Below are 55749 nucleotides of genomic sequence, written 5' to 3'. Positions count from 1 at the left end.
GTTTCGTGCTGAGGCCGGGCTTCAAGGGGAGCTGGGAAGTGCTTGAAACGACTCGCAAGGAGTATGTGATCAAGCTTTGATCGCCTGTCGGCTGAGCCTATCGGATCGAATCCTCAAAAGCCCACGGCGAGCGTTTCCAGCCCATGGAAATGATAGCTGTCGCGAAAGCGTGGTTGTTCGGCAAGATGCAGCTGCGGCAGGCGTTCGAACAAGGTTTTCAGCGACACCTGCAATTCGAGCCGGGCGAGCGGCGCGCCGATGCAGAAATGAATGCCGGCGCCGAACGACAGGTTTTTCTGGTCGGCGCGGTCCGGCCTGAAGGCGAGGGGCTCGGTAAAGGCGACGGGATCGCGATTGGCCATGCCGAGCAGCAGACCGATCGTCTCGCCAGGGCCTACGATGATCCCAGGCCCAGCCTCGACCTCCTGATAGGCATAACGCGTGAACATGTGCAGCGGCGCGTCGAAGCGCAGGCACTCTTCGACCGTCGCGGCTGTTGCTTCCGGTGAGGCGAAGAAGCGGCGCGGGTCGCCGCCTTGCGCAAGGATCGAGCGCACCGCATTGCCGGTCTGGTGGACGGTTGCTTCATGGCCGGCATTGAGCAACAGGATCGCCGACGATACCAGCTCGTCCTCCGACAGTTTCTGGCCATCCTCCTGTGCCGCAATCAGCAGCGACAGAAGATCCTCGCCCGGCCTCTTTCGCCGCTCGGCGACGTAGCCGCGCAAAAAATTCGAAAAGTCGCGCGCGGCGCGATTGGCCGTGTCCTCCGTCTCGCGGGTGCGGCCATGCATGTACATGGCGACCATCCGATGCGACCAGTCGAGCAGCTGCGGACCCATGTCGACCCGTACGCCGAGCATCTCGGCAATGATGGTGATCGGCAAGGGAGCTGCGAACGCCGGCAGCAGGTCGACTTCCCCTGGTTCGAAACGGTCGATCAGTTCGTTGGCCAGCGCCTCGACGCGCGGCCTGAGCCGCTCGACCTGGCGCGAGACGAAGGCCCGGTTGACCAGCGTTCTGAGCCGTGTGTGGACGGGCGGTTCCAGCTCCAGCATCGAATTGGCCTCGATGCCGTCGAAGGCGCTGAGATGCGTGCGATCCTGGCCGATGCCCCGGCTGTCCGGAATGCCGGCCGGGTTCTGCCGGCCGAAGCGGCGATCGCGCAGCAGACGGTTGACGTCGTCGAAGCCGCCAAAGCACCAGAAACCAAATTCTTCCCAGAAGATGGCGCTCGATGCACCGTGCAGGTAAGCGTAGGCTTCGTAAGGGTCCTGAAAAAAAGCCGGCTCGTGCGGATCGAGCCGCAGTCGGCGGGTGGCTGGATCAAAGGCAAGGTAGGGCGGCTTCAATTCGGTCATGCCAGACCATTAGCGCATGACCCCGAAAACCGGAATCGGTTTTCGGAAAGGATCATGCGCAGTTTCAAAGTGTTGGAGCGTCCTTTGCGCGTCGAAGGACGCGCGGCGCTCCAAGGCTTGCCAGTCTGGTGCCAGACCGTATGTTGGCCCTCCCGTGAGGTGAGCCACCAAAGCGGTTGTGGAAGGACGGTTTTCATGAATGTGATCGTGGTCGGTGCAGGCATTGCCGGGCTTTCCACGGCGTGGTCGCTGGTCAAGGCCGGTCACCTCGTCTCGATCGTCGAGCAGGGACCGATCCCCAATCCGCTCGCCGCCTCCGGCGACCACCATCGCATCATTCGCCGCGCCTATCGGGCCAGGACGGGCTACGGCCGGCTGATCACCAACGCCTATGAAGCCTGGGACGAAATGTGGGCCGATCTCGGCGAAAGCCATCTCGATCCGCGCGGCTTCATCTGTATTTCGCGCGAGCCGGGAGATGAGGCCGAGGAATACCGCGAAGGCATGGAAGCCGGGAACTACCCGTTCGAATTGTTCGAACCGGACGCCGCGGTCGACCGCTGGCCGTTCCTAGAACCCGGTTCATTCCGCTATGCATATTTTTCACCGGACGGTGGCGCCTTGCACTGCCGCAAGATCGCCTCGGGCCTCACCAGATGGCTGCGCGCGAACGGCGCCAATGTCTACGAAAACAGCAAGGTGGTCGAGATCGACGCCGACGCCGGACATGTCGTGCTTGCGAGGGGCGAAACGATGCAGGCCGACCGGATCGTCGTCGCTGCCGGCGCCTGGGTGCTAAAACTGTTCCCGGAGCTGGATGGCGAGCTGAAAACCTGGCGCACCGCGCTCGCCTATGTCGAGCCGCCGGTGGACCTGAAGGCAGCCTGGCAGGCAGCACCGGTTGTGCTCGACGTCGGTGGCTCCGTCGACGGCTACGTGATCCCGCCCTCCGGCGGCGCCGGCATGAAGTTCGGCTCAGGCCTGCACCGAGTACCGACCAGCGATGCCGACTGGAACCGTCAACCGGTACCGGGCGAGGGTGAGGCGATCCGCAACCTGTTTTCGCCGCCGATTGCCCGTATCGCGGAGTACAAGGTCACCGAGGTGGTCACCTGCGCCTACACCTTCACCGCCGACCAGAAATTTCTGGCCCACCAAAAGGGCAGATGCCTGGTCGTCTCGGCCTGCTCCGGCCACGGCTACAAGTTCGGCGCGGCAGTTGGCAGAAGGGTTGCGGCCTGCGTCGGCAATGGCGATGTCGACGGCCTGAAGAAATGGCTCAGGGCCGAGGCGGCCTGAGCGCCTAGTATCGGCAATGCCTCGGAATATGCACGCGCCGCCAGCTGGATGAGCCCTCCCTGACCACCACGCGGCGCGCCACTGTCTGATAAGACGCTGGAATGTCGATGATGCGCCGTTGCTCCGGCCGCACCTGCACCTCTTCGGCGACGCTCTCGTATTCGGCGGGGAGGACAACGCGCCGCCGGCGTTCCGGCTCAACCACGACGATCTCGGCCACACGTTCATAGCGCGCCTTGTGCCTGACCTTGCACAGGACCTTGCGACCATTGATGATGCGCCATTCCCAGGAATAGCCGCCGTCGTCGACCCTCACGGACCGGTAGATGGTGCGGGTGATGGCGGGCGCGATCTCGTAGCTGACGCGCGCCGGCGCGATCTGCACTACGCGCTCGCGCGTCCCGTAGATTGGCGCCTCGTATTCCACCTGCTGGCCGGCCGGACTGACGAGCACGTCCTCATAGACCGTGTCGTAGACGGCCGGCCGGTTGACCTTCTCGTAGCATTCAACCGCGCGTCCGCTGGCAGCCGTTTCGGATGCCATGCCGAGTACGGCGAGGCCGGTAAGAGCCAAGGAAGCAGTTTTCCTGATCATCGCACTCCCCCTGTTTGAACTGCGTGAAGCGGGTTCAACGTTGGATTGTAGGGCAAGCCGCGGCTGGAAAAAGCGGTTTCACCGCTTTTCGTTAAGCGATGCGGTTAAGAAACTGCTAAACAACGGCCAAGCATGAGCGTCCCTTCCGGCGGCAGGAGAGGGCTGCCGGCACGGCGACGGGCGAAACTTGGTTTGGAAACCTTGATTCGACTTAACCGGATGGCTAGGAGAGGCGGCCTTGCGCTAGGGTGAGCCGGCATCCTATTTACACAATAACGATCCAGAACCGATTCTGCCCGATTGCAAATCTCCGGCGCCGGAATCCCATCCTCAAAAAGGGATAGTCCATGAAGAACCCCGTCGAAACCTACATGAACCTCGTTCCGATGGTGGTCGAACAGACCAATCGCGGCGAGCGGGCCTATGACATTTTCTCGCGGCTCCTCAAGGAGCGCATCATTTTCATCACCGGCCCGGTCGAGGACGGCATGGCGACGCTGGTCTGCGCGCAGCTGCTGTTCCTCGAGGCGGAGAATCCGAAGAAGGAAATCAACCTTTATATCAACTCGCCCGGCGGCGTCGTCACCTCCGGCATGGCGATCTACGACACCATGCAGTTCATCAAGCCCGCCGTGTCGACGCTCTGCATCGGCCAGGCCGCATCGATGGGATCGCTGCTCTTGACGGCGGGCCACAAGGACATGCGCTTTGCCACGCCGAACGCCCGCATCATGGTCCACCAGCCGTCCGGCGGCTTCCAGGGCCAGGCCTCCGACATCGAGCGCCATGCCCAGGACATCATCAAGCTGAAGCGCCGCCTCAACGAGGTTTACGTCAAGCACACCGGCAAGAGCTACGATGAGATTGAAAAAACGCTCGACCGTGACCATTTCATGACTGCCGACGAGGCCAGGGATTTCGGCCTTATCGACAAGGTCATTTCGTCACGTGAGCCGGTCGAAGGTATTGCCTTATAGGCACGCGGTGGCCCCGCGGTGGCAGTGAGTGGCGGGATCACACGCTTTTGGCGCAGCTTGCGGCATTTCGGCCACAATTGGCTGTTCCCTCGACGGGTGCAATTGCCTACGTTAAGGCTATGTTGATTTTCGACGGCTTAGCTTTGCGTGGGGTTGTTCGAATCATTGCCCCGTTTTCCGATTTGTGTTTCGTACGGAATGCGTTGCGGGAGCCGGGGCACTGGCGGCGGCGGATTCCCGCGATAGATTGAATATGCGCCCTTTCAACCAGACCATCGGCGGGCGGCCATGAAAGGACATGAAAATGAGCAAGGTCGGCAACAACAGCGGTGATTCCAAGAACACGCTTTATTGCTCGTTTTGCGGCAAAAGCCAGCACGAAGTGCGCAAGCTGATCGCCGGGCCGACGGTGTTCATCTGCGACGAATGCGTCGAGCTGTGCATGGACATCATCCGCGAGGAGAACAAGACCTCGATGGTGAAGTCGCGCGAGGGCGTGCCGACCCCGCAGGAAATCCTCAAGGTTCTCGACGACTACGTCATCGGCCAGCCCTACGCCAAGCGCGTGCTGTCGGTGGCCGTCCACAACCACTACAAGCGCCTCGCCCATGCCGGCAAGAACAACGACGTCGAGCTGGCGAAGTCGAACATCCTGCTGATCGGCCCGACCGGTTGCGGCAAGACGTTGCTGGCGCAGACGCTGGCCCGCATCATCGACGTTCCCTTCACCATGGCCGACGCGACGACGCTGACCGAGGCCGGCTATGTCGGCGAGGACGTCGAGAACATCATCCTGAAGCTGTTGCAGTCGGCCGACTACAATGTCGAGCGCGCCCAGCGCGGCATTGTCTATATCGACGAGATCGACAAGATCTCGCGCAAGTCGGACAACCCGTCGATCACCCGCGACGTCTCGGGCGAGGGCGTGCAGCAGGCACTTTTGAAGATCATGGAAGGCACCGTTGCCTCCGTGCCGCCGCAGGGCGGCAGGAAGCATCCGCAGCAGGAATTCCTGCAGGTCGACACCGCCAACATCCTGTTCATCTGCGGCGGCGCTTTTGCCGGCCTGGACAAGATCATCTCGGATCGCGGCAGGAAGACCTCGATCGGTTTCGGCGCCATCGTCGCTTCGCCCGAGGATCGCCGCACCGGCGATGTTTTCCGCCTGGTCGAGCCTGAGGATCTGTTGAAGTTCGGCCTCATTCCCGAGTTCGTAGGCCGTCTGCCTGTCTTGGCGACGCTGGAGGATCTCGACGAGCCGGCACTGATCCAGATCCTGACCGAACCGAAGAACGCGCTGGTCAAGCAGTATCAGCGGCTGTTCGAGATGGAGAATGTTGACCTGACCTTCCACGAGAACGCGCTGTCGGCGATCGCCAAGCGCGCCATCGAGCGCAAGACCGGCGCGCGCGGCCTGCGTTCGATCATGGAAGCGATTCTGCTCGACACCATGTTCGAGCTGCCGGCGCTCGAAGGCGTGCGCGAAGTGGTTATTTCGGAAGAGGTGGTGTCAGGCAACGCCAGGCCGCTCTACATCTATTCCGAGCAGAAGGAAAAGAAGGGCAACGTCAGCGCCTGACGTGAGCCGGCAATGGATTTTTCTGAAACGGCGCCGCGGGGCGCCGTTTTGCTGTCGCACACCGCGTACGGCGCCGCGTAATGGCTGCGGATTGGAGGGACGGACCGTGTTGACCCTTGATCTTTACCCGCCGTGCCTCCAACTAAAGGCAGAAGGCCGTGGTGCCGAATTCTGTGCTGTAAAACTCCCGTCACAAACGGTGGTAGGCGGAACGATCCCCGGTCGTTAATATGAGATTCGCGGTTGGCCGATTGGCGGCCGCGACATGAAAGGTTGGACAATGGCCAAATTATCCAAGGCTCCCAGCGACGGCGTCTTCGCAGTCCTCCCACTGCGCGACATCGTGGTGTTCCCGCACATGATCGTTCCGCTCTTCGTCGGGCGTGAAAAGTCGATCAAGGCGCTGGAAGAAGTGATGGGTCAGGAAAAGCAGATCCTGCTTGCGACCCAGATGAATGCCGCCGACGACGATCCGGAGCCCGATGCCATCTTTGACATCGGCACGCTCGCCAATGTGCTGCAATTGCTGAAACTGCCAGACGGCACCGTGAAGGTGCTGGTCGAAGGCGCCTCGCGCGCGAAAATCGTTGCGTTCACCGACCGTCCCGACTTCCATGAAGCCCGTGCTGCGGCGCTGGTCGAACCGGAGGAGGAAGAGGTCGAGGTCGAGGCGCTGGCCCGTTCCGTCGTCACCGACTTCGAGAACTACGTCAAGCTGAACAAGAAGATCTCGCCCGAAGTGGTGGGTGCCGCCAGCCAGATCGACGACTATTCCAAGCTCGCCGACACGGTCGCTTCGCATCTTGCCATCAAGATCCCCGAGAAGCAGGAGATGCTCGCCACGCTTTCCGTCAAGGAACGGCTGGAGAAGGCGATGGGCTTCATGGAAGCCGAAATCTCGGTGCTCCAGGTCGAGAAGCGCATCCGCTCGCGCGTCAAGCGCCAGATGGAGAAGACGCAGCGCGAATACTACCTCAACGAGCAGATGAAGGCGATCCAGAAGGAGCTCGGCGAAGGCGAGGACGGCCGCGACGAGGCCGCCGAGATCGAGGCGCGCATCAAGAAGACCAAGCTCTCCAAGGAGGCCCGCGAAAAGGCAGAAGCCGAACTGAAGAAGCTGCGGACGATGTCGCCGATGTCGGCTGAATCGACCGTCGTGCGCAACTATCTCGACTGGCTGCTGTCGATCCCGTGGGGCAGGAACTCCAAGGTCAAGCAGGATCTGGCCTTTGCCCAGAACGTGCTCGATACGGATCATTTCGGCCTCGACAAGGTCAAGGACCGCATCGTCGAATACCTCGCCGTGCAGAGCCGCCAGAAGAAGCTGAAGGGGCCGATCCTGTGCCTCGTCGGACCTCCCGGCGTCGGCAAGACCTCGCTCGGCAAGTCGATCGCCAAGGCGACCGGTCGTGAGTTCATCCGCATGGCGCTGGGCGGCGTGCGCGACGAGGCCGAGATCCGTGGTCACCGCCGCACCTATATCGGCTCGATGCCCGGCAAGGTCATCCAGTCGATGAAGAAGGCGAAGAAATCCAACCCGCTCTTCCTGCTCGACGAGATCGACAAGATGGGCCAGGATTTCCGCGGCGATCCGTCATCGGCTTTGCTCGAGGTGCTCGATCCCGAGCAGAACTCGACGTTCATGGACCATTACCTCGAGGTCGAATACGACCTGTCGAGCGTGATGTTCGTGACGACGGCGAACACGCTGAACATCCCTGCGCCCTTGATGGACCGCATGGAGATCATCCGTATCGCCGGTTACACCGAGGACGAGAAGATCGAAATCGCCAAGCGTCACCTGATGCCCAAGGTGATCCGCGACCACGCGTTGCAGCCGAAGGAGTTCTCCGTCGGCGAGGACGCGATCCGCGGCATCATCCAGACCTACACCCGTGAAGCGGGCGTCAGGAGCCTGGAGCGCGAGCTGATGAAGCTCGGGCGCAAGGCGGTGACCGAGATCCTGAAGACGAAGAAGAAGACGATCAACATCACGGCGGACAATCTTGCCGATTACCTTGGTGTTCCGCGCTTCCGCTTCGGCCAGGTCGAGAGCGACGATCAGGTCGGCGTGGTCACCGGGCTCGCCTGGACGGAAGTCGGCGGCGAGCTGTTGACGGTGGAAGGCGTCATGATGCCCGGCAAGGGCCGCATGACGGTGACCGGCAATCTGCGCGACGTGATGAAGGAATCGATCTCGGCGGCGGCGTCTTACGTCCGCTCGCGGGCCATCGATTTCGGCGTCGAGCCGCCGCTGTTCGACAAGCGCGATATCCACGTGCACGTGCCAGAAGGCGCAACGCCTAAGGACGGACCGTCGGCTGGCGTGGCGATGGCGACGGCGATCGTCTCGGTGTTGACCGGTATCCCGGTCAAGGCCGATGTGGCGATGACCGGCGAGATCACGCTGCGCGGCAGGGTGCTGCCGATCGGCGGCCTTAAGGAAAAGCTGCTTGCCGCACTGCGCGGCGGCATCAAGAAGGTGCTGATCCCGGAAGAGAACGCCAAGGATCTGGCGGAGATTCCGGAGAACGTGAAGAGCGGCATGGAGATCATTCCGGTCTCACGCGTTGGCGAAGTGTTGCGCCATGCGCTGGTGCGCATGCCGGAACCGATCCAGTGGGTCGAACCCGTCAATGCGCCGGCCGTGGTCGATGTCGGAGACGAGGCAGGTAAATCGCTGGCGCATTAGTTCTTGCTAAAGTTGCAATGCACAAGAGAGAGCCGGGCCTTGAGCCCGGCTTTTTCATGTGAAGAACCCCGGATTTCCGGGCTTTTTTCGACTTTCTTGGCGCTTTTCGACTTGGTTGGCGGAGCGCTTCTTTCTAAAGTCCGTTTCCTGCCGGATGAGTCGAGTGTTCCGGTTTTCTCATGGAAGGGAATTTTTATGAACAAGAACGAACTGGTGTCCGCTGTCGCCGATGCCGCGAGTATTTCGAAGGGTGACGCGCAGTCGGCGGTTGATGCGGTGTTTTCCGTCATCACCGGCGAACTGAAAAAGGGCGGCGATGTCCGGCTTGTCGGCTTCGGAAATTTCACCGTGTCAAAACGCGCCGCGTCGACCGGCCGCAATCCGCAGACCGGTGCGGAAGTGAAGATCCCGGCGCGCACCGTGCCGAAGTTCTCGGCCGGCAAGGGCCTCAAGGACGCGGTCAACTAAGCGCCTCCTTAAGTCTTTCAGAGAAAAGAAAAGCCGGCATATCCGGTTTTTCTTTTCTGTGCCCGCAGGTCGTTGGAAAGGCGGCGCTATGCCGTCGGCGCATCCGTGCGCATCAAGCCTTCTTTCTTGAGATCGGCCCACAGCGCCGATGGCAGTTTTGTGTCGAGCAGCGAGCGATTGCTTTCGACTTCGCCCGGCCGCTGGCCGCCCGGGACTACCGACACGACCGAAGGATGCAGCAGCGGAAACTGCAGCGCCGCCTCGATCAGGCGCACGCCGTGGCGCTTGCAGACGGCCTCGATGCGGGTGACGCGGTCCATGATATCCTGCGGCGCTTCCGAATAATTGTAGTAGGCGCCGGGCTTCGGCCCGGTTGCCAGAATGCCGGAATTGTACGGCCCGCCGAGAACGATGCCGATGCCGCGTTGCTGGCATAGAGGCAGGAAAGACTGCAGCGCCTCCTGCTCCAGCAGCGTATAGCGCCCGGCAAGCAGAAACAGGTCGAAATCGCCGCGCTCGGCCAGCGTCTGGGCAACCGGCCACTCATTGATGCCGCCGCCGAACGCCTTGATTACGCCCTGGTCGCGCAGTGCCAGCAATCCATAGTAGCCCGAGCTCATGAATTCCTGGATGCGCTGGTCCGAGGCTTCCTTGCTGCCATGAGTGAAGATGTCGACATCGTGCACGAAGAGGATGTCGATGCGGTCGACGCCGAGCCGTTCCAGCGAGGCTTCGAACGAGCGCATGACGCCGTCATAGCTGTAGTCGTAGACCTCGCGGCGCGACGGCGTGTCGAAGAACTTGCCGATGCCGGTGCGCTGTTCCGGCGGGCAGGCGCGCATGATGCGCCCGACCTTGCTCGACAGCACGTAGTCGTCGCGCCTCTTCGAACGCAGGAACGGATTAAGCCGCGTTTCTGCGAGGCCGAGCCCATAGAGCGGTGCTGTGTCGTAGTAGCGGCAGCCGACCCGCCATGCCGCCTCCAGCGTGGCATTGGCATCCTCATCGGACACGGCGCGATAGAGATTGCCGAGCGGCGCGGTGCCGAAGCCGAGCTCGGTGAAGTTGATGCCGCCATTGCCGATGCGGTCGAAATGCCGTGTCTTCATATGCTGTCGTTTCCTCATTTACGATTTGCCGTGACACTATCACGGCTGTAGCGCATCAAAAGCACTGCGTGCCGTTGGACACCAATTTTCGCGGTGATAGCATGAATGAAAACAAGCTGTTCGGGGCAAATGTGACTGAGATGTTCATGTGGTTCTCCGGTACCTGCAAGCTGGTGCAAATGTCATGACGGACGACGGCGAAAACCTGTTTGGGATTGCGCTGAGCGAGCTTGGCACCGTGCTGGAGCGTATCAACGAAAGCCGCATTGACGCGGCTTGCGCCATCTTGGCCGGCGCGAAAAAGATCGTCACCTATGGCTGCGGCCGCGAGGCGCTGCAGGTCCAGGGTTTTGCCATGCGGCTCTACCATCTCGGTCTGCCGGTGTCGGTCGTCGGCGACATGACCACGCCGCCGCTGGGCGCGGGCGATGTCTTCCTCGCCAGCTCCGGCCCGGGCGAGACATCGACGGTGCTGACCTTGATGCGGGTCGCGCGCGAGGCCGGTGCCGTCGTCCTGCTGCTCACCGCGCAAGCCGACAGCACTGCCGCGAAGCTGGCCGACTTCACGCTGCTTATCCCGGCTCAGACCATGGCCGACGACCAGGGTCCGGAAAAGACATCCGTCCTGCCGATGGGCTCGGTGTTCGAAGGCGCGCTGTTCGTCCTCTTCGAAGTGATGGTGCTGAAGCTCAGGGATCTGACCGGCGTCTCGCCGGAAGCGATGCGCGCCCGCCACACCAATATGGAGTAGGTGTCATGCGCTACGAACTGATGCTGCCGCACCAGATCCGCAAGGCGATCGCCGAGAACCGGCCGGTCGTGTTGCCGCTCGGTGTGCTCGAATATCACGGCGAGCACATGGCCGTCGGCATGGACACGCTGGCCGTGGTCAAGAGCCTGGAACTGTTCGAAACGGAGGCCGAAATCGTCATTCTGCCGCCCTTCTATTACGGCGCGGCAAGCTATGCCGTTGCGGCGCCGGAAGGCAGCGGCTCGGTGCAGGTCGGCGGCAATGTGCTGGCGCCATTTGCGGAAGAATTGTTCTACAGCTTGCTGCGCATTGGCTTCCGCAACATCCACGCCATCATTCACCACCAAACCGAGAATTTTGCTGCCGGCATGCCAACCGATCTCGCCTTCAAGGCCGCCGGCCGACAAGCGATCTTCCGCTTCCTGGAGAAAGAACGCGGCGAAGGCTGGTGGGGCTCTGCGGCGATGGCTGACTATTATGCCGAGCACGCCGAGGGCAGCAATTTCTTCAACTGGGTACAGGTGCATCCGCTGATGCCGGCTTCAATGCACAGCCAGTACCCGTTCGACCATGCCGGCACCGGCGAGACGTCACTGATGCTGGCGCTGTGCCCGGAAGCGGTGGATGCCGGCCGCTTCGCCGACAACACCGGCTGGTACACGGCAAGTGCGCCCGAAGCCTCGGCGGAACTGGGGCAAAAAGGGGTTGCCATGATCCTCGATCATTTGCGGGCAACACTTTTGGGTTAGGTGCTGTCTAGATCCCGGACGACCGGGCTCTTAGCCTTTCCGCCTGATAGTCGGCCATGGTCTTTTCGGGATCGACCTTGGTCGCCGCAGCCCAGATGAACGTGCCGGCGCCGCAGATAGCCAGCAGGACGTAAATCACGATGCCGAGTGCCATCAGGTTCGCGTAGAGGCCGAGAAGCAGCATGATCAAGCCGCCGGCAATCATCGCCATCACAAAACCGGCGACTACGGCCCGGCCTTCCCAACTGATCGGCATCACGCCTTTGGCGTAGCCGCTGCCGCGCCTGTTGCGTGCGAACCAGTATTTGTTGGCCATCGCCTATTTCACCGCGCCCGCCGTCATGCCCATGATCAGGTAACGCTCGAGCGCAATGCCGATGACGGCGAGCGGTGTGATGGCCGCGGTGGCAAGCGCTGCCATCGACCACCAGTTGATGCCTTGTGAGCCGGTCTGGCTCGCCACCATGACAGGAATGGTCTTGGCATCGGTCGAGGTCAAAAGCGCGGCGAAGAAATACTCGTTCCAGCACAGCACCATCGCCAGGATGAAGGCCGCGACCATGCCCGGCAGCGCGATCGGCATGACGATGCGCAAGAAGGCACCCCAGATCGACAGGCCATCGACGAGTGCTGCCTCCTCCAGCTCGACAGGGATCGAATTGAACTGGTCGCGCATGATCCAGATGACGATCGGCAGTACCATCAGCGTGTAGAGCAGGATCAGCCCGACGCGCGTGTCGAGCAGGCCGACTTCCCGGTAGAGCACGAGGAAGGGCAGGGCCAATACCACCGGCGGCAGGATCAACTGCGACAGGAAGAAGAAGGAAATGTCCTCGTTCCTGAACCAGGCGAACTTGTAACGATAGCGGGTCAGCCCATAGGCGGCGAGGCTGCCGATGACGATGGCGAGGGTCGACGCGCCGACCGAAGTGATGACCGAATTCATGAAGCGCTTGATGAATTCGTCGCGCACCGTCGACGTCCGAAAGATCGAGTCCGGCGACAGGCCAAGCGAACGCCAGCCCTTCCAGTCGGGTTTGAAATCGACGAACGGGATCAGATGGCCCTGGGTGACGTCGACCGCGGTCTTGAACGAGGTGGTTATCGTCCAATAGATTGGGAACAGGCAGATGAAGGCCCAGAAGATGAGGGCACCGTAGATGAAGACGCGGTTGGCGAAGAACGCCGCCGGCGAGCGGATTTCGGAGGCGGCAAAGTCGGTGGTTTGAACGCTCATCTTGCCGGCCCGATCAGTTGACGTTGCGCACGAAGCGGCTGGCGAATTTCAGTAGCCAGGTCACAAACACGATGATGATGATCAAATAGGCCATCGCCAGCATCGTGCCGTAGCCGACATTCGAACGGTCGCGATATTCGCGGTAGATGAAGCTCGACACCGAATCAGTCGCGCCGCCCGGGCCGCCGGAGGTAACGGTGATGATGATATCGGCGAGCTTCAGCTTGAAGATGATGCGCAGGATGACCGCCGTCACCGAGACCGGCAGCATCAGCGGGAAGGTGACCTGCCAGAAGGTCTGCCAGGCGGTGGCGCCATCGACACGCGCTGCCTCGAGCACCTCGCGCGACATCGCCTGCAGGCCGGCAAGCAGCATGATCATCATGAACGGGATGAACGTCCAGGCATCGAGCACCATGATCGAGATGCGGGCGGTGATCGGATTGGAGAAGAAGGCCGGGTTTTCCCAGCCGAGATGCCGCGCCAGCGTTGCGGCCGGCCCGAAGCGGTATTCCATCAGCGACTTGCCGATCATCCACGACACAGCCACCGGCGACAGCATCAGGGGCATGAGAAAGACGACGCGGAAGAATTTTCGCGCCCGGATCTGCGCGTTGAGCAGCAGCGCCAGGCCAAAGGCGATGACATATTCGACGAACACGGCCAGCACGTAGAGCACCATGTTGAACAGGGCGTTGCGATAATAGGCGTCGTTCAGCATCTGCCAGAAATTGTCGAGCCCGTTGAACTGCCGGCCGCTGAAGGAACTGAGGTTCCAGTCGGTCAGCGCGATGTAGAAGCCGAACAATGTCGGGAAGATCACCATGGCAATGGTGAACAGCAGCGCCGGCAGCAGGAACAACGCGCGCTGGCCATCCTCGCCGCGCGTCAGCACCTGGCCGATGCCGAGCGCGACACCCCACAGCACATAGGCGTAGACCACCGGCCGCCACGTCTCGAAGCCGATAGTGTCGACATCGCTCTTGTAAAGGATTTGCAGCGCAATCACCGCCAGAAGGCCTAGCGTTGCAGCAGCCATCAGCGCCCAGCCAAGCCGTTTGCGGCTCCGCGGTATCAGGTCGGATGGCACGGCGCCTGCCGGCCATTCACTTGTCGACAGAGTCTGGTCAGCCAGGGTCCGGTCAGCCACGCGTCTTGCCCGTTCACAGGAGGCTCGATGACCGGCCGAGCCGGTCGAGGCCAAGTCGGTCAAGGGGAGGTCCGGCGGCTGTACGCCGCCGGACCAAGTTTCACTATCTCAACCTACATGCCGAGTGAGGCCTTGTAGAGCTTGATCTGGTTGTCGCGGCCGATCTGGTCGGTCAGCTTCTCCCAGGCGGCTGCGATGGCGTCGGCGCCTTCCTGCGCCTTCATCTTGCCGGCAAAGGTGTTGGCCAAAATGTCCTCGGCGGCGCTGTAATACTGGAAGATGCCGGGGATACGCGGCTCGATCGCCGCGTTCGGATGGTTGTAGCTGTCGGCTTCCGACTTCAGATACGAGGTGATGAACGCCTCGTCGTAGCCCGCCGCCACCCATTCCGGAATGTTGAAATGCGAGTTGCGATAGGGCTGGAAACCCGACGGATAGGCCGCGCACCAGAGCGACAGGTCCTTGCCGCCGAGATGGGCGGCGGCAGACCAGGCCGCCTTCTTCTTCTTTTCGTCGCCGTCGACGCGGGCCATGACATAGACGCCCCAGCCGAGATAGGCGCAGTTCGGCGCATGGTTCGGCCCGCTGGCGAGCTTGTCCCACTGGCCGGTCTTGGAGTTGTAGACATCGTCCGAGCCCGGCAGGATCGAGAAGCCGGTGATGTCGCCGACGACCGAGGAATCGTTGGTCTTGACGTTCGAACCGACGTCGCCCCACCAGGTGACCATCGAACCGGTGCCTGCCAGGAATTGCTGGAAGGCGGTGGTATTCGGGTCGGCGTTGATCTGGTCGGCAGGTTCGGAGGGCAGGGCATCGATGACGTCCTGGATCGCCCGCACCCATGCCGGATTGTTGACGCGCGGCTTCATCGTGTCGGCATCGAACAGCCATGCCTTGTCATCGGGATGCTTGGCGTAGGCGCTGGCGCGGCTGCCGAGGAAATAGAAGCCGAAACCGCCCCAGGGCTTGGGCGCATCGAGGTAGCCAAAGACATCCTGGCCGTTCACCTGCTTGCCCTTGAGGAATTTCGTCACCGCCTGCACCTGCTGCCAGGTCTTCGGCACGCCCCATTCGCCTTCTCCGCCGCCGTCCTTCCAGGCCTTGGCGAGGTCGGCATCGGCGAACACGTCGGTGCGGTAGTTGAAGTTATGCGCGTCGCCGTCAACGGTGACGCGATATTGCTTGCCGTCCCAGGTGCCGACCGGCGGCTGCAGATAGGCCACGACGTCCTTCATGTCGATCTGGTCCTTGACCCAGTCCGGCATCTCGGAGGTGAGACCCTTGCCGCAGACGTCGCCTTCGAACGGTGCTCCCATTTCGATGATGTCGAAATCGACGGTGCCGGTCGCAATCGACTGCTGCAGGCGGGCGTTGTAGTCAGCCTGCGCCAGGTCGATCCAGTTGATCTTGGCGCCGGTATAGGTCTCCCACGGCTTCAGGAAGCCGCGAAACAGCACATTGTGCAGGTTCTGATTGTTGAGGCCCATGAAGGTGAGTTCGACACCGGCGAATTCGCCTTCCTTGACATTGGCCTTGGTGGCGCCCAGGCAAAGCTCGCCGACCTGCTGGAAATCGGCATCGGTCGGCTGACCCTTGCCGACGCCCGGGATCTGCAGGATCTGCGCGCGCAGGTCATCGGCGGCCGCAGCCGGGCGCGTCAGGGCACCAAGTCCGGCGCTTGAGGCCGCGGCGAGGGCGGCCATGCTGGCCGCTCCCTTCAGCACGTCGCGGCGGGTGGCCCCGGCGCGGACAAGTTGGTTATAAAGGCTGACTTTCATCTCGTTCCTCCCAGAAGATCAATCGTGAATTGGTTCAGATGGTGGAGCGCCGATTATGTTCCCCAACGACAGCGACTCCCGTAAATAGCGGCCCGAATTCTCCCTCCCGCGACGCCTCGCATTGAGTGCCGGACAAGCGTACCGGTGCGCCCGGAACAGGGTCATAAGCCGGGCACTGTCACTATTCGCACAACGAAGTGCGGTGTCAACGTGAATGGGTTTTTTATCTATAAGAGACCGACTTGCCCTCGCCGTTTGCGTTGTTTAGCTTCACGGCAACTGAAGGGGGAATGATGGCTCAAGTCGCGATCCGCAATGTGGCCAAGGCGTTCGGAACCGTCAAGGTTCTGCACGATGTCAGCGTCGACATCGCCGACGGACAGTTCGTGGTGCTGGTCGGGCCTTCCGGCTGCGGCAAGTCCACGCTGCTGAGGATGGTGGCCGGGCTGGAAACGGTTTCCGGCGGCACCATCGCCATCGGCGAGCGCGTCGTCAACCATTTGCCGCCGGCCAAGCGCGACATCGCCATGGTGTTCCAGAACTACGCGCTCTATCCGCACAAGACGGTCGAGCAGAACATGGCCTTTGCTCTCAAGCTGCGCAAAACTGATCCGGCGGTGGTCACTGAGCGGGTCAAGCGCGCCGCCGACATCCTCGACCTCAACCCCTACCTCAAGCGCTATCCGCGCCAGCTCTCGGGCGGCCAGCGCCAGCGCGTCGCCATGGGTCGCGCCATCGTGCGCAACCCGCAGGTGTTCCTGTTCGACGAGCCGCTCTCCAATCTCGATGCCAAGCTGCGTGTCCAGATGCGCACCGAGATCAAGGAACTGCACCAACGACTGAAGACCACCACCATCTACGTCACCCACGACCAGATCGAGGCCATGACCATGGCCGACAAGATCGTGGTGATGCGCGACGGTCGCATCGAACAGGTCGGCGCGCCGCTGGAATTGTTCGACCGGCCGGCCAATCTGTTTGTCGCCGGCTTCATCGGCTCGCCCTCGATGAACCTGCTCAAGGGCGTCGTGCGCAAGGGCGACAAGCCCGTCGTCGAGATCGCCGGGACGCCGTTCCCGATCGCATCGAGCAATACCGTGGAAGATGGCCGCAATGTCGTCTACGGCGTGCGGCCCGAGCATCTCGAAATCCATCCAGATGGTGTCCCAGCGAAGATTTCGGTGGTCGAGCCGACCGGTTCCGAGACTCTCGTGTTCCTGCGCTTCGGCGAGGGCGAGATGGTGGCGCTGTTCCGTGAACGCCACGAGTTCAAGCCGGGCGACACACTGCACCTGAAACCGCGGCTCGACCAGGTGCATCTCTTCGACGCAGAGACCGGCAAGCGGCTCTGATTTCGCCCCAGCAAACCTCGCGAGGAATACCATGCTCAAAGGAATCAATCCGCTGCTCAATGCCGATGTGCTGCAGGCGCTGCGGGCGATGGGTCACGGTGACGATCTGATCATCGCCGACACCAATTTCCCGTCCGATTCGGTGGCGCGGCAGACTGTGCTTGGCAAGCTGCTGCGCATCGACGCATCGGCAGCGGAGGTCGTCAAGGCGGTGCTGTCGCTTTATCCGCTGGACACCTTCGTCGACGATGCCGCCGCGCGCATGGAGATCGTCGGCAAGCCGGACGAGATTCCCGCCGTGCAGCAGGACGTGCAAAAAGAGATCGATGCCGCCGAGGGCAAGGCCTGGCCGATGATCTCGGTCGAGCGCTATGCCTTCTACGAACGCGCCAAGAAGGCCTATTGCGTCATCCAGACCGGCGAGCGCCGCTTCTATGGCTGCTTCGCATTCCGCAAGGGCGTCGTGCCGCCGGATGCGGAGTAGCGACATGCCGGGCAGACCGATCGTTATGAAGCCTGTTGTCATATTGGGCGTCTTCGTCGCCGACACGGCCTACCGCGCCGCCCGCCAGCCGCGCATCGGCGAGACGATCCTGGGCACGTCCTTCACGCTCGGCCCCGGCGGCAAGGGCTCGAACCAGGCGGTGGCGGCCGGCCGGCTCGGCGCCGACGTCACCTTTCTGACCCGCCTCGGCGTCGATCCCTTTGCCGAGATGGCGAGACAGACCTGGAACGCGGCCGGCGTGAAGAGCGCTGTCATCGACACACCGGAAAGCTACACCGGTGCCGCCTATATCTTCATCGAGGAGACGAGCGGCAACAACGCCATTATCGTCAGTCCCGGCGCGGCCATGCTGATTTCGCCCGCCGATATCGAGGCAAATGCCGAACTGATCCGCGCGGCCGGGGTCTTCGTCACCCAGCTCGAACAGCCGATCGAGGCGGCGATGCGGGCGCTGGAGATCGCGCGTGGGGCAGGGGTGACCACCATCCTCAACCCGGCGCCGGCGGCAAAGCTTCCAGACCGCATCTATACGCTTTGCGACTATGTCACGCCGAACGAAACCGAGGCCGAGGAACTGACCGGCATCAAGGGGTCCTCGATCGACGATGCCCGCCGTGCCGCCGACAGCCTGCTCGAGAAGGGCGTTGGCACGGTCATCGTGACGCTCGGCGAAAAGGGTGCGCTGCTGCACACGGCCGATCGTTCCGAGCATGTCGCAGCGGTCGCCGCCGGCCCGGTGGTCGAGACCACAGGCGCTGGCGACGCCTTCAACGGCGGCCTGGCTGCCGCGCTGTCGAGGGGGATCGAACCTCTGGAAGCGGTGCGCTTCGCCTGCGCCGTCGCCGGCATCTCGGTGACGCGCCCGGGCACCGCGCCGTCCATGCCGACGCTGCAGGAAGTCGAGGCGCTGCTCGCCGAGGGGTGAAGCCCGGCACTGCGGGATGAGACTGTAAGCGGGAGCGAATGGGTTAGACCCGACTCTTGTCCGAGAAGCTATTGTCTTCTGGCTCGACCACAAACAGGCGGGCAGGTCGATGGATGAGGATCAATGCCAGAATTCGAAAGGAATGGACCTAGACTGGGTCACGAAGAAGATGATTTTTGACAAATCAACGTCGACATTTCTCCGACATCAAGGGGACGTGACCCCAAAGGAGAAATGGCGCGAGTGACGGGGCTCGAACCCGCGACCTCCGGCGTGACAGGCCGGCACTCTAACCAACTGAGCTACACCCGCGCATGGACGAGCACGTGTCAGCCGTGTTCGTCGTTGGGGCGGTGGATAAGGGGTAACCCACCGGGTGTCAAGCGGACCCGGACAGCATAACAGCAAACAGGAGAAGGTTTTTTGACAAGCCGAACTTTGTTGCCGAAACCGGCTCCCGGCCAAGCCACTCGCCGCTCATTTGGCCTTGCGAAGCCGGCCCTAACTGCTTAAAGGTCCGGCCCGGGGCGGGCGATTAGCTCAGTTGGTAGAGCGCTTCGTTTACACCGAAGATGTCGGCGGTTCGAGCCCGTCATCGCCCACCATTTTCCTCGATGTGTTCAGTTTGGGCTACACCGCTCAAGCTGATCGCCCAGGTGAGACGCGTCCGACCACTGTGCTACTCGGACTTTGGTCTGATTCAAACTGTCTTTCCGCAGGGACTTAAGTCTGATCTGCTTGCCTCTCATGAGGGAAACGATTGCCGAAAGCTACAACTTGCAGTATCTCAATTGCGTATGGGCATGGGCGGGAGCGAAAATATTCCTGGATGGCTTGCGAGTCATCTTCCGGACGATCCCGTGATCGCAGGAGATCTCGCGGATAAGATATCGAAGGAAGCTGAAAAAAACCGGCTTCCAGGCGAACGGGTTGTGAAGACAACCCGTAACGAAGAAGACACCTTCAAGAAAGAACAAGTCGAAGCTTATCCCGACGCCGCGGTTGCAGGAGTCTTTGCCAGCGGTTCATTCCTCGCCCTGTTGGTATTAGCCATTTATCTGCTTTATGTGCTCTCGATTGTGGCCGGGGGAACGGTCGCGGATGTTCCCTTGCCGCCCATACTGAACTAGTAGACGCTCCGCCAACACTCGGATTAGCCCCGCACCGTGTTGATGCTGGTGACTTTCGTGTCTGCGGTGGAGCACGCGACGAAGGTTTCGTTCCCGCGGCAAAGGTGTTCACGCGGGCAACTGGCTGCTGCAGAACGGCAGCATTGTACTTCCATAGGCCTCCCGGTTCTTTGCAACTTGGGCGATTGGCTTGTCGCAGATCAGCCTGCAATCGCCGGAGCGTGAGCAATCCGTTTCGCCACATAAACACAACGCTTTGATGAATCAGCGTCCTGCACCACCTCAAATCCAATCGCCTTGTAGAACCTTAGCGCACCATCGTTCTCCGGCATGACTTCGAGGTGGATGCCGGTCGAGCCGCTCGCGGCAAGCCCCTGCTCGAGGAAGGCCATCGCGCGCCGGCCGATGCCTTTCCCGCGCGCTTGCGGCAACAGGTCGATGTGGCCATGCGACGGATAGGCGGTCAGCGCAGGCGGAACAGCGAAATCGGGATGATGGACCCGATGCCGCGCCCAGTCGCTGCCGCGCCAGCGCGAGCTGTCGGGTCCGGGGTCTGCCACGCGCCGCTGAAGGTCGGGATACCAGTCTGATGCCAGGCTGGCATTGAAAGCGCCCGTATCGGCCGCGCCAAGCAGGTAGCCGGCCGCACCTGCGGGACTATCGATAATGAAGGCCAGCTCGGGTTCGAGCACCTGGTAGGGAATGGTGTAGAGGAGGCCGAGCAGGTCCGGGTCGTCCTCGCGGCCGCTGGCGTCCTTGCCGGCATCGCCGGTCTTGAGACAGATCATCGCAAGCGCTGCATGATCGGCGGTGGTCGCCCGGCGCAGGAAGAAACCGCCGCCGAAATCGAGGATCATGGCGGCAGCAGCCGGAAATCCTTGCCCTCGGGCAAAAGCTGCCCGCCGTCGACGATGATGGTCGTGCCCGTGATGTAGCTGGCGTCGTCGGAGGCCAGGAACAGGAAGGCATTGGCCACATCGCGAGGGCTGCCGAGACGGCCGAGCGGGATGGCGTCTTCCATGTTCTTGATGAAGGCCGCACCGCGATGCCGCTCTATGCCTTCGGTGAGGATGTTGCCGGGCTCGACGCCGTTGACTGTAATGCCGTAGCCCGAGAATTCGAGCGCAGCCGAACGGATCAGCCCATTGATGCCGGCCTTGGTCGCCGAATAATGGCCATGACCGGGGCTGGTGACATGCGGGCCGGTGATCGAGGAGGTGAACAGCATGCGGCCAAAATGCTGTGCCTTCATCGGCACCAGTGCGGCGCGAGCAGCGATGAAGCTGCCGCGCAAGTTCACCGCCATGACCCGGTCCCAATCGTCGGGACTGGTGTTTTCCAGCAATTGCCAGGGATAGATTCCGGCATTCTGCACCATGATGTCGAGCCGGTCGTGACGGTCGAGCGCCAGTGCAACAGCGGCCTGCGCATCGGCCATCTGCGAGATGTCGGTGCGTATGAAGGCGGCACCGAGCTCGTCCGCAGTCGCTTGCCCGGCCTCGGCCTCGGTGTCGGCGAGCACAAGCTTCGCGCCCTCTTCGGCAAAACGCTGCGCGATGCCCTTGCCGATGCCACGTGCGCTGCCGACGATCAGCGCGACTTTGTCTTCCAGACGGCCGGTCATGCCAGCCTCTGGCGTATCGTCTGCTTGAAAGCGTCGAGCAGCACGGCGGCAAGCACCAGCAGGCCGTGGATCACGAGGGTGAAATTGGCCGGCAAGCCCATCAGGTTGATCGCCGTGTTGATGGCCGACAGCAAAAGCACACCGGCATAGACGCCGGGCAGGGTGCCGACACCGCCTTTCAGGCTGACGCCGCCGATAACGACGGCGGCAAAGGCGTTGAACAAGAATCCCGCACCGAGATTGGCACTGGCGCCGGAGGTGCGGATCGCCAGCAGCCAGCCGGCGAGGCCGGCAATGGCGCCGGCAAGAATGAAGGCGATGACCAGGTTGCGGTTCACACGGATGCCGGCGCGGAAGGTCGCCGTCTCATTGCCGCCGATCATGATCAGGTGGCGGCCGAACGGCGTCTTTGCCATGACCAGCGAAGAGATAACGAAACAGGCAATCGCTATCCAGGCGGTCAGCGGCAGGCCGATCAAGCGCTGAATGGCGAACCAGCGGATTGCCGGCGCCAGGTCCTGTGCCGAGCGGCCACCGGAAATTACCAGCACCAGGCCGCGTACCCAGATGTAGGAGGCCAGCGTGATGATGAAGGCGCTCATCTTCACCCTGACCACCAGATAGCCGTTGAAAGCGCCGATGAGGCCGCCGACGGCAAGCGCGATGAGCAGCGAAACCGGAACCATCAGCCATTGCGGCTGCAACTGGATGCCAAGGCCGATGCCCGACGAGCAGAACAGGATGCCGACCGCCATGGCGCTGAGCGCCGCCACCGATTCGACCGACAGGTCCATATGGCCGGCGATGATGACCAGCGCCAAGCCGATCGACATGACGCCGAGCACGCTCGAGGCCTCGATGATGTTGGCGAAGATGCCGAGCTGAAAATAGTTCGGGATGAGGATGGAAAAGACCACCAGCACGAAGACCAGCATGAACCAGACAAGATTGTCGAGGATGAACTCGAGGGTTTGGCGCGTGCGAGGGTTCATCTGCGGATCCGGTTGGCGCATGACCCGAAGAACCACTCGGTCGTCGGAAAGATCAGGCGCGGTTGAAAATTGCTGCAGCATTCCCGTGCGCGTCCGTTTGAACGCACCGGGCTGCAGGGCTGGGCTCCGGGCCTGCGTGGCCCGGAGCTTCTGGCGAGTTCGCTATTCGACCGGCTTTATGGTTTCGGCCGGCGGCTTCATGTTGCCCCAGAAGGCTGGGTTATCGACATTTTCCTTGGTGATCGCAGCGCCGGGGATCTTGATGTTCGGCCCCCACGCTTCCTTGGTCAGGGTCGATTTCAGGCCAAGCACATCATATTCGCCGGGCTTGATCTCCTGCTTGTTGACCACCTTGTCCATGAACATGGCGACCGCCGCGGCCTGGGCGTAGAGCGGCTGCTCGACTTCGACATTGAGCCAGCCCTTGCGGATCAGGTCGAGGCCGACCGGAGCGCCGTTCGAACTCATCAGCATGACGTCGCCCGGTTTCTTGCCGGCGGCCTCGAGCGAGGCGACGGCAGCGACCGAAAGATGCGCGGCGTGGCTGAAGATCAGGTCGATGTCGGGGTTGGCGAGCAGCTGGTCGTTGACGATGGTCCCGGCTGCATCCGCCGCCCATTGCATGGCCGGCAGCGAGATGATCTTGACGTCCGGGAACGCCTTCATCTTCTCCTCGAAACCCTTCTGGATATCGAGCGTATAGGGATCGCCCGGATCGCCGAGCACCTGCAGGATCTTGCCTTTCACCGAGCCGTTCTTCGCGGTCAGGAGTTTTTGCGCCTGGTCGGCGGCGACGTAGCCGATCTCGACGGTTCCGGCCACCGAGGTGAAGTCGGACGGCGTCGAGGTGATCTGGCGGTCGAACTCGACGACCGGGATGCCGGCGGCACGGGCGGCCTCGATCGACGGTTTCAGCGCATTGAAATCGACGGCGGCAAGGATGATCGCCGCCGGCTTGAGCGCGATGACGTCGTTCATCTGCGATTGCTGAGCGTCGGTCTTATTGTCGGCGTTCAGCGTCTTCATCTCGTAGCCGACCTGCTTCAGGAACAATTCCAGCGCGCTCACCGAGCCGGTCTGGAACTCATCGAGCAGTGTCGGCACCATGTAGTAGACGGTGCCCTTGGACTGAGCGAATGCCGGCGTGAGCGTGGCAAAGGCCAGTGCCAGGATACCGAAGACGGAAAGAAGTATTTTCTTCATGTCGTTCGCTCCTCTTGCGCCGGACCCCTCATTTGTCCCTCAGCTCGCCGGTCCGGCACCGGCAAGCGTCTCTCCGGTGATCATGTTGATCACCGCGTCGGGACTTGTTTTGTTGCGTGCGACATCGCCAGCCACGACGCCTTGCCGGATCACCACGATCCGGTCGGCGACCTGGAAGGCCTGTTGCATGATATGGGTGATGATGACGACGCCGATACCCTGGCTCGCCACCTGGCGGATCATGTCGAGGCCGCGCCGCGTCTGCTCGACGCCGAGCGCTGCGAACGGCTCGTCGAGAAGCACCAACTTGCCGCCAAAATGCACGAACCGGTTGAGCTCGATGGCCTGCCGCTGACCGCCGGAGAGGTGCTCGACATTGGTGCGAAGCGAGGGAATGCGGGTGCCGGCGCTGGCCAACGCCTTTTGCACCACCTGCTCCATGGCGCGCTCGTCGAGCACCGGAATGCCGAGAACCTTCCTGGTGATCTCGCGGCCCATGAAGAAATTGGCGACCACGTCGACATTGGTGCAAAGCGACAGGTCCTGGTAGACGGTCTCGATCCCCGCGGCCTTGGCCTCGGCGGGGGATTTGGCGAGGAATTCCTTGCCTTCGAACAGCATGCGGCCGGAGGTCGGCTCGAGCCCGCCGGCAATGATCTTGACCAGCGTCGATTTGCCGGCGCCGTTGTCGCCGAGCAGCGCCACCACTTCGCCCTTGCCGATAGAAAAGCTGATGCCTTTCAGTGCTTCGATGGCACCGTAATTCTTGGCAACGTTATCGAGCACCAGCAGCGGTTCGCTCATGCCGCGATCCCCTTGTTATGCAAGAGATCCCGCCCGCGTTCGCGTTCGGCGGTGAAGATCTGGCCGAAGCGTGGCGAAAGCACCCCTGAGACGGCAAGCGCTGCGGCGCCGCGCAACACCGCATGCTGGCCGCCGCGCGCGACGCTGACGCGGGGCGTCGTGCGGTCGCTTCGCGCCGAGACCGAGTTGGGCAGGTGCGCAGCTGCGCCGGCCAGTCTTTCGAGCAGGTCGGTGGACGCCAGCCCGCCAAGGATGATGGTTTCGGGGTCGAACAGGTTTTCGATGATGGTGATGGCGTTGCGGAAGATCGGCGCGATCTCGCTCACCCAGTCGGCGTCGGCGACGTTGCGGCGCCGCAGCGCCTCGAGCGAAAGATACCGTTCGAGGCAGCCGCGATTGCCGCACGGGCAGGGCTCGCCGCCCGGCACCACGGGAATGTGGCCGATTTCGCCGGCATTGCCCCAGGCGCCGCGCAATGCGGCTCCGTCATGCACCATGACGCCGCCGAGGCCGACACCGAAATAGAGATAGTAATATTCGGAATAGGCCGTGCCGAGGCCATAGAGGCGCTCGCCGATGGCAGCCGCCGCCATGTCGGTTTCGAAAAAGGCCGGCAGCCCGGTCGAGGCGGCCAGCCGCTCGCGCAGCGCCACATCCTTCCAGCCGGTCATGGTGGTCGGACCGACAAAGCTCATGGACTCCACGCCAAACGGCCCGGGCAACGCCATGCCGATGCCGAGGACGCGGCCACCGGGCCGCAGTGCTGTCAATTCGAGTACCATGGCGCCGATCAGCTCGAAGGCGTGGTCGGGCGTTGCATTTGGGGCCTCGCGGTAGCTGCTCTCGATGACATCGCCGCTGAGGTTGATCAGCGCGGCATTGATGCCCAGCGGGGTGACGTGAATGCCGACGGCATAGCCGCCTTCCGGATTGATCCGCAGCGTTGCCGGGGGCAGGCCGCGCCCCTTGGGCTCTTCGCGCAACGACAGCACGTAACCGTGCTCTTCCAGCTCGCGAACGATGGTCGACACCGTCTGCACGGTGAGCCCGACCCGCCTGGCAATGTCGCCGCGGGCGATCGGCCCGTGAAGGCGGATGGATTCGAGCACGATGCGCCGATTATACGGCCGCCCGAACTCCTGATTGGTTCCCCGCAGTGCCATGCCTTGCGCCCTCGAGAGAGGCCAGACTGGCACTGAAGATTTATTCAGTCAAATGGAATTCAAAAATAAATTTACAGCCCGCGCCTGGCGGATGGCCGCTCGACGGAATGGTCAATAGCGGATGGCACGGCGCTCCAGCAGAACCACGATTGCGAACATCGCGATCGACAAGGACGACGACAGCACGATCGCCGCATAGAGCCGGTCCGACTGATAGTTGAAGGTCGCCTGGATGATGAGCGCGCCGAGGCCCTTATCCGACCCGATCCACTCGCCGACAATGGCGCCGATCACGGCCGTGGCCGAAGCGATTCTCAGCGAGGAGAACAGCATCGGCAATGCTCTTGGCAGGCGCAGGCTCCAGAAGATCTCCCAGCGCGTAGCCGATAGCACCCGGAACAGTTCGTGCTCGTTGTCGCTGGCCGAGTCCAGCCCGCGAATCATGTTGACCAGCGTCGGGAAGAAGCAGATCACCGCCGCGATCACGATCTTCGGCGTCATGCCGAGCCCGAAGATCAGGATGATGATCGGCGACAGCGCCAGGATGGGAATGGTGTTGAAGAACAGCACGATCGGAAAATAGGCGGCCTGCAGGATGCGGCTGTGCACGAACAGCACCGCCAGCAGCACACCGGCAAAATTGCCGATGACAAATCCCGCCAGCGCCTCGATCAGCGTCGGCCAGAGATTGCTGAGTAGCAAAGCAAGACTCTTCCGGAACACGCCTGATATGGCCGTGGGCGTCGGTACGATATAGGCCGGCACGCCGAGCCATGGCAACAGGAACTGCCAGGCGAGCAGGATCGAGGCCGCGCCAAAAACGGGCAGGGCGACGGCCAGCGCCGATGGCAAGGGCGCCTGCCTCATGAGGCCTGTTCCAGCGCGCCGCGCAGTTCGGCCATCGCGGCAACGATCGCCGGATCCTCGCGCGAACAGCGGTTGCCTGCCTGCTTGAACGGCCGCATGTCGAGGTCTCTGGCCAGGCGGCCCGGATTGGCGGCGAGAACGATGACCCGTTCTCCGAGATAGGCGGCTTCGGCGATCGAATGAGTAACGAAAAGGATGGTCGCGCCGGTGCGCCGCCACAACGACAAAAGCTCGTCGTTGAGGCGGTCGCGGGTGATCTCGTCCAGCGCACCGAAGGGCTCGTCCATCAAAAGCAGCCTGGGTTGCCCGAGCAGTGACCGGGCGATCGCCACGCGCTGGCGCTGGCCGCCGGACAATTGGTGCGGCAGACGCTCACCGAACCCGGCAAGCCCCATCAGATCAAGCAGCTCGTCGGTTCGATCGTCTATTGTCCGGGTAAGCCGGCCTTGTCCGACGTCGAGCGGCAGGCGGACGTTGTCGCGCACGGTGCGCCAGGGCAGCAGGGTCGAGTCCTGGAAGACGAAACCGACATCGCGCCGCGAACGGACAGCATGCGGTGTGTCGCCAAGCACGCTGATCGAGCCGCCGAGCGGATCGAGCAAGTCGGCCACCACCCTGAGGAACGTCGACTTGCCGCATCCCGAAGGTCCAAGGATCGACAGGAAGGAGCCGGCCTCGACCGACAGGTCGAGACCGGAGAGCACTTTCACCACCGGCTGCCGGCCGCTATAGCCGACATCCAGCCTGCGGGCCTCGATCGCGTTCGCCATCAAGCCGCGGGCGCGTCGAGCTTGGGTCGGTCGGCGGCCGACAATTCGAGTACCTTGGTGGTGTAGACATCGGCTGCCGCGGGCCGGCCGTTCGGGTATTGGCCGACCTTGTCCAGCAGCGCCAGCTGCTCCTCGATCGAGGCGGGATCGAAGGTTCCCCATCCGTCCTTGGCGGTTGCACCGTCAAAGGAGAGTTTCAGCACCAGATTGATCGTCTTCTGCTCCCAGCCAAGGTCCATTTCCGGATAGGCTTCGACCATCTTCTTGACTGCTTCCTGCGGATTGGCGTGCACCCAGCCCCAGCCCTTGGCGACGGCGCCGATGAATTTCGCCAGCATTTCCGCATCCTGTTCGATCGCTGTGTCGGTAGCGAAATAGACGTCGGCATAGGAGTTCAGCCCGAGATCGCGCACCAGAAGATCGATCCGGTCGTCGCCGACGACGCTCAGCGCCTGGGTGTTGGTGATCCATCCGCCAATCGCGTCGACGTCGCCGCGCACCAGCGGCGCCTTGTCGAAGCCGACATTGACGACGGTGACCTCGGACGGATCAATACCGTTCTTGGCCAGGATCTCATCGATGACGAAGCGCGCCGTCGGCTGGATGCCGATCTTCTTTCCCTTGAGATCGGCCACGCCGCGGATCGGCTTGGCAGGCTTCGAAGTGAAGGCATAGGGACCGGTGCGGAAGCCGCAGGCGATGATCTTCACGGGCACGCCGCTGGCACGCGCCGCGTAGAGCTGCGGCGTTTCGGAAAACTGGCCGAGTTGTGCGGCGCCCGAAATCACCGGCGGCACCGTCGCCGCATTGGGACCGCCCGGGCTGAATTCCACCTCGAGGCCCACCTCCTTGAAATAGCCGTTGGCGACGGCTGCGATGTCGCCGATCTGTCCGTTGGACATCAGCCAATCATACTGGATGACGACCTTTCCGGCAGCCTTGGCGCCCGGCGTCAGCACGAGCTGCATTCCGGCCGAAGCTGCCGCGACGGCGGCGAAGCCGGCTTTCACGAAGCTGCGGCGGTTCATGTCGTAGTCTCTGTTCCCACTCATTTTTCGCTCCTGTTGCAAGACGTTCTCGTCTCTTCATTGCGCGCCGTTCCCGTGGCGCGGCGTCGTCTACGGCTGTTCGTCGTGATAGTCGCCGGGGCCGCCGTCGAGCCAGGCGTATAGTTCCCAAAGCGTGTCGTCGGGATCGGTGAAATATGCGCAGCGCGCGTTCCAGACATAATCCTCCGGCGGGCCGTAGAAGGGCACGCCCTTGGCTGCCAGTTCGCCATGGAGCCGGTCGATCTCGCCGGGCGCGTCTAGCCTGACCGCCACGCAGACCTTGTGCGCCTGGCGCGGCGACCTCAACTTCGAGACGCCGGTGTGCCGGTTGATGTGATCGATCTCCCACGCCGCCAGCGTGACGCCCTCGCCATGAAAGTCGGCAAAGCCCTCGGCGCGACGCCGCAGGCGGAAGCCGAGTTTTTCGACATAGAATTCAACCGTCCGCTCGATATTTTCGACGAGCAGGCAGACGTCCGAAATCGCATATGCGCCTCCGACCGGCATGGCTACCTCCCTGTGCTGTGCGCGGCGCGCGATGCTGGCAGTTTGACGCCGACGCGGTCGGCGGCGCCGACGATGTGGGCGCGCATCGCCGCCTCGGCGGCCGTGGGATCGCCCGCGACCAGCGCCTCGTAGATGCGCACATGCTCCCCGACATTGACTTCGACCAGGTCGTGCAGCGGATTGGTGAGGCGCGCGTAGTGGATCGAGCGGCGGATCTGCTCGCAAACGAAGGAGATAAAGGTGTGGATGTAATTGTTGCCGGTCGCCCGTGCGATCTCGCGATGGAACAAAAGGTCGGCGTCGATGCTGCCTTCTTCCCAGCGCTCCTCGCCGCTCATCCGGTCTAGCGCCGCCTTGATTGCGTCGAGGTGCTCCTGCCCGCGCCGTTCGGCGGCGAGCGCAGCTGACTCGGCTTCCAGTATGCAACGCAGCTCGAACAGCCGCTCCATATTCCCGGTCGCTTTCAGCGCCTCGCCATCGATCCGGATCGAGGCGCGCTGCTCCGGCGCCAGCACGAAGGCGCCGACGCCTTGCCGGGCTTCGATCATGCCATCGGCCCTGAGTTGAGCGATCGCCTCGCGCACCACATTGCGACTGACGCCGAATTTTTCCGAGAGCTGCTGCTCGGTCGGCAGCCGCGTGCCCGGATTGAGGTCGCCGGATTCGATCTCGCGGCTGAGGAATGCGGCGACGCGATGCGGCAGCGCCTCCACCGTGCCGATAGCGGCCAGTCTTTGCTTCATGGAAAGGTCTCCATTGGTGGCAGCAGGCAGCCGGGATTCATTGACCCCTGAGGGTCGATCGTTGTTTTGAGGGCCGTGATGAGCCGGCGATGGGCAGGCGCCAGGCCGGCCCAGAAAGTGCGATGACGGGTGCGGCCGATACCGTGCTCGGCGCTGATCGAGCCGCCAAGCGCGCCGACGATCTGGTAGAGTCCGGCGGTGATCTCCGCGCCCTGGGCACGAGCTTCACCCTCGGCGAGCCCAAGCGGTGGCAGCACGTTGAAATGGATGTTGCCGTCGCCGGCATGACCATAGGCCTGCGGCAGCCAACCAGGATGTTCCAGCGCCACCAATTGGCGGGCCTGATCGATGAGGACAGGGATGTCCGATATCCTGACCGCAAGGTCGGTGCGCACATGGTAGCCGCGTCTTGCCTGGCCCTCGACCAGCCCTTCGCGGATCGCCCAGAAGGCCCTAGCCTGTGCGACGCTTTCAGCAAGGACGGCCTCGGCAACCAGACCGCTCTCAATGGCTCCGGCCAGGAAATCGACCAGCATGGAGCGCAGATCGACCGTAGCACTTGCGGAGAGTTCGATCAGCACGTGGACGGGAGCTTCGACCGGCGAAACGATGTTGGCATCGATCAAGCGCGCGAGCGCGATGCACTCCGATCCAATGATCTCGAAGGCCGAAATCAGATCGGATGAGGCCCGGCGAGCCTGCCGGAACAGGGTGATGGCCGCTTCGAACGAAACGAGACCGAGATAAGCGGTCTCGACCCGGGCCGGTTTCGGAAACAGCTTGAGCTCGACGCCGGTGATGATGCCGAGCGTTCCTTCGCTGCCGATGAAGAGCTGCTTCAGGTCGTAGCCTCGATTGTCCTTGCGCAGGCCGGAAAAGCCGCTCCACAACTCGCCATCGGGCAGGACGACTTCGAGGCCGAGGATGATATCGCGCGCCATGCCATAGCGCAGCACGTTGGTGCCGCCGGCATTGCTGGCCGCATTGCCGCCGATCTGGCAGCTTCCCTGCGCGCCGAGCGCCAGCGGAAACAGGCAATCCTCTGCTTCTGCCGCATCCTTGATGTGCTGCAGGATGCAGCCGGCATCGGCCTGCAGGACGAAATTGTCGGCGTCGACGAGACGGATGCCGTTCAACCGCTCCAGACTGACGACCACCGCGCCACGGGAGTCGATGTCGATTGCACCCGCCACCAGCCCCGTGTTCCCGCCCTGTGGGATGATTCCGAGCCCGAGCGTGCCGCAGAGCCGCGCCACAGCCTGGACTTCGCTGACGGAAGCAGGCTTCAGCACCGCAAGGGCTCCGCCGCGATGATCCCCGGACCAGTCCAAAAGGTATTTCGCCATGCCGGCAGCGTCGGCGGTCACGCCGCTTTGTCCGACAGCGCCCTCCAGAGCATTCAGAATTTCAGGCGGGATACCATGAACGGTCATTACAAGCCTGCTGGACTGAGGCATAGGCTTATACATATCATCCTACAACTGCGTCGGAGTCATCGCTGTGGGGCAGAGGCCCTCAAGGGCTGGAGCCGAATGTTTGCTGGGGAGAATAGAGCGAAGGGCGATCGCCCGAGGATACTTAGGTGAGGCCGCCTTGGCCTGGCTGCGCCGGCCCGATGCCGCTCAATTGCTGGGTCGTCTGAGGAGCAGCCCGGCTCCTAGAGATACCGCTCGACCTTCTTGCCGACGGTCAAAAACCGCAGCGGGTCGATCGCCTCGCCATTGTGGCGAACCTCGTAGTGCAGATGCGGGCCGGTCGAGCGGCCGCTGTTGCCGGTCTTGCCGATGATGTCCCCGGCATCGAGCTTCTGGCCGACGGCGACGTCGATTTTGCTGAGATGTCCGTAACGCGTCACAAAACCGTTGCCGTGGTCGACCTCGACCATGCGGCCGTAGCCGCCGTTCCAGCCGGCCTTGACGACGACGCCGGCTGCCGTGACCTTGGCCGGCATGCCGACCGGCGCCCTGAAATCCATGCCGGAATGCAAGGCGGCCGTGCCGAGGATGGGGTCGGTGCGCACGCCGAACGGGCTGGTGACGCTATGGCCGGGGGCGGGGTTGGCGAGCGGCAGCCGGCGCGCCTCCTTTTTCAGATGATCCAGCGCGTCAAGCGCCTCGTCCAACTCCTTGACCTTGCTGTCAAAGACCAACGAACTGTCGAGCGGTATCAGCGGGCCGCCGACATCGCTCTTTTCGAATTCGCTGTCGACCGGCAGGCCGGCGGCCTCGAGCGCCTGCGAGATCGCGTCGGCGCTCTTGTAGGCATTGTCGGCAAGTGCCGCGATGCGGGTGAGCTGCTGGCTCTCGATGGTCTTCAGCGAGTTGTTGATCGAAACGAAGAGCTTGTCTGCCCGGTCGGCCGCGCTTTCACTCGGCAGCGGATTGGCGCGGGTCGACCACAGCGAGAACGGCCTCGTGTCGTTGCTGGCAAGGGGCGCAGCAAGGCTGGCGACGGAATAGGCCATCGGCTGGATGCTGCCGGTCGCGTCGGCGTGTTCGTCCGGCTTTGCCGTCGGCACGGGCGGCGTTGCGACCTCATTTTCGGCTCGTTCGAGGATCGGGCCGAGGCGGCCGTGACGCAGGCTGAGCTGGCTCTGCCGTTCCAGCAACTCGCTGACCTTGGTTTCCATCAGCTGCTGATCAAGAAGCTGGCGGCTGGTGATGCGGTCGACCTGGCCGCGCAATGCCGAGATGCGGTCTTCATAGGCCTGCTGCATGCGCGCCTGCCGCGCCGTCGTGGCGCCGATCAGGCCGTCGCGCAGCACCAGATAAGAGGTCGCCAGCAGGTAGCCAATGACGATCGCCGCCAGCGCCGAGCCGCAAAATGCGGCCAGCCACGGACGTATGGTGAAATGCCTTATCTGGTCGCCCCGGGCGATGATGACGGTGTGGGGCTCTCTGCGTCTGCCGAAGACCGCTGACTGACTGGCTACGTTCACGGGACCAAGCTTTCGTTACGACACCAACGACGAGCCTGATTACACATTATTAGGGTTAACAAAGTTTTGCCGGACCGAACGACGGGCAAAGGTATTCGCGCAAAACGGGCATCGAATTGCAGCGGCGTGCCGCAGCTCTCAAAGGGCGCGAACCGCCTCCAGCACCGCTTCGGCGTGGCCTTTGACGCGGACGTTACGCCAGATCCTGGCGATGCGTCCGTCCCGGCCGACCAGGAACGTCGCCCGCTCGACGCCCATATAAATGCGGCCGTAGAGCTTCTTTTCGACCCACAAATGGTAGGCCTCGATCACCTTGCGCTCTTCGTCGGCGACCAGGTCGATGCTCAGATCGTATTTCGCCTTGAACTTGTCGTGCTTCTTGACGCTGTCCGGCGACAGCCCGATGACGACAGCGCCGGCCTTTTCGAATTCCGGCTTCAACTGCGAAAAGCCGATCGCCTCGCTGGTGCAGCTTGTGGTGTCGTCCTGTGGGTAGAAATAGAGTACGATGGGTTTTCCCAGCAATGCGGCGAGGCTGAGTGAACCGCCGCCGTCGCGCGGAAGATCGAATTGCGGCGCAACATCGCCCACGTCGAGGTCAGCCATACCGATGCCCTTGTTTGAGGTTACGCGCCAGGCTGCATCGATATAATGTCGAGCGGGGATTCGTCCACGATCGAATTCGTTTCAACGGAAGATTGCGTGGATCAGGAGCTACCGCAGCACGAGAAGATCAGGTTCAGGCGTGACGAGATCACCGACCTGGGAACCTTTCCGTCCGCGTGCCGCGTCCCGCCGCTCGGCCAGGCGTCGATCGGTCGCGGCGTTCGTTTGATGGCGCGGCTGTTTGCCGGCCTCGTCGCCCTTGTGCTGCTGGCTGCGGCCGGTGTCTATGCGATCGGCGTGTCCGGTTTCGGCTCGGAGCGGCTTCGCGCGGAAGCCGAGACGGCAATCGAGAAATTGGCCGGCTTCGATGTCGATGTTGCCGTCGGGCCGGCCCGGCTGACGCTTGACGGGTCGAGCTTCATTGCGCTGCAGGTCAGCGACGTCAGCCTCAAGACCGCCGACGGCAAACCGATGGCCGATGCCGGCCGGGTCCGCTTCGGCATCCGGCTCATCCCGCTGCTTTCGGGCGAGGTGCGGCTCACCAGCGCCCGGATTTCCGACGCGCACATCGTCATGGCGGCAATGCCGTCCGGCGGCGACTGGACGGCCGGGCTGCGCAACCAGGACGGTCTCATCGATCCGGAAAAACTTTCCGTCGCCGTCTTCGCCAACGTCAACCGCGCGCTCGATGCGGTGCGCGAGGATTCGGTGCGCCAGATCGATCTGCGCAACGTCGAGCTGGCACTGCCCGAGACCGGATCGGTCAAGTCGGTCACCATCGCCGACGCCTCCGTGTCGCAGTCGGGACCGGGAAGCATGGAGTTTTCATCCGACGCGGATGTCGACGGCAGGGCGCTCACCATCGCCGCTTCCGCCACCCGCGATCCGGCGACGCGACGCATCACCACGCTGGACGCCAGCATCCAGGCGGCCGACGCCGACACTGCGGCTGCAGGTGGCAAATTGGGCGCAATCGCCTTGAAGCTGGCGGGGTCGGAAGCGGCCGGCGACAACGGCTCGCGGCTGACCGCTGCCCTGTCGCTGACCGGATCGGTGCTCGATCTCGGTTCGCGCGGCCTGCTTCCGGCCGACGTCGATCTCGATGCAACGCTCGTCGCCGGTTCGAACAAGATCCAGGTCGATGGATTGCTGGTGAAGACCGGCCGCTCGACCTTCGATTTTGCCGGTTCGATCGGGCCGAAGCCGGCGACCGGCACAGCGGGCGAGGAGCCATCCTATCGCTACGACCTGACCAGCGACGGTTCGACCTTGGCGCCGTCGGATTCGCCGGAACCGGCGCTCAGCTTCATTGCCCGTATTGCCGGCATCTACCAGCCGACGAGCCAAAAGCTGGTCGCCGAGCAGATCGGCGTCCGGTCCGGACCGGGCAGCGAAGTGCTGGGCACGGCTTCGGTTTCATTCGTCGCCAACCAGGCGCCGGGCATTTCGGTGGCGCTCAATGTCCACGACATGCCGGTCTCGCACGTCAAGCAATTATGGCCGTGGTTTTCGGCGCGCAATGCCAGGCTGTGGGTGCTTAAGAACCTGTTCGGCGGCCGCGTCGTCGATGGCAGCCTGCAATTCCAGGTCGTACCCGGACGGCTCGGCAACGGCGTGCCGCTTTCCGCCGATGAAGTCTTCGGCCGATTCCAGGTTGAAGGATCGCGCTTCGACACGGCCGGCCGTATTCCGCCGATCCGCGATGCCGTCGGCGTTGTCGGCTTCCACGGCAACGACGTCGACGTCGCGCTGTCCTCGGGCAGCGTCTATATGCCGAGCGGCCGTACCGTGGCGGCAAGCAACGGCACGCTCACCGTCAAGGCGGCGAACCATCCGCCGGTGATCGGCGCGCTCGACATCGATGTCGCCGGCGAGGCGCCGGCGATCGCCGAACTGGCATCCTATGACCCGATCAACGCCATGCGCCATGTCGGCCTGCTGCCGGACGACCTGTCCGGCACGGTGACCGGCCACGTCAAGGCCGATATTCCGCTGCAGTCCGGCGTCGACTCCTCCAAACTCGATTGGCTGGTGGCGCTCGACTACAAGGACCTGTCGCTGGCCAAGCCGTTCGAGGGCCAGACGGTCAGCCATGCCGACGGCTCGATCACCGTCGCACCCGACCGGGCGGTGATCTCGGCCAAGGCGCTGCTCAACGGCATTCCGGCCGAGCTCGACCTGATCGAGCCGCTCAGGGATGGCGGCCCGCCGCGCAGTCGTAAAGTAGCGCTGGTGCTCGACGACAAGACCCGCGCCACCGCCATGCCTGGCCTGTCGACGCTGCTTTCCGGAACCATCAAGGTGGCGATCGACAAGAGCGGCACCGGCAACCAGAACGTGTCGGCCGACCTGACCAATGCCAGGCTGGACATTCCCTGGGCCGGCTGGAGCAAGGGCCCCGGCATTCCCGCCAAGGTCACCTTCGCCATGGCGAAGACCGGCGACACCACGACGCTGTCCAATTTCGAACTCGACGGCAAGACCTTCTCCATCGACGGCAGCGCGGTGCTGGTCAACGGCGCCTTGTCCTCGGCCCGGTTCAGCAAGGTCACGTTGAACAGGGGCGACGACGTCGCCGTCTCGGTGAAGCGGTCGGGCAAGGCCTATGCGGTCGAGGTTAGCGGCAGCGCGCTGGACGCACGCTCGCTGATCAAGCAATTCACGTCCGACGTCGACACCGCCACCAAGACCACCGGCGTCGATACGATCTCGGTCAGCGCCGACGTCAGTTCCCTGACCGGCTTCCATGACGAGGTGCTATCGAATCTGAAGCTCGACTACAGCGCCGCCGGCTCCAGGGTGAACGGGCTCAAGGTGAGCGCCACGGCAGATTCGGGAGCCGCGATCACCATCAGCAATACGACCGGCGGCGGCCTGCGCGCGCTCAACATGAAGTCGGCCGATGCCGGTGCCATACTGCGCTTCCTTAACATCTACGAGCACATGGAAGGCGGCTCGATCACGCTGGCACTCACCGGGGCCGGCGACGGGCCGATGAAAGGCCAAGTCGACGCCAAGAACTTCTTTATCGTCAACGAGCCGAAGCTCGCCTCGATCGTGTCGACGACGCCGGCTGGCGACAGCCGTAGCCTCAACGAGGCGGTCAAAGGCAATCTCGACACGTCGAGGGTGAAGTTCGAGCGCGGTTTCAGCGAAATCGAGAAGGGCAGCGGCTATCTGAAGCTGCGCAACGGCGTGCTGCGCGGCTCGCGCATCGGCACCACCTTCCAGGGCACGCTCTACGACCAGAACAACAATATGGACATCACCGGCACGTTCATGCCGGCCTACGGCGTAAACCGCATCTTCGGCGAACTGCCGCTGATCGGCGCGCTGCTCGGCAACGGCCGCGACCGCGGCCTGATCGGCGTCACCTACAGGCTCAAGGGCAACGCCAACAAGCCCAACCTGGAGGTCAATCCGCTATCGGTGATCGCGCCCGGGATATTCCGGTCGATCTTCGAGTATCGGTGAGGCGGCCAGGGTAGGCGGGCAGGGTAGGCGGGTGGACACCGACGCTCTGTAGTGATCCTTCGCGCCCCCCTCTGTCCTGCCGGACATCTCCCCCACAAGTGGGGAGATTGGCAGCTTCCACGCTGCGCTCTTCCTGCAACGTTGTAGATTGGCGAAAGCCGGCGCGAAAGCCGATCTCCCCCCTTGTGGGGGAGATGTCCGGCAGGACAGAGGGGGGCGCTGTCCCGCCGGCACCAACGGTTGCGCGTCAAACCGGCCGCACCAGAACGTGCTTCTTCTTGCCGAGCGACAGCTTTGCGACATTTTCCAGGCCCATATCCTGCAGCGTCACCATCCTGCGATCGTCGGCAACGAGCTGGTCGTTGAGGCGCACGGCGCCGCCCTGGATATGCCGCCGCGCCTCGCCGTTTGACCCAGCCAGCCCGGCGGTGACGAACAGCGACAATATTCCGACGCCGGCTTCGAGCTCGGCCCTGCCCACCTCGACGGTCGGCAGTGTTTCGGCGAGCGCGCCTTCCTCAAATGTCTTGCGCGCCGTTTCGCTGGCCTCCTCCGCCGCCTCGCGGCCATGCAGCATGGCGGTGATTTCGGTGGCGAGGATCTTCTTGGCCTCGTTGATCTCCGAGCCGCCGAGCCGTTCGAGGCGCGCGACCTCGGCGAGCGGCAAGGTCGTGTAGAGCTTCAGGAAACGGCCGACATCGGCATCCTCGGTATTGCGCCAATATTGCCAGAACTCGTACGGGCTCAACATCTCCGCATCGAGCCAGACCGCGCCCGAGGCCGACTTGCCCATCTTGGCGCCGGACGAAGTGGTGAGCAGCGGCGTCGTCAGCGCATAAAGCTGCGCGCCTTCCATGCGGTGGCCGAGATCGATGCCGTTGACGATGTTGCCCCACTGGTCGGAGCCGCCCATCTGCAGCCGGCAGCCGAGGCGCTTGTAGAGCTCCACGAAGTCGTAGGCCTGCAAGATCATGTAGTTGAATTCGAGGAACGACAGCGACTGCTCGCGGTCCAGCCGGAGCTTGACCGAATCGAAGGCCAGCATGCGGTTGACCGAAAAATGCCTGCCGACATCGCGCAGGAAATTGACGTAGTTGATATCCATCAGCCAGTCGGCATTGTTGATCATGACGGCGTCGTTGGGGCCGCTGCCGAATTTGAGGTAGGGAATGAAGTTGCGGCGGATGCCGGCCAGATTGTTCTCGATGTCCTGCGGCGTCAAAAGCTTGCGCGCCTCGTCCTTGAACGACGGATCGCCGATCATCGAGGTGCCGCCGCCCATCAGCGCGATCGGCCGGTGGCCGGTCTGCTGCAACCAGTAAAGCATCATGATCTGGATCAGCGACCCGGCATGCAGGCTCCTGGCGGTCGCGTCGAAGCCGATATAGGCGCTCACCGTTTCCGTGGCGAAAAGCTGGTCGAGGGCGGCATCGTCCGAGGTCTGGTGGATGAAACCGCGCTCGCTCATCGTGCGCAGGAAATCGGATTTGAAGGCGGACATTTTTCTTTCCTGAAAGGCTTCCGGCCGAACGTGGCTCGGCTATGCATGAAGGCGGGCGTTTAGCACTCAAGCGCGATCAGCAAAAGTGGAATCCGGTTTTAGCGCGCCCTCTTCCCTTCTCCCCTGTGGGAGAAGGTGGACTGGCGCGCAGCGCCAAGACGGTTGAGGGGTGCTGGACAGAGCGCGGTTGGTGCCAAGCTGGAGCACCCCTCATCCGTCGCCTTCGGCGACACCTTCTCCCACAAGGGAGAAGGGAGAGCCGCGCGTCGCGAGACAAGCGGCTCTCCCCGGAACGGGTAACGTGAGAGGCCATCCAAACCTGAAGCGATCATCCTTCACTTCCGGCGCGCCTGCTTGCGTCCTCGTTTCGGCTGGCGTAATGAGGCGCCGCACCAGCGGGCCTCATCCGCTGGACCGCGCGGCATCGATCGAATGCCATATCCTGTGACAGAGTCGAGATGCCGGAGATATCCATCGTCATTCCTTGCCGGAACGAGGCGGCGAACCTGCCGCTTCTGCTCGACGAGATCGGCGCTGCCATGGCTGGGCGCGACTTCGAGGTCATCGTCGTCGACGATGGCTCGACCGACGACACGCCTTCGGTCCTTGCCGCTCAGGCGGCGCTTCGCGCGTTTCCGCTGCGCCACCTCAGGCATGCGAAATCCGCCGGCCAGTCGCTCTCGGTACGCTCGGGCGCCTGGGCAGCGCGCGGCGATATCATCGCCACCATCGACGGCGACGGCCAGAACGATCCCGGCTATATCCCAGTGTTGATCGACGCGCTCCGGCAGGCTGGTCCCGACGTCGGGGCTGCGCAGGGACAGCGTCTGAAGCGCCGCGACAGCAAGATCAAGCAGCTGGCGTCGCGTTTCGCCAACGGGCTGAGAAAGGCCATCTTGCATGACGAGACGCGGGATACCGGCTGCGGCCTCAAGGCGATCCATACCGATATTTTGAGGAAATTGCCGTTCTTCGACGGCACCCACCGCTTTGTTCCGGCGCTGGTCATCCAGGAGGGCTACCGCGTCGTCCATTGCGACGTCGTCGACCGCTCCCGCCGCCACGGCAAATCGAATTACGGCATCTTCGATCGCGGCCTGCAGGGCGTGCTCGATCTTGCCGGCGTCTGGTGGCTGCGCCGCAGGCGCCGCAGAATGCCCAAAGTAGAGGAAATCAGGCATGGGTAACGTGCTTCAGGAATTGGCGACCTGGCTTCACGATGTTTTCGTCAAGCAATTCGATGCCTGGGTCCTGCTCGGCTTCGTCGCCCAGTTCTTCTTCACCATGCGCTTTCTGGTGCAGTGGGTGGCGTCGGAAAAGGCCAAGCGCAGTGTCGTGCCGATCGCCTTCTGGTTTTTTTCGCTGTTCGGCGGCGGCCTGCTGCTGATCTACGCCATCCAGCGTCAGGATCCGGTGTTCATCGCCGGCCAGGCCATGGGCCTGTTGATCTATATCCGCAATCTCTGGCTGATCGCCAACGAGCGCAAGGCGGCGATGACCAAGGTCGATTGAGCCCGCAACCGGCCTAAGCCGATCGAGATTACTTGCCGTCCAGCCCGCCGTAGGACCTTACCAGTTCGATCATATCGGCCGAGTTGACGGTCTCGCTCTCGAGCCCCTCGGCGACGCCGACGCGGTCGGCGGCCGGCCGGTTCTGGCTGACTTTCCATTTGCCGCTGATTTCGGTGATCGCGATCTCCAGGCCGACGATGCCCTTGATCTGCGACTGAATGAAGGGTGCCGGCGCGTCGGTCACCGCCCACGACGCCGCGCGATTGTCCTCCTGCGACATCGTCAGATCGGCAATCTGCTCGGCCAGCCAATCCTGGTCTTCGATCACCTTGACGATGCCGCGCACCTGGACGATTGCATAGTTCCAGGTCGGCACAACCTTGCCGGTTTCACGCTTGGTCTCGTACCAGGACGGCGTCACATAGGCGTCGGCGCCCTGGAAGACGACCAGCACGGGCGCCAGCGGATTGTCGGCCAACAGCCGCCATTGCGGATTGGCCCTAGCCAGATGCGCGCGCAGCCTGCCGTTCGGCGGCACATCCACGTTGAGCAGGGAGGGGGCATCGAGCAGGAAGGGAATTGCGTTGGCGACCGGCCCCTCGGCTCCATTCGAGACCAGCAGGCCAAGCGGATGCGCCCGGATCAGCCCGTGCAGGACGTCCTGCCGGGTTTCCTGGAAGTGAGGCGGCTGGTACATTTTCGTTCCCCGACTATCTCAGCCGCTTCGGCCGTGGGTCGGACAGCTCCCCGGCCAGCCGGCGATCGAGATAGTCCGCGCATTCCTCGATCAAAAGCTCCGCATGGTTGGCAAAGAAATGGTTGGCGCCGGGCAAGGTCTTCTGGGTGATGGTAATGCCCTTTTGCGTGTGCAGCTTGTCGACCAGGCCCTGCACGTCCTTTGGCGGCGCGACCTTGTCGGCGTCGCCATGGATGATCAGGCCGGACGACGGGCAGGGTGCCAGGAACGAGAAATCATAGGTATTGGGCTGCGGCGCGATCGAGATGAAGCCTTCGATCTCGGGCCGGCGCATCAGAAGCTGCATGCCGATCCACGAGCCGAACGAATAGCCCGCAACCCAGCAGCTCTTGGAATCCGGATGAAGCGACTGCACCCAGTCGAGCGCCGCGGCAGCGTCGGACAACTCGCCGGTGCCGTGGTCGAATTCGCCCTGGCTGCGGCCGATGCCGCGGAAATTGAAGCGCAGCGTGGTGAAATTGCGCTTCTGGAACATGTAGAAGAGGTCGTAGACGATCTTGTTGTTCATCGTACCGCCGAACTGGGGGTGCGGGTGCAGGACGATGGCAATCGGCGCGCTCTTTTCCTTCGAGGGCTGATAGCGACCCTCCAGGCGGCCGGCCGGACCGGTAAAAATGACCTCAGGCATGAAATACTCCACTTGGCATAAACTGCGCGGCGCCCGGAACAACTCTTCCTCTGGCCCCAGTCTTCCCTAGGCCCCAGTCTTCCCTAGGCCTTGACGCAGGGCGGGCGTCTTTCTAGAAGCTAGTTTAGAATTGTTCAAAACTGGGCGGCCAAAAAATTGTGGCTCGGCCACCCGCGCCGCAAGCCGCGTAAATAGGACGTCTTGCCTTGCAATTTCAAGGAAATAACGCGCTATCTTCGCGGAACGGCTTTTGAAGGGACCAGTTGGACGGAAATGGCCGGAGCTCGCGCCTATCTCGACTACAACGCCAGCGCGCCGCTGCTTGCCTCGGCGCGCGCGGCCGTGGTCACTGCGCTCGACGTCGCCGCCAACCCGTCCTCGGTCCATGCCGAGGGCCGCGCTGCACGGCGGCTGATCGAGGATGCTAGGCGCGACCTGGCACGACTGGTCAGCGCCAAAACAGAGCATGTCGTGTTCACCTCCGGCGCTACGGAAGCGGCCTCGACGCTGCTGACGCCGGACTGGCAGATGGGGCGCGGCGCCATCCGCATGAGCCGGCTTTACGTGTCCGAGGCCGATCATCCTTGCCTGCTGAATGGCGGGCGCTTCCCGGCCGCGCAGCTGACGCGGATCGGCGTCGACGCCGATGGCATCGTCAGGTTCGACGCCTTGGCGGCAGCGCTCGGTGCGCATGACAAGGCCGACGGCTTGCCGCTGGTAGCCATCCACGCCGCCAACAACGAGACCGGCGTGATCCAGCCGGTTGGCCGCATTGCTGAAATCGTCAAGGCGGCGGGTGGCATCCTGGTGGTCGATGCCGTGCAGGCGGCCGGCCGCATTCCGCTCGATATGTCAACGGGTTACGCCGATTATCTGATTCTCTCTTCGCACAAGATCGGCGGCCCCAAGGGCGTCGGCGCCATTGTCGCGGCGTCGGACTTGATGATGCCGAAGCCGCTGGTCAGCGGCGGCGGCCAGGAAAAGGGCCATCGCGGCGGCACCGAAAACCTGGCGGCGATTGCCGGGTTTGGCGCGGCGGCGCGTGAGGCGCTTGCCGGCTTGCAAACGATCGATGCGGTGCGGCAACGTCGCGACGAAATCGAGGCGATCGTGAAAACGCTGGTTCCGGATGCCGAATTCTTCGGGACCGGCGCGCCAAGGCTTGCCAACACCACATTCTTCGCTATTGCCGGCATCAAGGCCGAGACGGCGCAGATCGCCTTCGACCTGGCCGGTGTGGCGCTGTCGGCCGGATCGGCCTGTTCATCGGGCAAGGTCGGGCCTAGTCACGTGCTGAAGGCCATGGGTTATGGCGACAGCCTTGGCGCTTTGCGTGTGTCGATCGGTCACGCGACCGGCGCTGAAGACATCGAGCTGTTCCGTTCGGCGCTGGCGACGATCGTCGCGCGGCGGGCAAACAGGGAAAAGGCCGCCTGAGCGCGGCAACGTGACATTTGGGCCTTACGGCCTGGTAGAGCCGTGCGTTTGCATTTGGCCGGGTGAATTTCCGGCATGAACGCACTATATGAAACTTACGCCGCTTCGGGTGCCCAAAGGGTGCTGGTTGGCGGTGCCATAGTTTGAAAACTGCCGGGCCTTGACCCCGGCGTGGATGGAGAACGCTGATGCCTGCTGTGCAGGAGACGATCGATCGAGTTCGAAAGATCGATGTCGACCAGTATAAATACGGATTCCAGACCGAAATCGCGATGGACAAGGCCCCCAAGGGCCTGAGCGAAGACATTATCCGCTTCATTTCGGCGAAGAAGGACGAGCCGTCCTGGATGCTGGAATGGCGCCTGGAAGCCTATCGCCGCTGGCTGACGCTGGACGAGCCGAAATGGGCGCGCGTCCACTATCCCAAGATCGATTTTCAGGACCTCTACTATTACGCGGCGCCCAAGAGCACGCCCGGACCGACCTCGCTCAGCGACGTCGATCCCGAACTGCTGAAGGTCTACGAGAAGCTCGGCATTCCGCTCAGGGAACAGGAGATCCTCGCCGGCGTGCAGAAGACCGATGCCTCGGAGCTCGAGGAAGCCAGCGACAATGTCTACAAGTCGGGCCGTGTCGCTGTCGACGCGGTGTTCGATTCGGTCTCCGTCGTCACCACCTTCAAGAAGGAGCTGGCGCAGGCCGGCGTCATCTTCTGCTCGATCTCGGAAGCGATCCGCGAGCATCCGGAGCTGGTGAAGAAATATCTCGGCTCGGTCGTGCCGACCTCCGACAATTTCTACGCAACGTTGAATTCGGCGGTGTTCACCGACGGCTCCTTCGTCTTCGTCCCCAAGGGCGTGCGCTGCCCGATGGAATTGTCGACCTATTTCCGCATGAACGAGAAGAACACCGGCCAGTTCGAGCGCACGCTGATCATCGCCGAGGAGGGTGCTTACGTCTCCTATCTCGAAGGCTGCACGGCACCGCAGCGCGACGAGAACCAGCTTCATGCCGCGGTGGTCGAACTGATCGCGCTCGACGATGCCGAGATCAAATATTCGACGGTGCAGAACTGGTATCCTGGCGACGCCGAGGGCAAGGGCGGCATCTATAATTTCGTCACCAAGCGCGGCGACTGCCGCGGCCATCGCTCGAAGATTTCGTGGACGCAAGTCGAGACCGGCTCGGCCATCACCTGGAAATATCCGAGTTGCATCCTGCGCGGCGACGATTCCAGCGGCGAGTTCTATTCGATCGCCGTGTCGAACGGCTACCAGCAGGTCGACAGCGGCACCAAGATGATCCATCTCGGCAAGAACACGTCGAGCCGCATCATCTCCAAGGGCATTGCCGCCGGTTTTTCGCAGAACACCTATCGCGGCCAGGTCTCGGCCCACCGCAAGGCGACCAACGCCCGCAACTTCACCAACTGCGATTCACTGCTGATCGGCGACCAGTGCGGCGCGCACACCGTGCCCTACATGGAAGCCAAGAATTCGACGGCGCAGTTCGAGCATGAGGCGACCACCTCGAAGATTTCCGACGACCAGAAGTTCTACGTCATGCAGCGCGGCATCCCGGAAGAAGAGGCGATCGCGCTGATCGTCAACGGCTTCGTCAAGGACGTCATCCAGCAGCTGCCGATGGAATTCGCGGTCGAGGCGCAGAAGCTGATCGGCATCAGCCTCGAGGGCTCGGTCGGCTGACCGGATAAGAATTTTCAGGAAAAAGAAAAAATGCTTGAGATAAAAAACCTGCACGCCCGCATCGTCGATGACGGCACCGAGATCATCCGCGGCCTGAACCTGACGGTCAGGGCCGGCGAGGTTGCCGCTATCATGGGTCCCAACGGCTCGGGAAAGTCGACGCTGTCCTACATCCTCGCCGGCCGCGAGGACTATGAGGTCACCGAAGGCGACATCCTCTACAACGGCCAGTCGATCCTCGAAATGGATCCGGCCGAGCGCGCTACTGCCGGCATCTTCCTCGCCTTCCAGTATCCAATGGAGATACCGGGCGTGGCGACCATGGAATTCCTGAAAGTGGCGATGAACGAGCAGCGCAAGGCGCGCGGCGAGGAACCGCTGAAGATCCCGGAATTCCTCAAGCGCGTGAAGGAAGCGGCCGCCTCGCTCAACATGGATATGGCGATGCTGAAGCGGCCGCTCAATGTCGGTTTTTCCGGCGGCGAGAAGAAGCGCGCCGAGATCCTGCAGATGAAGCTGCTCGAGCCGAAACTGTGCGTCCTCGACGAGACCGATTCCGGCCTCGACATCGATGCGCTGAAGATCGTCGCGGACGGCGTCAACACGCTGCGCTCGCCGGACCGGGCCATCGTCGTCATCACCCACTACCAGCGCCTGCTCCAATACATCGTGCCGGATACGGTGCACGTGCTCTACAGAGGCCAGGTGATCAAGTCGGGCGACAAGTCGCTGGCGCTCGATCTCGAGGCCAATGGCTATGCCGGCGTGATCGGGCAAGCCGCGTGAGATGCCAGCAGGCCCGGACGGCAAGCCAAACAAGGCGATACTGATGAACATGCACACGACACCCCAGCGAACATTGGCCGAAACGGCGCTGATCGACGCCTTTGGCGAGCGGCTGTCGCTGCTGCCCGGCGACGGCGCGGTGATGCTGAAGCGCGACGACGCCATCGAGGCGATCAAGGGCGGCCTGCCGACGCGGCGCATCGAATCCTGGCATTATACGGACCTGCGCCGGCTGCTGACCTCGGTGCCGGACTTCGATCCGGCAGCGGTTGCGAAAGCCATTGCGCCGATCGTCGAAGGCTCCAGCGTTTTGCCGGTGCTGAACGGCGTTTCGAGCGCCAAATGGGCTGCTGTCGAGGGCGTCGCGGTACAGCGCCTGTCGGAGAAGCTGACCGACGGCAGCATCGCGCCGGGGTTGGATTCCTATGGCACCGATGACGCGATCGGCGCGCTGAACACTGCCTTTGTCGCCGACGGCTATTTCGTCGACATCGCCGACGGTGCCGAACTGGAAAAGCCGCTTGAGCTGCAGAATTTGCAGGCCGGTGGACAGACGCATGTACGCCTGGCCGTCCGCGTCGGTGCCGGCGCCAAGGCTGTCATCGTCGAGCGCCAGGCGGGCGAGGGGGCGGCGCTGGTCAGCTCGGTCAGCCAGCTTGTGCTTGGCGAGGGCGCCGAAGTGACATGGCTCATCGTGCAGGAGCAGCCGGATACGGCAACACATCTCGCCCAGTTCAAGGCGCATCTCGGCAAGAATTCGAAACTGACGCTGTTCGTCATGAATGCCGGCGGCAAGCTGGTGCGCCAGGAGGTCGTCGTGAGGACGACCGGCGAGGGCGCCGACTTCACGCTGCGCGGCATCAATCTTTTGGCCGGCGACACCCATACCGACGTCACCATGGTGCTCGACCATGCCGTGCCGCACACCGCCTCGACCGAAGTCATCCGCAACGTGGTGACCGGCAAGGCGCGCGGCGTCTTCCAGGGTCGTATCAACGTCCACCAATATGCGCAGAAGACCAACGCCAAGATGGCCTGCAACACGCTGCTGTTGTCGGACGACGGTGAGTTTTCGACCAAGCCGGAGCTTGAAATCTTCGCCGACGACGTCGTTTGCGGCCATGGCGCGACCGTCACCGAGATCGACCACAGCCATCTGTTCTACCTGATGGCGCGCGGCATCGACGAGAAGACCGCGCGCGGCCTGCTGGTCAAGGCCTTCGTCGCCGAAGTGATCGAGGAACTGGACGACGAGGCCATCGTCGAGGCGCTGGAACGACGGCTCGACGATTGGTTTTTGACGCACGGGTAGAATTGGCCGAGGGGTGCTGGACGGAATGAGGCGATGCCTCGAGAGAGCTTGTGATGGACCAGAAAGTCGAAAACATTCCCTACGACGTCGAGGCGATCCGCCGCGACTTCCCGATCCTGTCGCGGCAAGTCTACGGCAAACCGCTGGTCTATCTCGACAATGGCGCCTCGGCGCAGAAGCCGCAGGCTGTGCTCGACGCCATCCAGCACGCCTATTCCCAGGAATACGCCAACGTCCATCGCGGCCTGCATTTCCTGTCGAACGCCGCGACCGACGCCTATGAGAACGCGCGCAAGATAGTACAGAGATTTCTCAACGCGCCGAGCACCGACAACATCGTCTTCACCTCGAACACCACGGCGGCGATCAACACCGTCGCCTATGGCTTCGGCATGCCCAATATCGGCGAAGGCGACGAGATCGTGCTGTCGATCATGGAGCACCACTCCAACATCGTGCCGTGGCATTTCATCCGCGAGCGGCAGGGCGCAAAACTGGTTTGGGTGCCGGTCGACGATCTCGGCGTCTTCCACATCGAGGAATTCGAAAAACGGCTGACCGACCGCACCAAGCTGGTTGCCATTACCCATATGTCAAATGCGCTGGGCACGGTCACGCCGATCAAGGAGATCGTGCGCATTGCGCACGCCCGCGGCATTCCGGTGCTGGTCGACGGCAGCCAGAGCGCCGTGCATATGCCGATCGACGTGCAGGATCTCGACTGCGATTTCTTCGTCTTCACCGGCCACAAGGTCTATGGCCCGTCGGGCATCGGCGTGCTCTACGGCAAGAAGGATATTCTGGAGCGGATGCGCCCGTTCATGGGCGGCGGCGAAATGATCGAGGAGGTGACGCAAGACATCGTCACCTACAACGACCCGCCGCACCGTTTCGAGGCCGGCACGCCGCCGATCGTCCAGGCGATCGGGCTGGGTGCGGCGCTGGAATACATGGAAAAGATCGGACGCGAGCGCATCGCCGCCCATGAGGCCGATCTGAAGGACTATGCGCATGAAAAACTGCGCGCCATCAACTCGCTGCGCATCTTCGGCGATGCGCCTGGCAAGGGCGCCATCATCTCGTTCGAGCTGCAGGGCATCCACGCGCATGATGTGTCGATGGTCATCGACCGGCAGGGCGTGGCGGTGCGCGCCGGCACGCATTGTGCCCAGCCGCTGTTGAAACGCTTCGGCGTAACATCCACATGCAGGGCGTCGTTCGGCATGTACAATACCAGGGCCGAAGTCGATGCTTTGGCCGATGCGCTGGAAAAGGCGCGAAAGTTCTTCGGGTGACGACCATGGATGATGCCAGCCACACCGCCGAGACCAATTCGGAAACGACGACCAATGCGGCGGTTTCCGGATCGACAATCCCCGCCGACGAATTGGCGCGGCTGACAGACGACATCGTCTCGGCGCTGAAGACGGTCTATGACCCCGAAATCCCGGCCGACATCTACGAGCTCGGCCTCGTCTACAAGATCGACATCGAGGACGACCGCTCGGTCAAGATCGACATGACGCTGACCGCGCCGGGCTGCCCGGTGGCCGGTGAAATGCCGGGCTGGGTCGAAAACGCCGTCGGCGCCGTCGAAGGCGTTTCCGGCGTCGAGGTCAACATGACCTTCGACCCGCCTTGGTCGCCCGACCGCATGTCGGAAGAGGCACAGGTAGCGGTGGGGTGGTACTAGCATCCGACCAGCCAAAGGCTGGCGCACTTGCGCCGGGTACAAAACTTCACCATTTTAGGTGAGGAATCATTCGGCAGACCTTGAACCTGCGCGCAATGGAGAAGGAAAGAATGGGACGCTTTGCCGTCATCACGATGACCGAAAAGGCTGCCGACCGGGTGCGCGAGATCGTCGCGACCCGTGAGAATGCGCATGGCATTCGCCTCGGCATCAAGAAGGGCGGCTGCGCCGGCATGGAATATACGGTCGACCTGGTGACCGAGCCCAACACTAAGGACGATCATATCGAGCGCGACGGCGCCCACGTCTATGTCGCGCCTGAGGCAGCGCTTTTCCTGTTCGGCACCGAGATGGATTTCGAGCAGACGACGCTGCGCACCGGCTTCACCTTCCGCAACCCGAACCAGAGCTCGGCCTGCGGCTGCGGCGAATCGGTCGAATTGAAGCCTGCCGATCTGAAGGCACTGGCCGAGGCGCGCGCTTCGGCCTAAGGCTTTTCCTTCGCCGCCCCCTCATCCGGCCCTTCGGGCCACCTTCTCCCCGATGGGGAGAAGAGGCTGGCGCCAGCGCTGGGCGACTTCCTCTCCCCTCGGGGAGAGGTCGGATTGCCCCGGATTGCCCTTCGCAATTCGGTTGGCAATCCGGGTGAGGGGGCGCTTGCCCATACGCGATAGCGAACGGGGAGAAGAAACGCTAATCCACCCACATCCCGGTTCGTTTGTGCCAGTCGGCGATCGACTCTTCCGGGTAGACATCGAAGACCTTGTCGCCCTTGCCGATATCGGGCTCGACCCAGTTCGCCTTGTATTTCAGCATCAGATGCACCTTCTCCGGCGGCTTCGGCAGGTTTGTGTCGATTGCCGAGGCAAACGGATGCACCAGCTCCGGCCAGGTTGGATCGTAGAGCCAGAGTGCCGTCCCGCATTTCGTGCAGAAGTTCCGTTCGCCCGTCGAGATCTCGCGTTGCGGGTGCTCGTCGTCCTCGATCTCGGCCCGGTAGACGCCGAGATGGCGCTTGCCCTCGATTTTCAGCGTCTCGTAATCGGCGCCGAGATTGATGGCGAAACCGCCGCCGCCCTGCTGCTTGCGGCAGATCGAGCAGTAGCACAGCATGAACGGCACCGGCGTGTGGCTTTCCACCTCGAAACGCACGGCATTGCACCGGCAGGACCCTTTGAGCAGAAGCGGCATGAAAAACTCCGATGAAACTGATTCTGAACTTGTCAGGATGGTGCCGGTAGCGGCGATGACAAGGGGAAATCCCGGTGACATGATCGCGCCATGGACAACGAGCGCATAGAAGAGCTTTTCGAAGGCCTCGGCCCGGTCAGCATCCGCAAGCTGTTCGGCGGCAAGGGCATCTATTTCGATGGCGTCATCGTCGCCATTGTCATCCGTGGCGAATTGATGCTGAAGGCCGACGCCGAAAGCGCCCCGGATTTCGAAGCGGCCGGCTGCCGGCAATGGACCTATACCGGCTCGCGCCACGGAAAGCTGGTGTCGATGCCCTATTGGAGCGTTCCCGACAGCGCTTTCGACGACCCCGACGAGATGGCGATCTGGGCGCGCCGCGCCTACGAGGCAGGACGGCGCGCCGGCAAATAGGCTGCGTCATGCTTCGGCAATTCTGGGCCGCATTTCACGCCAGGTCCCGCGCCTGGGCACGAGCGCCAGCGCCTCGGCAAAGCCGGCGCTGGTGAAGGCGGCGCTCTCGACGGTGAGCATAGCTGCGGCAACGCCTTCGCACAGTGCCGCGCGCAGCGTCAGGCCGCGCAGCAGGGCGGCGATCGTCGCGCCGGCCAATGCGTCGCCGGCGCCGGCAGCATCGGTCCGCTTTTGGAGCGGCGGTGGCAGGATCGAGAACGCGCCCAATTTGTCGAAACCGAGCACCGGTCCGTCGCCAGCGGTGATCACGCCGCTTTTCAGGCCCGCGCGTCTCAGGCCGTCGACGATGCCTTGGTCGTCAGCATCGATGTCGACGCCGGCGAGCACGCCAGCCTCGTGCCGGTTCATGAAGGCGAGTGCCAGAAGATCAAGCACCGGCGTCAGCCGCGCCGCTTTGCTGGGCGAGACGGCAAGCGCAAACACCGGCTTGCCGGCGGCGAGTGCCGCCAGCCGCGCCACTGCGGAAGACGGCAGGTTGGCGTCGCACAGCACCGCGTCGGCCGAACCGATCGCGTCTCGCACCTTGGCGCGGCGGATCTGCTTGGGAAGCGCCAGCTCGTAGAGCACCATGTCGGCAAGGCCGGCGATCAGCCCGCCGTCGCTATCGACCAGCATCGTATGGCTTGGCGTCGCGCGGTCGAGGAACACCGCCGACAAATCGGCAATGCCGGCGTCGGTGACGGCGCGTAAAACCGTGTCGCCCAGGGCATCGCCGCCGCGCACCGAAAGCAGCGAGGCCGAGACGCCGCGCCGCACCGCACAGCGCAAGGCGTTGAAGGCGGCGCCGCCGACATGCTCGCGCATCGTGCCGGGGTTGGAAGCGGCCGGCACGAAGGCGCCGGCAACCCGGCCGCGCCGCTCGATATAGGCGCCACCCACGGCCAGGATCGTCGGGGATTTCATCATGCCGGCAAAATGCCCTTTGCTGTTGCCCGGGAGGAGACTAGGTCGCCGGGCGGAACCCTGCAATCGCGGGTGCGATTCGGATGGTGACGGCAACGGCGCCGCATGCGAGGCGGGATACGTCCGGAAGCAAAATTGCGAAACAAAAATAGAACAAATATGGATATCAGTTATTTTTCAAACCCTTGGGGCTCATTGACAAATGAGAACAAACGAGGTACATTCTTTTAAGGATTGCGGGATTGTCCGGCCTCCATTGACGACCACGGGGTGATGTATCATGGCTCAGAATTCTTTGCGGCTTGTAGAGGACAAAGCGGTGGACAAATCAAAGGCTCTGGATGCGGCGCTGTCGCAAATCGAGCGTGCCTTCGGCAAGGGTTCGATCATGCGGCTCGGCGCGAACGAGCAGGTCGTCGAGATCGAAACGGTGCCGACCGGCTCGCTTGGGTTGGACATCGCGCTTGGCGTCGGCGGCCTGCCGCGCGGCCGCATCGTCGAGATCTACGGACCGGAAAGCTCGGGCAAGACGACGCTGGCGCTGCACACGGTGGCCGAAGCCCAGAAGAAGGGCGGCATCTGCGCCTTTGTCGATGCCGAGCATGCGCTCGATCCGGTCTATGCCCGCAAGCTCGGCGTCGATCTCGAAAACCTGCTGATCTCGCAGCCCGATACCGGCGAACAGGCGCTGGAGATCTGCGACACGCTGGTGCGCTCCGGCGCCATCGACGTGCTGGTGGTCGATTCGGTGGCGGCGCTGACGCCGCGGGCCGAAATCGAAGGCGAGATGGGCGATTCGCTGCCCGGCCTGCAGGCCCGCCTGATGAGCCAGGCACTGCGCAAGCTCACCGCCTCGATCTCGCGCTCCAACACCATGGTCATCTTCATCAACCAGATCCGCATGAAGATCGGCGTCATGTTTGGTTCGCCCGAGACGACGACCGGCGGCAACGCGCTGAAATTCTATGCCTCGGTCCGCCTCGACATCCGCCGCATCGGCTCGGTCAAGGATCGCGACGAGGTCGTCGGCAACCAGACCCGCGTCAAGGTCGTCAAGAACAAGCTGGCGCCGCCCTTCAAGGTGGTCGAGTTCGACATCATGTATGGCGAGGGCGTCTCCAAGACCGGCGAGCTGGTCGATCTCGGCGTCAAGGCTGGCGTGGTCGAAAAGTCGGGCGCCTGGTTCTCCTATAATTCGCAGCGTCTCGGCCAGGGCCGCGAAAACGCAAAACTGTTCCTGCGCGACAATCCCGACACGGCGCGCGAGATCGAATTGGCGCTGAGGCAGAATGCCGGATTGATCGCCGAGAAATTCCTTGAGAACGGCGGCTCCGAAAGCAGCGACGACGGTTTCGAGGACGACGCCGGGGCGATGTAGGAAAAGCGACGCCTCCCGGAGCGTCAGCCGGGTTTGGATTTGATGTTTTGATTTTGAGTTTGCGTAATCGGTACATTTTGAACCGCCGGCCCCGTGCCGGCGGTTGGCGTTTGACGGCGAGTCAGACGCATTTCAAAGCGCCGGTGAAAGCCGGGATTTGAGCCCATTTGGTGTTTCTGGACAGGCTGCGGTGCGACCGCTAAAAGGCCATGTCTATTTTCCGCCGGCAGCCGGCGGTTCTCTCGAAAAGGCAGTATTCATGAGTGGCGTCAACGAGATCCGGTCGGCATTTCTCGACTATTTTCGCAAGGAAGGTCACGAGGTCGTCGCGTCGAGCCCGCTGGTGCCGCGCAACGACCCGACGCTGATGTTCACCAATGCCGGCATGGTGCAGTTCAAGAACGTTTTCACCGGTCTGGAGAAGCGGCCCTATTCGCGTGCGACGACTGCCCAGAAGAGTGTTCGTGCCGGCGGCAAGCACAACGACCTCGACAATGTCGGCTACACCGCGCGACACCTGACCTTCTTCGAGATGCTCGGCAATTTCTCCTTCGGCGATTATTTCAAGGAGCGCGCCATAGAGCTTGCCTGGAACCTGATCACCAGGGAGTTCGGGCTGAAGAAGGACAAGCTGCTGGTCACCGTCTATCACAACGACGACGAGGCCGCCTCCTACTGGAAGAAGATCGCCGGTCTTTCCGACGATCGCATCATCCGCATCGCGACCTCGGACAATTTCTGGGCAATGGGCGACACCGGACCGTGCGGGCCGTGTTCGGAGATATTCATCGACCGTGGCGAGCACATCTGGGGTGGCCCTCCCGGCAGTCCCGAGGAGGATGGCGACCGTTTCCTCGAATTCTGGAACCTGGTGTTCATGCAGTATGAACAGGTGACGAAGGACGAGCGCGTCGACCTGCCGCGTCCGTCGATCGACACGGGCATGGGCCTCGAGCGCATGGCCTCCATCCTGCAAGGGGTTGAAAGCGTCTTCGAGACCGACCTGTTCCGCCACCTGATCGACGCTGCGTCGTCGGCGCTTGGCCGCGGTCCGGATGCGGACACCGTCGCATCGTTCCGCGTCATCGCCGACCACTTGCGTTCGTCCTGCTTCCTGGTCGCCGACGGTGTGCTGCCGTCCAACGAAGGGCGGGGCTACGTGCTTCGTCGCATCATGCGCCGCGCCATGCGCCACGCGCAGTTGCTCGGCTCGAATGAGCCGCTGATGTGGAAGCTGGTGCCGGCGCTGGTCCGCGAGATGAGCCAAGCCTACCCGGAACTGGTGCGCGGCGAGCAGATGATCACCGAGACGCTGAAGCTTGAGGAAACTCGTTTCCGCAAGACGCTGGTGCGAGGCTTGGGCTTGCTTTCGGAGGCGACGGAAAAGTTGGTCTCCGGCGACATGCTGGATGGCGAGACAGCGTTCAAGCTCTACGACACCTATGGCTTTCCGCTCGATCTGACGCAGGACGCGCTGCGCCAGCGCAACATCTCGGTCAACCTTGCCGGCTTCACCGAGGCGATGGAGCGGCAGAAGGCGGAGGCGCGCAAAAGCTGGGCTGGTTCCGGTGAGGCCGCAACCGAAACGGTATGGTTCGCGGTGCGTGAGGAGAACGGCGCCACCGAATTCCTGGGCTATGAGACCGAGCAGGCGGAAGGCCTCGTCCAGGCGCTGGTCAGGGACGGCAAGACCGTCGACAGTGCCGGCAAAGGCGACGCCGTTGCCGTGGTTGTCAACCAGACGCCGTTCTATGGCGAGTCCGGTGGCCAGATGGGCGATACCGGCGTCATTTCAGGCGACGGGTTCTCGATCGAGATATCCGATACGCAGAAGAAGGCCGATGGGCTTTTCGTCCATGTCGGCAAGGTGGCCAACGGCACGGTCAAGACGGGCGCGACCGTCGAGCTGAGGGTGGACCACGCGCGCCGCTCCAGGCTGCGCGCGAACCATTCCGCCACGCATCTGATCCATGAGGCGCTGCGCGAGGTGCTGGGTACCCATGTGGCGCAGAAGGGCTCACTGGTCGCGCCCGAGCGTCTGCGCTTCGACATCTCCCACAACAAGCCGATCTCGCCGGACGAGCTCGAAGAGGTCGAGCGCATGGCAAACGAAATCGTCGTTCAGAATAGCCCTGTAACCACGCGCCTGATGTCGGTCGACGACGCCATTGCCGAAGGCGCCATGGCGCTGTTTGGCGAGAAATATGGCGATGAAGTGCGCGTCGTTTCGATGGGCACGGGCCTGCATGGCGCCAAGGCCAACCGGCCCTATTCGGTCGAGCTATGCGGCGGCACCCATGTCAGGGCGACCGGCGATATCGGCCTGGTGCGCATCGTGTCCGACAGCGCGGTCGCTGCCGGCGTGCGCCGCATCGAGGCGTTGACCGGCGAGGCGGCCAGAAAGCATCTCGACGAGCAGGACAAGCGGCTGAAGGCGGCCGCCGCCGCGCTGAAGATTTCGCCGGCCGATGTGCCGGCCCGCGTCGAGGCACTGCTCGACGAGCGCAAGAAGCTCGAAAAGGAGCTGACCGAGGCGCGCAAGAAACTGGCGCTCGGCGATCGCTCGCCAGCCGGTGTGCCTGCGGAAAACGAAACGATTGCCGGTGTCGGTTTTCTCGGCAAGGCGGTATCGGGCGTCTCGCCAAAGGATTTGAAGCCGCTGGCCGATGCCGGCAAGAAGTCGCTCGGCTCCGGCGTCGTCGTCTTTGTCGGCGCCGGCGAGGACAACAAGGCGAGCGTCGTCGTCGCGGTCACCGATGATCTGACCGGCCGCTTCAGCGCAATCGATCTGGTGCGCGTCGCGTCCGCGGCATTGGGCGGGCAGGGCGGCGGCGGTCGACCCGATATGGCCCAGGCCGGCGGCCCGGACGGCTCGAAGGCCGAAGACGCGATCGCTGCGGTGAAAGCGGCTCTCGAGACGGCGTGAACCTGCACCGGGGGCGGGCACGGCCGAAATGGCGCGCCGCCCAGCGGACATCCTTGAGGGCCTGATATGCCGACGCTGACGATGTATCAGGTCGACGCCTTTGCCGAACAGGCCTTCCAGGGCAACCCTGCCGCCGTTCTCCTTTTGGAGGAGTGGCTGCCGGAGCAGGTAATGCAGGCCATCGCCAACGAAAACAATCTTGCCGAAACGGCGTTTGTGCGGGCGAATGGCAAAGGTTGGGATTTGCGCTGGTTCACGCCGGTCCATGAAGTCGACTTCTGCGGCCATGCCACTCTTGCGGCCGCCCATGTGCTGACCACGGAATACAGTGGTCAGGGCGAAATGGCCTTCGCCACCCGGGTGGGCGAGTTGCGGGTTTCCCAGCGGGAAGGGGCCTATCAGCTCGATCTGCCGTGTTTTCCGCCGCAGCCCGTCGAGGAAGAGCTGAAGTCGGCGCTGCAAGCGATATTGTCTCAGCGGACGGTTGCGGGCTTCCGCAATTTCGAGAACCTGTTTGTCGAGCTTGCCGACGAGACAAGCGTGCGATCTTTCGTTCCCGATCTGCTCAGGATCGGACGTTTTCATCCTCTCGGCTTGGTCATTACCGCGCCTGGGCAGGCCCATGATTTCGTCTCGCGTTATTTCGTGCCCGGAGCAGGCATTCCCGAGGATCCGGTAACCGGCTCCATTCATGCGACGCTGGTGCCTTACTGGGCTGAAAAACTCGGCAAGACGCATCTGTCGGCATTCCAATACTCGCAACGCGGCGGGCACTTGCTATGCGAGCTGGCCGGAGATCGCGTGCTGATCACAGGCCGTGCGAAGACCTTCATGAAGGCGGAGATCTACCTTCCCGATTGAGCGGTATTTCGCAGTGGGTCGCCTTCGGCGAAGCTGCCGATCTCCCCCCTTGCGGGGGAGATGCCCGGCAGGGCAGAGGGGGTGCTGTCCCTCCGACTGCCAGCCCAATCGGAGCCACGTTCTCAGGCCGTTCCCAATTGGAAAGGATCAGTCGAAGGTTAGCGATCCTTCACACCCCCCTCTGTCCTGCCGGACATCTCCCAGTTGTGTGCGTCAAGTTCTGCAAAAATGGCGTGGCAGTAGCTGTGACGTCGGCGTGTCCGCCGCGCAGCCCCCGTGTTTAGCGG

52 protein-coding genes and 2 tRNA genes (1 of these 54 only partly in view) are annotated in these 55749 nt (G+C 62.9%); 27 read left to right on the top strand and 27 right to left on the bottom strand.

From position 1 onward, the window contains the following. Window positions 1–80 carry the 3' end of a cupin domain-containing protein gene (locus NKI01_RS05290; RefSeq protein ID WP_352640074.1) on the top strand. Its footprint begins 271 nt before the window's first position, so only the last 80 of its 351 coding nucleotides appear in the window; its start codon lies beyond the left edge, outside the window; the stop codon is at window positions 78–80. A 33-nt stretch (window positions 81–113) separates the two neighbouring features. Here the strand turns inward: NKI01_RS05290 and NKI01_RS05285 are convergent, their stop codons facing one another. After that, a complete protein-coding gene (locus NKI01_RS05285) occupies window positions 114–1361 on the bottom strand; it encodes a cytochrome P450 (RefSeq protein ID WP_023717326.1) in 1248 nt (415 codons plus the stop codon). A gap of 195 nt (window positions 1362–1556) precedes the next feature. Between NKI01_RS05285 and NKI01_RS05280 the strand changes: the two genes are divergently transcribed. Further along, window positions 1557–2660, top strand: a complete 1104-nt coding sequence (locus NKI01_RS05280; RefSeq protein ID WP_352481203.1) for an NAD(P)/FAD-dependent oxidoreductase — start codon at window positions 1557–1559, stop codon at window positions 2658–2660. Between the two features lie 4 nt (window positions 2661–2664). Here NKI01_RS05280 and NKI01_RS05275 read toward each other — a convergent pair whose 3' ends face one another. After that, complete coding sequence (locus NKI01_RS05275) at window positions 2665–3255, bottom strand: hypothetical protein (RefSeq protein ID WP_352909319.1); 591 nt, start codon at window positions 3253–3255, stop codon at window positions 2665–2667. 347 nt (window positions 3256–3602) lie between these two features. Between NKI01_RS05275 and NKI01_RS05270 the strand changes: the two genes are divergently transcribed. From NKI01_RS05270 to NKI01_RS05255, 4 genes are all read left to right on the top strand, one after another. Beyond that, a complete protein-coding gene (locus NKI01_RS05270; RefSeq protein WP_023674655.1) occupies window positions 3603–4232 on the top strand; it encodes an ATP-dependent Clp protease proteolytic subunit in 630 nt (209 codons plus the stop codon). A 304-nt stretch (window positions 4233–4536) separates the two neighbouring features. Further along, window positions 4537–5811 (top strand): ATP-dependent Clp protease ATP-binding subunit ClpX, encoded by a 1275-nt coding sequence (clpX, locus tag NKI01_RS05265; RefSeq protein WP_006332719.1) that lies wholly within the window; start codon window positions 4537–4539, stop codon window positions 5809–5811. A gap of 280 nt (window positions 5812–6091) precedes the next feature. After that, entirely contained in the window at window positions 6092–8503 is a 2412-nt protein-coding gene (gene lon / locus NKI01_RS05260; RefSeq protein ID WP_023674656.1) for an endopeptidase La, read from the top strand. 195 nt (window positions 8504–8698) lie between these two features. Then, window positions 8699–8971 (top strand): HU family DNA-binding protein, encoded by a 273-nt coding sequence (locus NKI01_RS05255; RefSeq protein ID WP_006201846.1) that lies wholly within the window; start codon window positions 8699–8701, stop codon window positions 8969–8971. A gap of 86 nt (window positions 8972–9057) precedes the next feature. Here NKI01_RS05255 and NKI01_RS05250 read toward each other — a convergent pair whose 3' ends face one another. Continuing rightward, on the bottom strand, window positions 9058–10080 hold the full coding sequence (locus tag NKI01_RS05250) for an aldo/keto reductase (RefSeq protein WP_352481200.1): 1023 nt from the start codon (window positions 10078–10080) through the stop codon (window positions 9058–9060). A gap of 184 nt (window positions 10081–10264) precedes the next feature. Here NKI01_RS05250 and NKI01_RS05245 point away from each other — a divergent pair, with 184 nt between their 5' ends. Then, window positions 10265–10831 carry an SIS domain-containing protein gene (locus NKI01_RS05245; RefSeq protein WP_023717330.1) on the top strand — a complete coding sequence of 189 codons (567 nt, stop codon included), beginning with the start codon at window positions 10265–10267 and terminating at the stop codon, window positions 10829–10831. Between the two features lie 5 nt (window positions 10832–10836). Beyond that, the gene (locus tag NKI01_RS05240) at window positions 10837–11580 is read left to right on the top strand and encodes a creatininase family protein (protein ID WP_023717331.1); all 744 of its coding nucleotides are present in this window, start codon (window positions 10837–10839) and stop codon (window positions 11578–11580) included. A gap of 7 nt (window positions 11581–11587) precedes the next feature. Here NKI01_RS05240 and NKI01_RS05235 read toward each other — a convergent pair whose 3' ends face one another. The 4 genes from NKI01_RS05235 to NKI01_RS05220 all read right to left on the bottom strand — a co-directional run bounded on the left by NKI01_RS05235 (window position 11588) and on the right by NKI01_RS05220 (window position 15745). Continuing rightward, window positions 11588–11896, bottom strand: a complete 309-nt coding sequence (locus NKI01_RS05235; protein WP_023717332.1) for a hypothetical protein — start codon at window positions 11894–11896, stop codon at window positions 11588–11590. Window positions 11897–11899: 3 nt separating this feature from the next. Further along, window positions 11900–12817, bottom strand: a complete 918-nt coding sequence (locus NKI01_RS05230; protein ID WP_352456619.1) for a carbohydrate ABC transporter permease — start codon at window positions 12815–12817, stop codon at window positions 11900–11902. 13 nt (window positions 12818–12830) lie between these two features. Further along, the gene (locus NKI01_RS05225) at window positions 12831–13952 is read right to left on the bottom strand and encodes a carbohydrate ABC transporter permease (protein ID WP_031193505.1); all 1122 of its coding nucleotides are present in this window, start codon (window positions 13950–13952) and stop codon (window positions 12831–12833) included. A 128-nt stretch (window positions 13953–14080) separates the two neighbouring features. After that, window positions 14081–15745: an ABC transporter substrate-binding protein gene (locus tag NKI01_RS05220; RefSeq protein ID WP_023717335.1), complete on the bottom strand. Its 1665-nt coding sequence runs from the start codon at window positions 15743–15745 to the stop codon at window positions 14081–14083. Between the two features lie 293 nt (window positions 15746–16038). Here NKI01_RS05220 and NKI01_RS05215 point away from each other — a divergent pair, with 293 nt between their 5' ends. Genes NKI01_RS05215 through rbsK form a run of 3 tightly spaced genes read left to right on the top strand, consistent with a single transcriptional unit; the run spans window position 16039 to window position 18527 of the window. Further along, window positions 16039–17097, top strand: coding sequence for an ABC transporter ATP-binding protein (locus NKI01_RS05215; protein ID WP_352640079.1), 1059 nt, complete (start codon window positions 16039–16041; stop codon window positions 17095–17097). A gap of 31 nt (window positions 17098–17128) precedes the next feature. Then, on the top strand, window positions 17129–17581 hold the full coding sequence (locus NKI01_RS05210) for an RbsD/FucU family protein (protein WP_023717337.1): 453 nt from the start codon (window positions 17129–17131) through the stop codon (window positions 17579–17581). A gap of 4 nt (window positions 17582–17585) precedes the next feature. After that, entirely contained in the window at window positions 17586–18527 is a 942-nt protein-coding gene (gene rbsK, locus NKI01_RS05205) for a ribokinase (RefSeq protein WP_352962142.1), read from the top strand. Between the two features lie 235 nt (window positions 18528–18762). Here rbsK and NKI01_RS05200 read toward each other — a convergent pair. Beyond that, window positions 18763–18839, bottom strand: a tRNA-Asp gene (locus tag NKI01_RS05200). 217 nt (window positions 18840–19056) lie between these two features. On the opposite strand from NKI01_RS05200, the gene NKI01_RS05195 reads away from it, so the two are divergent. Together NKI01_RS05195 and NKI01_RS05190 are read left to right on the top strand one after the other, a co-directional pair. After that, window positions 19057–19132: transfer RNA gene (locus NKI01_RS05195), tRNA-Val, on the top strand. Window positions 19133–19330: 198 nt separating this feature from the next. Next, a complete protein-coding gene (locus NKI01_RS05190; protein ID WP_352791997.1) occupies window positions 19331–19657 on the top strand; it encodes a hypothetical protein in 327 nt (108 codons plus the stop codon). 200 nt (window positions 19658–19857) lie between these two features. On the opposite strand, the gene NKI01_RS05185 is transcribed toward NKI01_RS05190, so the two are convergent. From NKI01_RS05185 to NKI01_RS05120, 14 genes are all read right to left on the bottom strand, one after another. Next, entirely contained in the window at window positions 19858–20514 is a 657-nt protein-coding gene (locus NKI01_RS05185; RefSeq protein ID WP_352857709.1) for a GNAT family N-acetyltransferase, read from the bottom strand. After that, entirely contained in the window at window positions 20511–21281 is a 771-nt protein-coding gene (locus tag NKI01_RS05180; RefSeq protein WP_352857711.1) for an SDR family oxidoreductase, read from the bottom strand. Before NKI01_RS05180 ends, NKI01_RS05185 begins: the two co-directional genes overlap by 4 nt. Further along, entirely contained in the window at window positions 21278–22273 is a 996-nt protein-coding gene (locus NKI01_RS05175; protein WP_352857713.1) for an ABC transporter permease, read from the bottom strand. Before NKI01_RS05175 ends, NKI01_RS05180 begins: the two co-directional genes overlap by 4 nt. A 162-nt stretch (window positions 22274–22435) precedes the next feature. Continuing rightward, on the bottom strand, window positions 22436–23476 hold the full coding sequence (locus NKI01_RS05170; RefSeq protein WP_352481191.1) for a sugar ABC transporter substrate-binding protein: 1041 nt from the start codon (window positions 23474–23476) through the stop codon (window positions 22436–22438). Window positions 23477–23515: 39 nt separating this feature from the next. Continuing rightward, complete coding sequence (locus NKI01_RS05165; RefSeq protein ID WP_023717343.1) at window positions 23516–24280, bottom strand: ATP-binding cassette domain-containing protein; 765 nt, start codon at window positions 24278–24280, stop codon at window positions 23516–23518. Then, window positions 24277–25443, bottom strand: a complete 1167-nt coding sequence (locus NKI01_RS05160; protein ID WP_352495338.1) for an ROK family transcriptional regulator — start codon at window positions 25441–25443, stop codon at window positions 24277–24279. The genes NKI01_RS05165 and NKI01_RS05160 overlap by 4 nt, the downstream gene beginning before the upstream one ends. Window positions 25444–25554: 111 nt before the next feature. Further along, a complete protein-coding gene (locus tag NKI01_RS05155; RefSeq protein WP_023717344.1) occupies window positions 25555–26310 on the bottom strand; it encodes an ABC transporter permease in 756 nt (251 codons plus the stop codon). Next, window positions 26307–27080, bottom strand: coding sequence for an ABC transporter ATP-binding protein (locus NKI01_RS05150; RefSeq protein ID WP_023717345.1), 774 nt, complete (start codon window positions 27078–27080; stop codon window positions 26307–26309). The genes NKI01_RS05155 and NKI01_RS05150 overlap by 4 nt, the downstream gene beginning before the upstream one ends. After that, on the bottom strand, window positions 27080–28108 hold the full coding sequence (locus tag NKI01_RS05145; protein ID WP_023717346.1) for an ABC transporter substrate-binding protein: 1029 nt from the start codon (window positions 28106–28108) through the stop codon (window positions 27080–27082). Before NKI01_RS05145 ends, NKI01_RS05150 begins: the two co-directional genes overlap by 1 nt. Before the next feature lie 90 nt (window positions 28109–28198). Next, window positions 28199–28636 carry a VOC family protein gene (locus tag NKI01_RS05140; protein WP_023717347.1) on the bottom strand — a complete coding sequence of 146 codons (438 nt, stop codon included), beginning with the start codon at window positions 28634–28636 and terminating at the stop codon, window positions 28199–28201. 2 nt (window positions 28637–28638) lie between these two features. Beyond that, window positions 28639–29379, bottom strand: coding sequence for a FadR/GntR family transcriptional regulator (locus NKI01_RS05135; protein ID WP_352481187.1), 741 nt, complete (start codon window positions 29377–29379; stop codon window positions 28639–28641). Then, window positions 29376–30812, bottom strand: coding sequence for an FAD-binding oxidoreductase (locus NKI01_RS05130; RefSeq protein WP_352962134.1), 1437 nt, complete (start codon window positions 30810–30812; stop codon window positions 29376–29378). Before NKI01_RS05130 ends, NKI01_RS05135 begins: the two co-directional genes overlap by 4 nt. Before the next feature lie 224 nt (window positions 30813–31036). Beyond that, window positions 31037–32317, bottom strand: a complete 1281-nt coding sequence (locus tag NKI01_RS05125; RefSeq protein WP_352962131.1) for a M23 family metallopeptidase — start codon at window positions 32315–32317, stop codon at window positions 31037–31039. 138 nt (window positions 32318–32455) lie between these two features. Beyond that, on the bottom strand, window positions 32456–32923 hold the full coding sequence (locus NKI01_RS05120) for a peroxiredoxin (protein ID WP_023717351.1): 468 nt from the start codon (window positions 32921–32923) through the stop codon (window positions 32456–32458). Between the two features lie 96 nt (window positions 32924–33019). Here NKI01_RS05120 and NKI01_RS05115 point away from each other — a divergent pair, with 96 nt between their 5' ends. Continuing rightward, window positions 33020–36397 (top strand): hypothetical protein, encoded by a 3378-nt coding sequence (locus tag NKI01_RS05115; RefSeq protein WP_352962128.1) that lies wholly within the window; start codon window positions 33020–33022, stop codon window positions 36395–36397. Between the two features lie 247 nt (window positions 36398–36644). Here the strand turns inward: NKI01_RS05115 and tyrS are convergent, their stop codons facing one another. Continuing rightward, window positions 36645–37898: a tyrosine--tRNA ligase gene (gene tyrS, locus NKI01_RS05110; protein WP_352495789.1), complete on the bottom strand. Its 1254-nt coding sequence runs from the start codon at window positions 37896–37898 to the stop codon at window positions 36645–36647. 458 nt (window positions 37899–38356) lie between these two features. Between tyrS and NKI01_RS05105 the strand changes: the two genes are divergently transcribed. Further along, the gene (locus tag NKI01_RS05105; protein ID WP_352495790.1) at window positions 38357–39085 is read left to right on the top strand and encodes a glycosyltransferase family 2 protein; all 729 of its coding nucleotides are present in this window, start codon (window positions 38357–38359) and stop codon (window positions 39083–39085) included. After that, complete coding sequence (locus NKI01_RS05100; protein WP_023674681.1) at window positions 39078–39410, top strand: lipid-A-disaccharide synthase N-terminal domain-containing protein; 333 nt, start codon at window positions 39078–39080, stop codon at window positions 39408–39410. Before NKI01_RS05105 ends, NKI01_RS05100 begins: the two co-directional genes overlap by 8 nt. A gap of 28 nt (window positions 39411–39438) precedes the next feature. Here NKI01_RS05100 and NKI01_RS05095 read toward each other — a convergent pair whose 3' ends face one another. Continuing rightward, on the bottom strand, window positions 39439–40107 hold the full coding sequence (locus NKI01_RS05095) for an FMN-binding negative transcriptional regulator (protein ID WP_352962124.1): 669 nt from the start codon (window positions 40105–40107) through the stop codon (window positions 39439–39441). 13 nt (window positions 40108–40120) lie between these two features. Continuing rightward, a complete protein-coding gene (locus tag NKI01_RS05090) occupies window positions 40121–40795 on the bottom strand; it encodes an alpha/beta hydrolase (protein WP_023717356.1) in 675 nt (224 codons plus the stop codon). 273 nt (window positions 40796–41068) lie between these two features. On the opposite strand from NKI01_RS05090, the gene NKI01_RS05085 reads away from it, so the two are divergent. The 7 genes from NKI01_RS05085 to sufA all read left to right on the top strand — a co-directional run bounded on the left by NKI01_RS05085 (window position 41069) and on the right by sufA (window position 48220). Beyond that, entirely contained in the window at window positions 41069–42232 is a 1164-nt protein-coding gene (locus tag NKI01_RS05085; RefSeq protein ID WP_352845053.1) for a cysteine desulfurase family protein, read from the top strand. A gap of 188 nt (window positions 42233–42420) precedes the next feature. After that, window positions 42421–43938 carry a Fe-S cluster assembly protein SufB gene (sufB, locus tag NKI01_RS05080; RefSeq protein WP_023717358.1) on the top strand — a complete coding sequence of 506 codons (1518 nt, stop codon included), beginning with the start codon at window positions 42421–42423 and terminating at the stop codon, window positions 43936–43938. Between the two features lie 30 nt (window positions 43939–43968). Beyond that, window positions 43969–44724 (top strand): Fe-S cluster assembly ATPase SufC, encoded by a 756-nt coding sequence (gene sufC, locus NKI01_RS05075; RefSeq protein ID WP_352481179.1) that lies wholly within the window; start codon window positions 43969–43971, stop codon window positions 44722–44724. Window positions 44725–44767: 43 nt separating this feature from the next. Continuing rightward, window positions 44768–46036 (top strand): Fe-S cluster assembly protein SufD, encoded by a 1269-nt coding sequence (sufD, locus tag NKI01_RS05070; protein WP_352962121.1) that lies wholly within the window; start codon window positions 44768–44770, stop codon window positions 46034–46036. Between the two features lie 53 nt (window positions 46037–46089). Beyond that, the gene (locus NKI01_RS05065; protein ID WP_352495793.1) at window positions 46090–47331 is read left to right on the top strand and encodes a cysteine desulfurase; all 1242 of its coding nucleotides are present in this window, start codon (window positions 46090–46092) and stop codon (window positions 47329–47331) included. Between the two features lie 5 nt (window positions 47332–47336). After that, complete coding sequence (locus tag NKI01_RS05060) at window positions 47337–47729, top strand: SUF system Fe-S cluster assembly protein (RefSeq protein ID WP_023717362.1); 393 nt, start codon at window positions 47337–47339, stop codon at window positions 47727–47729. 110 nt (window positions 47730–47839) lie between these two features. Further along, complete coding sequence (gene sufA, locus NKI01_RS05055) at window positions 47840–48220, top strand: Fe-S cluster assembly scaffold SufA (protein ID WP_006206001.1); 381 nt, start codon at window positions 47840–47842, stop codon at window positions 48218–48220. Window positions 48221–48422: 202 nt separating this feature from the next. On the opposite strand, the gene NKI01_RS05050 is transcribed toward sufA, so the two are convergent. Further along, entirely contained in the window at window positions 48423–48920 is a 498-nt protein-coding gene (locus NKI01_RS05050; protein WP_023717363.1) for a GFA family protein, read from the bottom strand. A 90-nt stretch (window positions 48921–49010) separates the two neighbouring features. Here NKI01_RS05050 and NKI01_RS05045 point away from each other — a divergent pair, with 90 nt between their 5' ends. After that, window positions 49011–49334: a TfoX/Sxy family protein gene (locus tag NKI01_RS05045; RefSeq protein ID WP_023717364.1), complete on the top strand. Its 324-nt coding sequence runs from the start codon at window positions 49011–49013 to the stop codon at window positions 49332–49334. Window positions 49335–49340: 6 nt separating this feature from the next. On the opposite strand, the gene NKI01_RS05040 is transcribed toward NKI01_RS05045, so the two are convergent. After that, the gene (locus NKI01_RS05040) at window positions 49341–50300 is read right to left on the bottom strand and encodes a PfkB family carbohydrate kinase (protein ID WP_352495795.1); all 960 of its coding nucleotides are present in this window, start codon (window positions 50298–50300) and stop codon (window positions 49341–49343) included. A gap of 277 nt (window positions 50301–50577) precedes the next feature. Between NKI01_RS05040 and recA the strand changes: the two genes are divergently transcribed. From recA to NKI01_RS05025, 3 genes are all read left to right on the top strand, one after another. Further along, window positions 50578–51675: a recombinase RecA gene (recA, locus tag NKI01_RS05035; protein WP_023717366.1), complete on the top strand. Its 1098-nt coding sequence runs from the start codon at window positions 50578–50580 to the stop codon at window positions 51673–51675. 259 nt (window positions 51676–51934) lie between these two features. Further along, a complete protein-coding gene (alaS, locus tag NKI01_RS05030) occupies window positions 51935–54601 on the top strand; it encodes an alanine--tRNA ligase (RefSeq protein WP_352962351.1) in 2667 nt (888 codons plus the stop codon). 66 nt (window positions 54602–54667) lie between these two features. Continuing rightward, window positions 54668–55462 carry a PhzF family phenazine biosynthesis protein gene (locus tag NKI01_RS05025; RefSeq protein WP_023717368.1) on the top strand — a complete coding sequence of 265 codons (795 nt, stop codon included), beginning with the start codon at window positions 54668–54670 and terminating at the stop codon, window positions 55460–55462. Window positions 55463–55749: the final 287 nt, after the last annotated feature.

Source organism: Mesorhizobium sp. M0815, assembly GCF_040319995.1.
In the GTDB taxonomy this organism is placed as follows: Bacteria; Pseudomonadota; Alphaproteobacteria; order Rhizobiales; family Rhizobiaceae; genus Mesorhizobium.
Note: the sequence above shows the minus strand (reverse complement) of the source record. Positions and strands in the feature narration are given on the sequence as shown.

Excerpts from the sequence above, each read along its gene's own strand:
- NKI01_RS05285 (WP_023717326.1), bottom strand. The coding sequence starts at position 1,361 with ATGACCGAATTGAAGCCGCCCTACCTTGCCTTTGATCCAGCCACCCGC.
- NKI01_RS05280 (WP_352481203.1), top strand. The coding sequence starts at position 1,557 with ATGAATGTGATCGTGGTCGGTGCAGGCATTGCCGGGCTTTCCACGGCG.
- NKI01_RS05275 (WP_352909319.1), bottom strand. The coding sequence starts at position 3,255 with ATGATCAGGAAAACTGCTTCCTTGGCTCTTACCGGCCTCGCCGTACTC.
- NKI01_RS05270 (WP_023674655.1), top strand. The coding sequence starts at position 3,603 with ATGAAGAACCCCGTCGAAACCTACATGAACCTCGTTCCGATGGTGGTC.
- clpX (WP_006332719.1), top strand. The coding sequence starts at position 4,537 with ATGAGCAAGGTCGGCAACAACAGCGGTGATTCCAAGAACACGCTTTAT.
- lon (WP_023674656.1), top strand. The coding sequence starts at position 6,092 with ATGGCCAAATTATCCAAGGCTCCCAGCGACGGCGTCTTCGCAGTCCTC.
- NKI01_RS05255 (WP_006201846.1), top strand. The coding sequence starts at position 8,699 with ATGAACAAGAACGAACTGGTGTCCGCTGTCGCCGATGCCGCGAGTATT.
- NKI01_RS05250 (WP_352481200.1), bottom strand. The coding sequence starts at position 10,080 with ATGAAGACACGGCATTTCGACCGCATCGGCAATGGCGGCATCAACTTC.
- NKI01_RS05245 (WP_023717330.1), top strand. The coding sequence starts at position 10,265 with ATGACGGACGACGGCGAAAACCTGTTTGGGATTGCGCTGAGCGAGCTT.
- NKI01_RS05240 (WP_023717331.1), top strand. The coding sequence starts at position 10,837 with ATGCGCTACGAACTGATGCTGCCGCACCAGATCCGCAAGGCGATCGCC.
- NKI01_RS05235 (WP_023717332.1), bottom strand. The coding sequence starts at position 11,896 with ATGGCCAACAAATACTGGTTCGCACGCAACAGGCGCGGCAGCGGCTAC.
- NKI01_RS05230 (WP_352456619.1), bottom strand. The coding sequence starts at position 12,817 with ATGAGCGTTCAAACCACCGACTTTGCCGCCTCCGAAATCCGCTCGCCG.
- NKI01_RS05220 (WP_023717335.1), bottom strand. The coding sequence starts at position 15,745 with ATGAAAGTCAGCCTTTATAACCAACTTGTCCGCGCCGGGGCCACCCGC.
- NKI01_RS05215 (WP_352640079.1), top strand. The coding sequence starts at position 16,039 with ATGGCTCAAGTCGCGATCCGCAATGTGGCCAAGGCGTTCGGAACCGTC.
- NKI01_RS05210 (WP_023717337.1), top strand. The coding sequence starts at position 17,129 with ATGCTCAAAGGAATCAATCCGCTGCTCAATGCCGATGTGCTGCAGGCG.
- rbsK (WP_352962142.1), top strand. The coding sequence starts at position 17,586 with ATGCCGGGCAGACCGATCGTTATGAAGCCTGTTGTCATATTGGGCGTC.
- NKI01_RS05190 (WP_352791997.1), top strand. The coding sequence starts at position 19,331 with ATGGGCGGGAGCGAAAATATTCCTGGATGGCTTGCGAGTCATCTTCCG.
- NKI01_RS05185 (WP_352857709.1), bottom strand. The coding sequence starts at position 20,514 with ATGATCCTCGATTTCGGCGGCGGTTTCTTCCTGCGCCGGGCGACCACC.
- NKI01_RS05180 (WP_352857711.1), bottom strand. The coding sequence starts at position 21,281 with ATGACCGGCCGTCTGGAAGACAAAGTCGCGCTGATCGTCGGCAGCGCA.
- NKI01_RS05175 (WP_352857713.1), bottom strand. The coding sequence starts at position 22,273 with ATGAACCCTCGCACGCGCCAAACCCTCGAGTTCATCCTCGACAATCTT.
- NKI01_RS05170 (WP_352481191.1), bottom strand. The coding sequence starts at position 23,476 with ATGAAGAAAATACTTCTTTCCGTCTTCGGTATCCTGGCACTGGCCTTT.
- NKI01_RS05165 (WP_023717343.1), bottom strand. The coding sequence starts at position 24,280 with ATGAGCGAACCGCTGCTGGTGCTCGATAACGTTGCCAAGAATTACGGT.
- NKI01_RS05160 (WP_352495338.1), bottom strand. The coding sequence starts at position 25,443 with ATGGCACTGCGGGGAACCAATCAGGAGTTCGGGCGGCCGTATAATCGG.
- NKI01_RS05155 (WP_023717344.1), bottom strand. The coding sequence starts at position 26,310 with ATGAGGCAGGCGCCCTTGCCATCGGCGCTGGCCGTCGCCCTGCCCGTT.
- NKI01_RS05150 (WP_023717345.1), bottom strand. The coding sequence starts at position 27,080 with ATGGCGAACGCGATCGAGGCCCGCAGGCTGGATGTCGGCTATAGCGGC.
- NKI01_RS05145 (WP_023717346.1), bottom strand. The coding sequence starts at position 28,108 with ATGAACCGCCGCAGCTTCGTGAAAGCCGGCTTCGCCGCCGTCGCGGCA.
- NKI01_RS05140 (WP_023717347.1), bottom strand. The coding sequence starts at position 28,636 with ATGCCGGTCGGAGGCGCATATGCGATTTCGGACGTCTGCCTGCTCGTC.
- NKI01_RS05135 (WP_352481187.1), bottom strand. The coding sequence starts at position 29,379 with ATGAAGCAAAGACTGGCCGCTATCGGCACGGTGGAGGCGCTGCCGCAT.
- NKI01_RS05130 (WP_352962134.1), bottom strand. The coding sequence starts at position 30,812 with ATGACCGTTCATGGTATCCCGCCTGAAATTCTGAATGCTCTGGAGGGC.
- NKI01_RS05120 (WP_023717351.1), bottom strand. The coding sequence starts at position 32,923 with ATGGCTGACCTCGACGTGGGCGATGTTGCGCCGCAATTCGATCTTCCG.
- tyrS (WP_352495789.1), bottom strand. The coding sequence starts at position 37,898 with ATGTCCGCCTTCAAATCCGATTTCCTGCGCACGATGAGCGAGCGCGGT.
- NKI01_RS05105 (WP_352495790.1), top strand. The coding sequence starts at position 38,357 with ATGCCGGAGATATCCATCGTCATTCCTTGCCGGAACGAGGCGGCGAAC.
- NKI01_RS05100 (WP_023674681.1), top strand. The coding sequence starts at position 39,078 with ATGGGTAACGTGCTTCAGGAATTGGCGACCTGGCTTCACGATGTTTTC.
- NKI01_RS05095 (WP_352962124.1), bottom strand. The coding sequence starts at position 40,107 with ATGTACCAGCCGCCTCACTTCCAGGAAACCCGGCAGGACGTCCTGCAC.
- NKI01_RS05090 (WP_023717356.1), bottom strand. The coding sequence starts at position 40,795 with ATGCCTGAGGTCATTTTTACCGGTCCGGCCGGCCGCCTGGAGGGTCGC.
- NKI01_RS05085 (WP_352845053.1), top strand. The coding sequence starts at position 41,069 with ATGGCCGGAGCTCGCGCCTATCTCGACTACAACGCCAGCGCGCCGCTG.
- sufB (WP_023717358.1), top strand. The coding sequence starts at position 42,421 with ATGCCTGCTGTGCAGGAGACGATCGATCGAGTTCGAAAGATCGATGTC.
- sufC (WP_352481179.1), top strand. The coding sequence starts at position 43,969 with ATGCTTGAGATAAAAAACCTGCACGCCCGCATCGTCGATGACGGCACC.
- sufD (WP_352962121.1), top strand. The coding sequence starts at position 44,768 with ATGAACATGCACACGACACCCCAGCGAACATTGGCCGAAACGGCGCTG.
- NKI01_RS05065 (WP_352495793.1), top strand. The coding sequence starts at position 46,090 with ATGGACCAGAAAGTCGAAAACATTCCCTACGACGTCGAGGCGATCCGC.
- NKI01_RS05060 (WP_023717362.1), top strand. The coding sequence starts at position 47,337 with ATGGATGATGCCAGCCACACCGCCGAGACCAATTCGGAAACGACGACC.
- sufA (WP_006206001.1), top strand. The coding sequence starts at position 47,840 with ATGGGACGCTTTGCCGTCATCACGATGACCGAAAAGGCTGCCGACCGG.
- NKI01_RS05050 (WP_023717363.1), bottom strand. The coding sequence starts at position 48,920 with ATGCCGCTTCTGCTCAAAGGGTCCTGCCGGTGCAATGCCGTGCGTTTC.
- NKI01_RS05045 (WP_023717364.1), top strand. The coding sequence starts at position 49,011 with ATGGACAACGAGCGCATAGAAGAGCTTTTCGAAGGCCTCGGCCCGGTC.
- NKI01_RS05040 (WP_352495795.1), bottom strand. The coding sequence starts at position 50,300 with ATGATGAAATCCCCGACGATCCTGGCCGTGGGTGGCGCCTATATCGAG.
- recA (WP_023717366.1), top strand. The coding sequence starts at position 50,578 with ATGGCTCAGAATTCTTTGCGGCTTGTAGAGGACAAAGCGGTGGACAAA.
- alaS (WP_352962351.1), top strand. The coding sequence starts at position 51,935 with ATGAGTGGCGTCAACGAGATCCGGTCGGCATTTCTCGACTATTTTCGC.
- NKI01_RS05025 (WP_023717368.1), top strand. The coding sequence starts at position 54,668 with ATGCCGACGCTGACGATGTATCAGGTCGACGCCTTTGCCGAACAGGCC.